46 protein-coding genes and 1 pseudogene (1 of these 47 cut by a window edge) are annotated in these 56,641 nt (G+C 68.0%); 28 read left to right on the forward strand and 19 right to left on the reverse strand.

Features of this window, described 5'->3' with window-relative positions:
* Positions 1-17 precede the first annotated feature (17 nt).
* Both TSO5_RS33775 and TSO5_RS07725 read left to right on the forward strand, forming a co-directional pair.
* Complete coding sequence (locus TSO5_RS33775; RefSeq protein ID WP_348981052.1) at positions 18-134, forward strand: DUF6867 family protein; 117 nt, start codon at positions 18-20, stop codon at positions 132-134.
* Between the two features lie 170 nt (positions 135-304).
* Positions 305-1,405, forward strand: a complete 1,101-nt coding sequence (locus TSO5_RS07725; RefSeq protein WP_109151056.1) for a branched-chain amino acid ABC transporter substrate-binding protein — start codon at positions 305-307, stop codon at positions 1,403-1,405.
* A 132-nt stretch (positions 1,406-1,537) separates the two neighbouring features.
* Here the strand turns inward: TSO5_RS07725 and TSO5_RS07730 are convergent, their stop codons facing one another.
* Positions 1,538-1,819, reverse strand: coding sequence for a hypothetical protein (locus TSO5_RS07730; RefSeq protein ID WP_109151057.1), 282 nt, complete (start codon positions 1,817-1,819; stop codon positions 1,538-1,540).
* Positions 1,820-2,047: 228 nt separating this feature from the next.
* On the opposite strand from TSO5_RS07730, the gene TSO5_RS07735 reads away from it, so the two are divergent.
* Entirely contained in the window at positions 2,048-2,254 is a 207-nt protein-coding gene (locus TSO5_RS07735) for a hypothetical protein (RefSeq protein ID WP_042696427.1), read from the forward strand.
* Positions 2,255-2,260: 6 nt separating this feature from the next.
* Here TSO5_RS07735 and TSO5_RS07740 read toward each other — a convergent pair whose 3' ends face one another.
* Entirely contained in the window at positions 2,261-3,343 is a 1,083-nt protein-coding gene (locus TSO5_RS07740) for an MBL fold metallo-hydrolase (RefSeq protein WP_109151058.1), read from the reverse strand.
* Positions 3,344-3,556: 213 nt separating this feature from the next.
* On the opposite strand from TSO5_RS07740, the gene TSO5_RS07745 reads away from it, so the two are divergent.
* Both TSO5_RS07745 and TSO5_RS07750 read left to right on the forward strand, forming a co-directional pair.
* Positions 3,557-4,600 carry an OmpA family protein gene (locus tag TSO5_RS07745; RefSeq protein ID WP_109151059.1) on the forward strand — a complete coding sequence of 348 codons (1,044 nt, stop codon included), beginning with the start codon at positions 3,557-3,559 and terminating at the stop codon, positions 4,598-4,600.
* Between the two features lie 155 nt (positions 4,601-4,755).
* Complete coding sequence (locus TSO5_RS07750; RefSeq protein ID WP_109151060.1) at positions 4,756-5,424, forward strand: response regulator transcription factor; 669 nt, start codon at positions 4,756-4,758, stop codon at positions 5,422-5,424.
* A 4-nt stretch (positions 5,425-5,428) separates the two neighbouring features.
* On the opposite strand, the gene TSO5_RS07755 is transcribed toward TSO5_RS07750, so the two are convergent.
* Positions 5,429-6,151, reverse strand: a complete 723-nt coding sequence (locus TSO5_RS07755; RefSeq protein WP_109151061.1) for a hypothetical protein — start codon at positions 6,149-6,151, stop codon at positions 5,429-5,431.
* 188 nt (positions 6,152-6,339) lie between these two features.
* Positions 6,340-7,746: a PLP-dependent aminotransferase family protein gene (locus TSO5_RS07760; RefSeq protein WP_109151062.1), complete on the reverse strand. Its 1,407-nt coding sequence runs from the start codon at positions 7,744-7,746 to the stop codon at positions 6,340-6,342.
* A gap of 204 nt (positions 7,747-7,950) precedes the next feature.
* Between TSO5_RS07760 and TSO5_RS07765 the strand changes: the two genes are divergently transcribed.
* Positions 7,951-8,646 (forward strand): response regulator, encoded by a 696-nt coding sequence (locus TSO5_RS07765; RefSeq protein ID WP_085091146.1) that lies wholly within the window; start codon positions 7,951-7,953, stop codon positions 8,644-8,646.
* A 7-nt stretch (positions 8,647-8,653) separates the two neighbouring features.
* Here the strand turns inward: TSO5_RS07765 and TSO5_RS07770 are convergent, their stop codons facing one another.
* From TSO5_RS07770 to msrB, 3 genes are all read right to left on the reverse strand, one after another.
* Positions 8,654-9,280: a hypothetical protein gene (locus TSO5_RS07770; RefSeq protein WP_109151063.1), complete on the reverse strand. Its 627-nt coding sequence runs from the start codon at positions 9,278-9,280 to the stop codon at positions 8,654-8,656.
* Positions 9,281-9,322: 42 nt separating this feature from the next.
* Entirely contained in the window at positions 9,323-9,886 is a 564-nt protein-coding gene (locus TSO5_RS07775) for a hypothetical protein (RefSeq protein ID WP_109151064.1), read from the reverse strand.
* A 241-nt stretch (positions 9,887-10,127) separates the two neighbouring features.
* On the reverse strand, positions 10,128-10,529 hold the full coding sequence (gene msrB, locus TSO5_RS07780) for a peptide-methionine (R)-S-oxide reductase MsrB (RefSeq protein WP_109151065.1): 402 nt from the start codon (positions 10,527-10,529) through the stop codon (positions 10,128-10,130).
* Between the two features lie 280 nt (positions 10,530-10,809).
* Here msrB and TSO5_RS07785 point away from each other — a divergent pair, with 280 nt between their 5' ends.
* Positions 10,810-12,003, forward strand: a complete 1,194-nt coding sequence (locus TSO5_RS07785) for a pentapeptide repeat-containing protein (RefSeq protein ID WP_109151066.1) — start codon at positions 10,810-10,812, stop codon at positions 12,001-12,003.
* Positions 12,004-12,023: 20 nt separating this feature from the next.
* Here TSO5_RS07785 and TSO5_RS07790 read toward each other — a convergent pair whose 3' ends face one another.
* Positions 12,024-13,019 (reverse strand): BMP family ABC transporter substrate-binding protein, encoded by a 996-nt coding sequence (locus tag TSO5_RS07790; protein WP_109151067.1) that lies wholly within the window; start codon positions 13,017-13,019, stop codon positions 12,024-12,026.
* Positions 13,020-13,358: 339 nt separating this feature from the next.
* Here TSO5_RS07790 and TSO5_RS07795 point away from each other — a divergent pair, with 339 nt between their 5' ends.
* The 3 genes from TSO5_RS07795 (at position 13,359) to TSO5_RS07805 (ending at position 16,078) form a co-directional block, all read left to right on the forward strand.
* Positions 13,359-14,591 carry a Bcr/CflA family multidrug efflux MFS transporter gene (locus tag TSO5_RS07795; protein WP_109151068.1) on the forward strand — a complete coding sequence of 411 codons (1,233 nt, stop codon included), beginning with the start codon at positions 13,359-13,361 and terminating at the stop codon, positions 14,589-14,591.
* A gap of 105 nt (positions 14,592-14,696) precedes the next feature.
* Entirely contained in the window at positions 14,697-15,770 is a 1,074-nt protein-coding gene (locus TSO5_RS07800) for an ABC transporter substrate-binding protein (protein ID WP_109151069.1), read from the forward strand.
* Between the two features lie 5 nt (positions 15,771-15,775).
* Positions 15,776-16,078, forward strand: a complete 303-nt coding sequence (locus TSO5_RS07805; protein WP_247870635.1) for a hypothetical protein — start codon at positions 15,776-15,778, stop codon at positions 16,076-16,078.
* Positions 16,079-16,105: 27 nt separating this feature from the next.
* Here TSO5_RS07805 and TSO5_RS07810 read toward each other — a convergent pair whose 3' ends face one another.
* Both TSO5_RS07810 and TSO5_RS07815 read right to left on the reverse strand, forming a co-directional pair.
* On the reverse strand, positions 16,106-17,158 hold the full coding sequence (locus TSO5_RS07810) for a 4-(cytidine 5'-diphospho)-2-C-methyl-D-erythritol kinase (RefSeq protein WP_109151071.1): 1,053 nt from the start codon (positions 17,156-17,158) through the stop codon (positions 16,106-16,108).
* A 90-nt stretch (positions 17,159-17,248) separates the two neighbouring features.
* Positions 17,249-17,797 carry an alpha/beta hydrolase gene (locus TSO5_RS07815; protein ID WP_109151072.1) on the reverse strand — a complete coding sequence of 183 codons (549 nt, stop codon included), beginning with the start codon at positions 17,795-17,797 and terminating at the stop codon, positions 17,249-17,251.
* A gap of 199 nt (positions 17,798-17,996) precedes the next feature.
* Here TSO5_RS07815 and TSO5_RS07820 point away from each other — a divergent pair, with 199 nt between their 5' ends.
* On the forward strand, positions 17,997-19,223 hold the full coding sequence (locus TSO5_RS07820) for a methyl-accepting chemotaxis protein (RefSeq protein ID WP_109151073.1): 1,227 nt from the start codon (positions 17,997-17,999) through the stop codon (positions 19,221-19,223).
* On the opposite strand, the gene TSO5_RS07825 is transcribed toward TSO5_RS07820, so the two are convergent.
* Positions 19,208-20,032: a methyltransferase domain-containing protein gene (locus TSO5_RS07825; RefSeq protein ID WP_109075041.1), complete on the reverse strand. Its 825-nt coding sequence runs from the start codon at positions 20,030-20,032 to the stop codon at positions 19,208-19,210. The two genes, TSO5_RS07820 and TSO5_RS07825, sit on opposite strands and share 16 nt — an antisense overlap.
* Positions 20,033-20,086: 54 nt before the next feature.
* Here TSO5_RS07825 and gloB point away from each other — a divergent pair, with 54 nt between their 5' ends.
* The 13 genes and pseudogenes from gloB to TSO5_RS07890 all read left to right on the forward strand — a co-directional run bounded on the left by gloB (position 20,087) and on the right by TSO5_RS07890 (position 37,189).
* Positions 20,087-20,854 carry a hydroxyacylglutathione hydrolase gene (gloB, locus tag TSO5_RS07830; protein ID WP_109151074.1) on the forward strand — a complete coding sequence of 256 codons (768 nt, stop codon included), beginning with the start codon at positions 20,087-20,089 and terminating at the stop codon, positions 20,852-20,854.
* A 109-nt stretch (positions 20,855-20,963) separates the two neighbouring features.
* A complete protein-coding gene (locus TSO5_RS07835) occupies positions 20,964-21,569 on the forward strand; it encodes a glutathione S-transferase N-terminal domain-containing protein (RefSeq protein WP_199230832.1) in 606 nt (201 codons plus the stop codon).
* 282 nt (positions 21,570-21,851) lie between these two features.
* A complete protein-coding gene (locus TSO5_RS07840) occupies positions 21,852-24,461 on the forward strand; it encodes a methyl-accepting chemotaxis protein (RefSeq protein WP_247870636.1) in 2,610 nt (869 codons plus the stop codon).
* Positions 24,462-24,647: 186 nt separating this feature from the next.
* Complete coding sequence (pstS, locus tag TSO5_RS07845; RefSeq protein ID WP_109151075.1) at positions 24,648-25,715, forward strand: phosphate ABC transporter substrate-binding protein PstS; 1,068 nt, start codon at positions 24,648-24,650, stop codon at positions 25,713-25,715.
* A gap of 108 nt (positions 25,716-25,823) precedes the next feature.
* Positions 25,824-26,807, forward strand: a complete 984-nt coding sequence (pstC, locus tag TSO5_RS07850) for a phosphate ABC transporter permease subunit PstC (RefSeq protein ID WP_109151076.1) — start codon at positions 25,824-25,826, stop codon at positions 26,805-26,807.
* Positions 26,808-26,812: 5 nt separating this feature from the next.
* Positions 26,813-27,694: a phosphate ABC transporter permease PstA gene (pstA, locus tag TSO5_RS07855; RefSeq protein WP_109075036.1), complete on the forward strand. Its 882-nt coding sequence runs from the start codon at positions 26,813-26,815 to the stop codon at positions 27,692-27,694.
* 2 nt (positions 27,695-27,696) lie between these two features.
* Positions 27,697-28,560, forward strand: coding sequence for a phosphate ABC transporter ATP-binding protein PstB (gene pstB, locus TSO5_RS07860; RefSeq protein ID WP_282183496.1), 864 nt, complete (start codon positions 27,697-27,699; stop codon positions 28,558-28,560).
* Between the two features lie 453 nt (positions 28,561-29,013).
* Positions 29,014-29,730: pseudogene (locus TSO5_RS07865) on the forward strand (YoaK family protein).
* A 159-nt stretch (positions 29,731-29,889) separates the two neighbouring features.
* Positions 29,890-30,324 (forward strand): TMEM175 family protein, encoded by a 435-nt coding sequence (locus tag TSO5_RS07870; RefSeq protein ID WP_282183497.1) that lies wholly within the window; start codon positions 29,890-29,892, stop codon positions 30,322-30,324.
* 234 nt (positions 30,325-30,558) lie between these two features.
* Positions 30,559-31,806 (forward strand): TCR/Tet family MFS transporter, encoded by a 1,248-nt coding sequence (locus TSO5_RS07875; RefSeq protein ID WP_109151165.1) that lies wholly within the window; start codon positions 30,559-30,561, stop codon positions 31,804-31,806.
* Between the two features lie 212 nt (positions 31,807-32,018).
* Complete coding sequence (locus tag TSO5_RS07880; protein ID WP_109151077.1) at positions 32,019-34,136, forward strand: YgiQ family radical SAM protein; 2,118 nt, start codon at positions 32,019-32,021, stop codon at positions 34,134-34,136.
* A 269-nt stretch (positions 34,137-34,405) separates the two neighbouring features.
* On the forward strand, positions 34,406-36,214 hold the full coding sequence (locus TSO5_RS07885) for an ABC transporter ATP-binding protein (RefSeq protein ID WP_109151078.1): 1,809 nt from the start codon (positions 34,406-34,408) through the stop codon (positions 36,212-36,214).
* A 117-nt stretch (positions 36,215-36,331) separates the two neighbouring features.
* Complete coding sequence (locus TSO5_RS07890; protein WP_109151079.1) at positions 36,332-37,189, forward strand: oxidoreductase; 858 nt, start codon at positions 36,332-36,334, stop codon at positions 37,187-37,189.
* An 18-nt stretch (positions 37,190-37,207) separates the two neighbouring features.
* On the opposite strand, the gene TSO5_RS07895 is transcribed toward TSO5_RS07890, so the two are convergent.
* Genes TSO5_RS07895 through TSO5_RS07905 form a run of 3 tightly spaced genes read right to left on the reverse strand, consistent with a single transcriptional unit; the run spans position 37,208 to position 40,159 of the window.
* On the reverse strand, positions 37,208-37,609 hold the full coding sequence (locus TSO5_RS07895) for a response regulator (protein WP_109151080.1): 402 nt from the start codon (positions 37,607-37,609) through the stop codon (positions 37,208-37,210).
* Positions 37,606-39,501: a PAS domain S-box protein gene (locus tag TSO5_RS07900; protein WP_109151081.1), complete on the reverse strand. Its 1,896-nt coding sequence runs from the start codon at positions 39,499-39,501 to the stop codon at positions 37,606-37,608. Before TSO5_RS07900 ends, TSO5_RS07895 begins: the two co-directional genes overlap by 4 nt.
* Positions 39,482-40,159 (reverse strand): chemotaxis protein CheX, encoded by a 678-nt coding sequence (locus tag TSO5_RS07905; protein ID WP_247870637.1) that lies wholly within the window; start codon positions 40,157-40,159, stop codon positions 39,482-39,484. The genes TSO5_RS07900 and TSO5_RS07905 overlap by 20 nt, the downstream gene beginning before the upstream one ends.
* A gap of 376 nt (positions 40,160-40,535) precedes the next feature.
* On the opposite strand from TSO5_RS07905, the gene TSO5_RS07910 reads away from it, so the two are divergent.
* Positions 40,536-41,357, forward strand: a complete 822-nt coding sequence (locus TSO5_RS07910) for a DUF2076 domain-containing protein (RefSeq protein ID WP_109151082.1) — start codon at positions 40,536-40,538, stop codon at positions 41,355-41,357.
* Between the two features lie 15 nt (positions 41,358-41,372).
* Here the strand turns inward: TSO5_RS07910 and TSO5_RS07915 are convergent, their stop codons facing one another.
* From TSO5_RS07915 to TSO5_RS07925, 3 genes are read right to left on the reverse strand one after another with little or no spacing between them, the layout of a single operon-like run.
* Entirely contained in the window at positions 41,373-42,503 is a 1,131-nt protein-coding gene (locus tag TSO5_RS07915) for a two-component system response regulator (RefSeq protein ID WP_109151083.1), read from the reverse strand.
* Complete coding sequence (locus tag TSO5_RS07920; protein ID WP_109151084.1) at positions 42,500-46,408, reverse strand: PAS domain S-box protein; 3,909 nt, start codon at positions 46,406-46,408, stop codon at positions 42,500-42,502. Before TSO5_RS07920 ends, TSO5_RS07915 begins: the two co-directional genes overlap by 4 nt.
* 4 nt (positions 46,409-46,412) lie before the next feature.
* Entirely contained in the window at positions 46,413-47,555 is a 1,143-nt protein-coding gene (locus tag TSO5_RS07925) for an FIST N-terminal domain-containing protein (RefSeq protein WP_109151085.1), read from the reverse strand.
* Positions 47,556-47,889: 334 nt separating this feature from the next.
* On the opposite strand from TSO5_RS07925, the gene TSO5_RS07930 reads away from it, so the two are divergent.
* Positions 47,890-50,526, forward strand: a complete 2,637-nt coding sequence (locus TSO5_RS07930) for a methyl-accepting chemotaxis protein (RefSeq protein WP_109151086.1) — start codon at positions 47,890-47,892, stop codon at positions 50,524-50,526.
* Positions 50,527-50,610: 84 nt separating this feature from the next.
* Here TSO5_RS07930 and TSO5_RS07935 read toward each other — a convergent pair whose 3' ends face one another.
* Both TSO5_RS07935 and ppc read right to left on the reverse strand, forming a co-directional pair.
* Positions 50,611-50,808: a hypothetical protein gene (locus TSO5_RS07935; protein ID WP_109075022.1), complete on the reverse strand. Its 198-nt coding sequence runs from the start codon at positions 50,806-50,808 to the stop codon at positions 50,611-50,613.
* Positions 50,809-51,090: 282 nt separating this feature from the next.
* Positions 51,091-53,862: a phosphoenolpyruvate carboxylase gene (gene ppc / locus TSO5_RS07940; protein ID WP_109151087.1), complete on the reverse strand. Its 2,772-nt coding sequence runs from the start codon at positions 53,860-53,862 to the stop codon at positions 51,091-51,093.
* A 463-nt stretch (positions 53,863-54,325) separates the two neighbouring features.
* On the opposite strand from ppc, the gene TSO5_RS07945 reads away from it, so the two are divergent.
* Positions 54,326-55,516, forward strand: a complete 1,191-nt coding sequence (locus tag TSO5_RS07945) for an extracellular solute-binding protein (RefSeq protein ID WP_109151088.1) — start codon at positions 54,326-54,328, stop codon at positions 55,514-55,516.
* Positions 55,517-55,617: 101 nt separating this feature from the next.
* Positions 55,618-56,641: the 5' portion of an ABC transporter ATP-binding protein gene (locus TSO5_RS07950; RefSeq protein ID WP_109151089.1), read on the forward strand. The gene runs 44 nt beyond the window's last position; only the first 1,024 of its 1,068 coding nucleotides appear in the window; the start codon lies at positions 55,618-55,620; the stop codon falls past the right edge of the window.

The following is a 56,641-nucleotide window of genomic DNA, read 5'->3' on the forward strand; positions in this document are numbered from 1 at the left end:
TGCTCGGCCTCATCACGCTGACCGCCCACCGCATCGCCATCGCAAGGCGCATGGTCAACCAGTACCCGTGGCTCTATGAGCGCGCCGGCCCGTTCGGCTGGCGCAACCGGACGGGCGTGGGGGGCGGCGAATAAGCCAAGAGGAATAGACCGTACGGCTGATTGGTGCCTGCGAAACTGTCGCACTATGCACCACTTGGGGTATGGTATTCTGGAACCCGCCGGAGGGGACCCGGCGGCAAGGCCCGTAAGGGCCGGGGGTATGTTGCAACAGGGACCACACAGAACAGGGAGCAAGCACACCCATGAAATTCAAGCTGTCCCTTCTCGCCGCGATCGCGGCGACCGCGCTTTCCGCCACGGCCGCCAAGGCCGACATCGCGGTGGCCACCGCCGGCCCGATCACCGGCCAGTACGCCACCTTCGGCGAGCAGATGAAGAAGGGCATGGAGCAGGCTGTCGCGGACATCAATGCCGCCGGCGGTGTCCTGGGCCAGAAGCTGAAGCTGGAGGTCGGTGACGACGCCTGCGATCCGAAGCAGGCCGTCGCCGTTGCCAACCAGCTGGCCAAGGCCGGTGTGAAGTTCGTGGCCGGCCACTTCTGCTCGGGTTCGTCGATCCCGGCCAGCCAGGTCTACGCCGAGGAGGGCATGCTGCAGATCTCCCCGGCTTCGACCAACCCGAAGCTGACCGAGCAGGGCCTGAAGAACGTCTTCCGCGTTTGCGGCCGCGACGACCAGCAGGGCATCATCGCCGGCAAGTATCTGCTGGAGAAGTTCAAGGGCAAGAACGTCGCCATCCTGCACGACAAGTCGGCCTATGGTAAGGGTCTGGCCGACGAGACGCAGAAGGCGCTGAACGCCGGCGGCCAGAAGGAAGCCATCTACGAAGCCTACACGGCCGGCGAGAAGGACTATTCCGCTCTGGTGTCGAAGCTGAAGCAGGCGAACATCGACGCCGTCTACATCGGTGGTTATCACACCGAGGCCGGCCTGATCGCCCGCCAGATGAAGGACCAGGGCCTGAAGGCCACCATCGTGTCGGGTGACGCCCTGGTGACCAACGAGTATTGGGCCATCACCGGCGACGCCGGCGAAAACACCATGATGACCTTCGGTCCGGATCCGCGCGAGAAGCCGACCGCCAAGGCCGTCGTGGAGACGTTCCGCAAGGCCGGTTACGAGCCGGAAGGCTACACCCTGTACACCTATGCCGCTCTCCAGATCTGGGCGGACGCGGTGAAGCAGGCGAAGTCGACCGACGCGGCCAAGGTTGCCGAAGTCATGCGCAAGGGCAACTACGACACCGTCATCGGCAAGATCGCCTTCGATCCCAAGGGCGACGTCACCAGCCCGGCCTATGTCTGGTACAAGTGGCACAACGGCCAGTACGCCGAAGTGAAGTAAGCGAAACGCATCAGCGTTCCGTGGAAAAGGGTCGGCACTCCGTGCCGGCCCTTTTTCTATGAGGATCGATGGGAGGTTTTTCTACCCGCCCGACAAGGCCGCGGCGACACCGCGGTCCTGGCCGAAAACGGGTCAGGGAATAGGTCGGGGAACATGCGCGACGTGATGCTGGGCCACGGGCGGTTGCGCTGCGGCAATGGCCGGGGAGGAGAGCCCGGTCGCCACACGCCGGCCCGACTGCTCGCTGAGCAACCGTTCGGAGGTACGCATCACCTCCCGCCAGAAGGCGGCGGCACGGGTGTGATTGGCGGCCGTGAGTTCGACAAGACGAACGCGGCTCATTCGAATCGCAGTCTCGCCCAGTTCATCAACCAGGCGGGTCGCGAAGACAAGCACGTCGAGATCGGTGTTCATGATGCCTATGAACCCACAGCCGCAGATTTTGTTCCACCAGGAAACCGCACTGCGGCAAAGGGTCATCGGGGGTGCCCCCGTCGTGTGGCGCTGCGGCAGTGCATATGCAGCATCGGCAAAGGGTCACCGAACGGACACTCGCCACGGCCGGGGGGTTTTGTGCTTCAATGGCGTCCTTCGCGGCGACCGTGACGGCCGCCGGTACAGGACGGGTTTTGGAGAACGAAAATGCGCAGGAAGCGCGAGGTGGTTGAGGGACAGATTTATCGCAAGCTGTCCCCCAGCGGCGGCTATTGGGAAGTGATCGCCATCCGCAAGGACGGCATGGGCACTCAGCATGCCCAGATGAAACGCACCGACGACCCGAAGACGCTGAAGACCCTGTCGGTGGCGACCCTGCTCGATCCCCACGAGTTCGAGATCGTTACCGAGTGATCGCCGTCAGGCCGGACCCGTGACGTCCGGCCGGCGGTAAAGGTCGGCGGCCGGCATTCCGTCATGCCGTCCGGCCAGCCGCTCCAGCCGCCCCTTGCCGATCAGGTGGTTGAGGTGCGCCACTGCCTCGCCCACGGCGAAGAGCATCTGCTGCGGGTCGAGCGGACGCGGGAACAGCGCCCGCGTCACCGCGGCGGCGGTCTGCGGATCCACACACAGCGACTCGATCTCGGCCAGACGCTCCGCATGGTGCCGGGCCAGATCCCCGGCGCGCCGGTGCAGGCCGTGGAAAGGGCGCCCGTGCGAGGGCAGGACCAGGGTGTCCGCCGGCAGGGCATTCCACCCCTCCAGGCTGGCGAGATAGTCGGCGAGCGGATCGGCGTCCGGCTCCGACGGCCAGACACTGATGTTAGGGCTGATCCGCGGCAGGATCTGGTCGCCGGAAATCAACAGGTCCGGACCGGCTGCATCGGCCGGGCGGTGCAGGCTGACCGGCTCCGCCGTGTGGCCGCTGCCGCCGATCACCGTCCAATCACGGTCGCCCACCCGGAGCCGGTCGCCGGCCCGCAGGCGCGTCAGCGTCGCCGGTACCGCCGGCACCCCACGGCTGTAGGCCCCCTTGCGGGCGAGCAGGGATGCCAGCGCCTCCTCATCGAGCCCACAGCGGCGGTAGAAATCCTCGACCACCGCATCGGCGGCGGCATCGTTGCCGGCGGACAGGGTGCGGGCGAACAGCCACTCGGTCAGCGAGGTGGCGAAGCCGGCGCCGGTCCGCTCCACCAGCCAGGCAGCGGCGCCGATGTGGTCGGGATGGAAATGGGTCGCCACCACCCGCTCCACCGGACGCCCGCCCAGCGCATCGCGCAGCAAACCCTCCCACACCGCGCGGCTGCGCGGATCGCCCAGACCGCAGTCGACCAGCGTCCAGCCGGCCGCCCCGCCGTCGAGCGCCCAGACATTGATGTGGTCGAGCTGGAAGGGAAGGGACAGCCGGATCCACAGCACGCCGGGCACCACCTCCTGCCATCCGCCGGGATCGGGGGTGGTGCAGAGGGGGTAATCGACCGATCCGTCCGGGGTAGAAGCCATTGCGCTGTCTGTCCAAGCTGTTGTTATCACGAGAGAAAATGCCCCTATTTTCGGTGAGGCAAATCTGCAACAGGAAAAATGGGCTTGCGGAGCCGGGATTGGAAGCCGTGTCGGCCAATTCCATTGTCGGGGCCGGAGCCCGTTCTGTCACGCACTTCGCCGCAGGCCGGGACGTCCCGATCCGCCAACGCCGTCAACGATGGGAACAAGAACATGACGATGCGTGGGATTTTGCTGGGCACGGCCCTGGCCGTCGCCGTTCCTTCACTGGCCATCCCGACCGCCGCCTTTGCCGGTACGGAAGGCTTTTATGTCGGCGCGGGGGCCGGCGTGAACTGGACCGAGGATGCCGACCTCAGCAGCTATCCGGCCCCGGGCCTGGGTCTGAAGGAGGAATTCAAGATCGGCGGCATCGGCGACCTGTCGGTCGGCTACGCCACCGCGATGGGGCTGCGCGCCGAACTGGAGGCCGCCTGGCGGTGGCGCAACAGCGTCGACAGCACCAGCAGCGCCACCCCCGGCCTGAATGGGCTCGGTGGCAGGATGAGCTCGGTCGCCTTCATGGGCAACCTGCTGTACGACATCGACATCGGCCTGCCGATCACCCCCTATATCGGCGCCGGTGCCGGTATCGCCGGCGTGAAGCAGTCGCTGAACGGCGCCAGCGACCGTGACTGGGTCTTCGCCTATCAGGGCATTGTCGGCGCGTCCTATGCTATCAACGACAATGTGGCGCTGACGCTGGACTACCGGTATTTCGCCACCGTCGATCCGGAGTTCGAGCTGGGTCCGGTGACCTCCAAGGGCGAGTACCGCAACCACACCATCCTGGCCGGACTGCGCTATACCTTCGGCGGGCCGGAGCGGGCCACGCCGGTCGCCGCCCCGGCCCCGGCCGCTCCGCCGATGGCGGCCCAGCCGCAGAGCGAGTATCAGGTGTTCTTCGATTGGGACAAGTCGGCGATTACGCCGAACTCCGACAAGATCATCGCCGATGCGGCGGAGGGAGCCAGCCGCGCCCGCGCCGTTCGCATCCAGGTGATCGGTCACACCGACACCTCCGGCGCGCCGTCCTACAATCAGAAGCTCTCGTTGCGCCGGGCCGAAGCGGTGCGTCAGTCGCTGATCAGGCATGGCACGCCGGCCAACATCATCACCATCGAGGGTGTCGGCGAGAACCAGCTGATGGTCCCGACCGGCCCGAACGTGCGCGAGCCGTCGAACCGCCGTGCGCAGATCATGATCAAGATCTCCTGACCGGGGAATGGGGGAGGGGCGCGCGCCTCTCCCCCGGCGAACGTCCGTGACCCTTCCGGGATCGCGGCTGTCCGACGTGCGAAGGAGGTAGCGCGGACCGTTGCGTCAGCGTATGACGGTGCGGTACCCCAGGCATCTTCGGTCCGAGACGTTACATGCAGGTTCTGATCGCCGACGATCATTCCATCGTCCGCAGCGGCTTGACCCATCTGGTGGGTGAACTGGACGAGCATGCCACCGTGGTGGCCGCCACCAACTTCAGCCAGTTGAACGCCATCCTCGACACGTCGATGCATGACGGGGAGACCCCGTTCGACCTGATCGTGATGGATTTGCGCATGCCCGGACTGGGCGGGCTGGACGATGTCGAGGCGCTGGTCAAGCGTGTGGCGCCGGTTCCGGTCGCCATCTTCTCGATGATCGAGTCGCCGGACGAGATGCGCGCCGTGCTGTCGCGCGGTGTCCGTGCCTTCATTCCGAAATCGACCGACGACGTGCTGGTGGTGAACATCCTGCGGCTGGTGATGGCCGGCGGGTCCTATGTGCCGCCGGTGCTGGGCATGCCGGGGGCGCCGACTCCGGCCGCAGCAGCGACCGCCCGCGGCGCGGCACCAACCATCTTCGACGGGCTGACCCGTCGCCAGTTGGAGGTGCTGGATCTGCTGGCCCAGGGCCTGTCCAACCAGGAGATCGGCGAACGGCTGGGGCTGAACCTGTCCACCGTGAAGACCCACGTCACCGGCGTCCTGAAGGCGCTGGGCGTCGGCAGTCGCACCCAGGCGGTGCTGTTGGTCAAGGAATCGGGACGCGACCGGCTGGTCTGACCCGCTACAGGATGGCGTTCAGCAGCGATCCGCGGCCGGCGTAGGCGTTGCCGCCGGACCCGCCGAGCAGCATCGAGGCGGGATTGGGCGAGGCGCTGCCGGCGCCGAGGATCGAGGCCAGACTCTGCAGCTTGGTGTTGCCGCCGAAGGGATTGTCGCCCTTGGCCGGCTGCTTGGCGATGGTGTCGTAATCCTTGCTGTAGTTGCCCATGCGCAGTTGGACGCCGTAGCTCTTGGCGTCCTTGACCGGCACATCCTTGTCGCGGGCGATGCGCAGCGTGTAATCGCCCTTGTCGAGGGTGAGCTGTCCTGATTTCAGCTTCTGAAAGGCGTCATAGCTGGCGCCGGCATCCTTGTTGCTGTCGGCGATGATCTTGCCGCCGCGGTCCATCAACTGCAGCCGGACCCCGGCATCGCCCACCGTGCCGAGCGTCGCGGCGCCGGAGGTGGTGACGTTGAACTTGTAGAAATCGGCGGGATCGTTGGAAGCCAGCGAGCTGAAGACGTTCAGGCGGCTGCTGTCCTTGACCAGCGTTCCGATGTTGGTGGCGAAGGGGGCGGCGTTCATCGCCGATTTGTTGACGGTCTGCTCGTATTCCTGGACCTTGCCGGTCGCGCCGCCATTGCCCGCCGCCTGCTGTTGCACGCGCTTGACCGCGGCGTCGATCGACTGCTGCAGGCTCTGGGCCATGCCGCCGATATCGGCGTAACTGGACAGGCTGACCATGGTGCGCTCCCCTCTTCCCGCATTCCCGGAAAGGAATGATGGACGAGGGGTTTGCAGGATACGGGCCAGAGCCAAGCTCTTGATAACGAAGGAAGTCGTGCTGCAATCGGTGTGACGGGCGGCAATTCAGGTCCCGTCGGGCGGCAGGATTTTCCCAGCGGGGCGGCAGGGTCGGCCGCCCTGCACATTCATACGATGGACAGCATCGCCGCCGCCGGCGCGTCGATCGCGTCGGCCAGCGCGCGCAGGCCGCGGGCGGCCTCGTCACGGCTGCGCGGCATGCACAGGCTGACACGCGCTGCATGGGGGGCACTGGCGCGGCCGACCGCAAAGGCGTCGGCGCCGGTAACGACCACCCCGCGGCGGCGGGCCTCGCCGATGAAATCCTCGCGCCGCCAGGGTTCGGGCAGCACCAGCCACAGATGCTGGGCCGCCGGATGGCCATAGACCGTCTCGGCCGGCAGGATGGAGCGGGCGAGCCGCTGGCGGGCCAGATCCTCCTCCCGCTGGGTGGCGACGATGCGGTCGGCGGTGCCGTCCTGAATCCAGCGCGTCGCGACCTCCGCCGGCAGCGCGGGGGCGGAATATTGCAGGGCGCGGATGGCGGTCTCGACGCGGGAGCGCAGTTCCGGAGGAGCGACGACGAAGCCCAGCCGCAGCCCGGCGGCGAGGCTTTTCGACACGCCGGACACATAGAGGGTGATGTCCGGCGCCATGGTCTGCATCGGCACGGCATCCGGCACCATGAAGCCGAACACGTCGTCCTCGATCAGGATCACGCCATAGCGGCGGGCGATCTCGACGATCTCGCGGCGGCGGGCGGTGGGCATGACGACCGCCGTCGGATTTTGCAAGGTCGGCACCAGATAGACCGCCTTCGGCCCCAGCCGGCGGCAGGCGCTGTCGAAGGCGTCGGGCACCAGCCCGTGTTCGTCGATGGCGACGCCTTCCAGATGATAGCCCTGGGTGGCGGCCAGCGCCTTGGTGCCGATGTTGGTCAGCCGTTCCGCCAGGATGACGTCGCCGGGGCGGGCGACGGCAGCCAGTGCCACGGCCAGCGCATTCTGCGCACCGGTGGTCAGCAGCACCGAGTCCGGGGTGGCCTTGACGCGGTGCTGGCGTTCCAGCCAGGACGCGGCGGCGGCCCGGTGGTCGGGCAGGCCGGCATGGGGGCCGTAGCCGATCAGCGCCGCGGCATGACCGGAGGCGGCGATGGCCGTCAGCGTCTGACCGAAAGTCTGCACGGCGACCGCATGTTCGGGATGGACCGTCGTCATGTTGACGATGGCAGGGCCGGCCGAGGTCTCTCCGGCCGGCGGCCAGCCGAGCGGCAGGGGGGTGGCCGGTGCACGCTGGCCCTGGACGAAGGTGCCGCGCCCGACCTCGCCGCCGATCAGCCCGCGCTTTTCCGCCTCGGTATAGGCGCGCGTCACCGTGCCGACCGTCACGCCCAGGCGGAAGGCGAGGTCGCGGTGGGTCGGCAGCCGGGTGCCGACCGGCAGAACACCGTCGGCGATGTCGTCGGCCAGCGCGTCGGCGATGACGCGGTAGAGCGGGCCGGGACGGCCCTCCAGGTTCGGGGTCCAATTTGTCATGAATACAAATGTGGCATTGTCCCGACCCGCTGGCAAGGTCCACGCGATTGTCCCTGTCGGCAGCGCAGGAAACAGCCGAACAATCCGGAAACCCATTGCGCAAGTCTGTTACGCCGCATCTTGTATCACGTTTGAGGAACCGATAGCTTCGGTATCGGGCGTGGCAGACAATCCGCCACCCATCGCAGTCCGGCACGGGGGACAATGCACACCATCGCGGTGGTCGACGACGATCCCATCACCCGCGAGACCCTGAAGGCCTACCTGGAAGGGGAGGGCTATCGGGTGATGCTGGCGCGGGACGGCGACCAGCTGTCGGCGCTGCTGGCGCGCGGAAGGATCGACCTGCTGCTGCTGGACATCCGGCTGCCTGGCAAGGACGGTCTGGCGGTGACGCGGGAACTGCGGGCGACCTCCAACATCGGCATCATCCTGATCACCGGGCGGTCCGACCGAATGGACCGGTTGATCGGGCTGGAACTGGGCGCCGACGACTACATCACCAAGCCATTCGAGCCGCGCGAAATCCTCGCCCGCACCCGCAGCCTGCTGCGCCGCATCGCCAAGCCGACCCGGCCGGCGGGCGGGCGGGTGAAGCGGTTCGACGGGTGGGAACTGCATCTCGACAAGCGCCGCCTGCGCGATCCCCACGGCGAGGATGCGCGCCTGACCTCCGCCGAATTCGAACTGCTCGCCGCCTTCGTCGAGAATCCGGGGCGGGTGCTGAGCCGGGATGATCTGCTCGACCTCACCCTGCGCGGCGATTCGGTGCCTTACGACCGCTCCATCGACCGGCTGGTCCGCCGCCTGCGCCGGGTGGTGGAGCCCGATCCGGCCGATCCCAGCCGCATCGTCACCGTGCACGGCATGGGCTACATGTTCCAGGCTGCGGTGGATTAGGCTGCGGTCAGGATTGCGCGGATGTGGCCCGGCGCTGCGGGCGGGCGGCCGCGCCGTCCTCCTCCGGCTTTCCGGGTTTGCGGAAGGTGCTGAGTTCGGAGATGCGGTTGACGGTCAGGCCGTTCAGCCGGCAACCGGCGACCTCGACGATCTCGAAGCCGGCCTTGCGGGGATAGCGGGCGGCGACCCGTTCGCGCGCCTCGCGGTCGCCATCGGCGACCAGCAGGTAGCGGCGGACCCCTGACCAGCCGCGATAGCCTCGCTGCTCGGACAGGCTGACGCCGGTGGGGTGGCAGCGGACCGCGACCTCCCAGAAGCGGCCGGGGCGCGGCTCGTTGCGGTCGAAGACGAAATAGCGCTGCATCGCCGACGACTTCTTCTTGTCAAGCTCCAGTATGGCGGCCTGCATGTCGATCTCCGCCTTCTGCACGCGCTTTTCCATCTCCGCATGGTGATGCGCCAGCTGGGCATAGTCGGAAGCGACGTCGGCGACCTCCTTGGTCACGTCGTCCACCTTCTCCTTCAGCTTGGACATGGCGATCCGCGTCACCACCAGCTGGCGGCGCCAGTAGCGGTTGGACAGGACGGTCAGCACCATCAGGCCCAGCGCGAAATACAGCATCATGCCGGTCATGCGGCCGTCCTCTTCATGCTGCCGCCCCTCATGCCGCCCCCCTCATGCCGCCGAAGCCTCCGCCTCGGGGTCGGGGGCGAGCGCCAGTGGAACCACCGGCGAGGAGATCACGCCGTTGCGCTGGGAAAAGCTGGTCCGGACCGTCCCGTGGGCCTGTTCGGCGGACGGGGCGGTGATGTGGGCGACGTTGCGGTATTCCCAAATCTGGCGGGAGAAGACGATGTCCTTGCGGTCCAGCTCGTTGAAATTGGGTCCGGCGGCCAGCTGTGCCCAATAGACGTCGCCGTCGCTGTCCTGGTCGCCCAGTTCGTGGACAAGCTCGATCTTTGAAAATTCCAGCGCCCGCAATTCGGTCAGCGCCTTTTGGCGCCGGCCGTTGAATTCGGTCAGGCGGGCCTGCAGCGTGGTCAGGTCGACGCGCTTGCGCTCCGTCTTCTGGCGCCATTCGGCGAGCGCGGCGCGCTTCTTGTCGTATTGGCGCTGGTTCATCGCCTCGCGGGTTTTCTCGGCGCTGACGCGGCCGACATCGACGACGATGGACAGTCCGAGCGCGGCGGCGCTGGCGATCAGAAGCAGCATCCCCAGGAATTCGGCCGAAATGACCATTCGCCCTCCGCCAGCCGCACCGAATGCCTGCGCCGGTGTACCGACGCATCGTGCCACGGCGGGCGAAGGGCCGCGATGCCCTCGCGACAACCCGTCGCACGGGGCGGATCATACCATCGCGCTCCAAGCCTAGGTTGTCATTTTTAGTCGAAATAAGGGTAAATCCGCCTTTTTTGGGAGGGTTTATGACCGGATGCCGAACAGGCGGAGTAACCCCGGCACCCGGTCATAGTCCGGCCGGTCAGTCGGTTTTTTCCGCCGGCTCGAAGCTCATGGCGACGCCGTTCATGCAGTATCGCTTGCCGGTCGGCTGCGGCCCGTCGTCGAAGACATGGCCCAGATGGCCCTTGCAGGCGGCGCAATGAACCTCGGTGCGCGGGTAGGCCAGCTTGTGGTCGGTGGAGGTCTCGACGGCGCCGGGCAGCGGCTCCCAGAAGCTGGGCCAGCCCGACCCGCTCTCGTACTTCGTGTCGCTGGCGTAGAGCGGCTGGCCGCAGCCGGCGCAGCGATAGACGCCGTGGCGTTTCTCGTCGTTCAGCGGGCTGGTTCCGGGATATTCGGTCGCGTGTTCGCGCAGCACCTTGTACTGGTTGGGCGACAGATCCCGCTTCCAGTCCTGATCGCTCTTGTCCGATTCGGGCATGCCGCCGGTCTCCAATGTTGATGGTCGGTGTCCTGAGCCACCTATATTGGTCCGCAATCCCGCCTACCCAAGTCGGGCAATGCGGCCATCACGCGGTCGTGACCAGCGGGGCGGCCTATATCGGACCGGAAGTGCGTCTGCGACAAAAGATTCTTGCCGGTCAGGCGAAGGTTCGACCGCTGGTACCTTTCGGAATTGAATCGGTTTCGGTAACATCCTGGACGCCAACAGTCCGGGACAGCGTGTCCGGGACGGCAATGCCGGGGCATCGACGCGCCGCATGATGGATGAACGCTACCTCCGGGCGGTTCGCGATGCGCTGGTGCGGCACCAGCAATGGCTGCTGCGCGATCCGGCAGGGAAGGGGCGTCGCGCCAATCTCAGCTTCTATGAACTGGGCGGACTGGGCCTGAACCGCGTCAACCTGTCGGGCGCCAAGCTGACCGGGGCCAGCCTTGCGCGGGCGCGTCTGGTCGGGACGCTCCTGTCCAAGGCGGATCTCTACGGTGCCGACCTGTCGAAGGCCGACCTGACCGGCGCGCAGCTGCAGGGCGCCGACCTGCGCGGGGCCAGGGTGGACGGTGCCAGGCTGCAGAACGCCAATCTGCAGGGTGCGGACCTGCGCCGCGGCATGGTGCTGGATGCCGGCGAATTCCGGGCGGCCGGCAACAGCGACGGCACCACCACCTTTGTCGGCTGCAGCCTGTCCAAGGCGATCCTGACCGATTGTCGGATGGCGCAGTGCGATTTCAGCGGCAGCGACCTGTCCGGCGTCGATTTCAGCGGCAGCGATCTCAGCGGCGCGATCCTGATCGGGGCGGACCTGACCGGCGCCACCATGCGCAAGACGACGCTGGACGGCGTGCTGATGTGCGGCGCCCGGCTGAACGACGAACTGCGCACGGCGCTGGAGCGGCACGGCGTCGATGTGGACGGCACCGGCCTGACCACCACCGCGGCCCGGATGAGCGAACTGATCGCCGAGCACCAGATCTGGGTCGATAAGCTGGGCAAGGGGGGTGACCGCATCCAGCTGCAGCGGATCGACCTGCGCGGCTACAATTTCGCCAACCAGCTGCTGTGCGGGGCGGTGATGCGCTTCTGCGGTCTGCGCGGGGCGGATTTCTCCGGCGCCAAGCTGATGATGGCGGATCTGTCCTACAGCGATCTGCGCGACGCCGACTTCACCAGCGCCGACCTGTCCGGCTGCAACCTGGAGGGCGCCAATCTGGCCGGCGCCAAGCTGTGGCGGGCCAAGTTCCGCAAGGTCGATCTCAGCGGCGACGGCAGCCGGCTGTGGCCGACCAGCTTCGCCAAGGCCCGGCTGAACGGCGCCGACCTGCGCGACGCCAGCCTTGCCGGCGTGGTGCTGCGCGGCACCGACCTGACGGCGATCAAGACCAGCTTCGCCACGCTGAAGGGCGCCGACCTGTCCGCCGCCCGCGGTTGGCAGCCCTTCGAGGCGCCGGCATAGGGGCACCGGCGTAAAGCGGCTCAGCTTCCGTCGGCGACGGGGATGCGCCCGGCGACGATGCCACGGCGGGCGGCTTCTACCGCATTGACCATCTCCGGGGTCACGAGGTCGCGGTTGTTTTCGTCCACCGCGTAATCGACCGCCCCCTCGGCAAGCCCCAGCGCCACCGTGCCGGCGCTCCAAGTACCCTGGCGTGCCGCTTCGAGGCTCGATGCCACCGCCAGATCGACCCGCTTCAGCATCGAGGTCAGGATGGTGCCGGGGTAGAGATAGTTCTGGTTGCTGTCGACGCCGATGGCCAGCCGCTTGGCTTCGTTCGCCGCGGCGAAGATGCCGAAGTTCGAAACCCCGGCCCCGGCGAACACCACGTCGGCCCCGCGCTGGAACTGGCTGCGCGCCACCTCCGCCCCGCTGGCGGGATCGTTGAAGGCGGCCGGCGTGGTGCCGACGAAATTCACCAGCACCCTGACGTCGCCGCGGGCATGGCGGGCGCCCTGTTCGAAGCCGGCGATGAATTTGCGGATCAGGGGGATGTCGAGCGCGCCAATGAAGCCGACGGTCCCGCTTTTCGACGCCAGCGCCGCCAGCACGCCGACCAGGAAGGATCCCTCCTGCTCCTTGAAGGTGACGCTGCGGATGTTCGGCCCCTCCGCCACCGCATCGATCAGCGTGAAGCGCACCTCCGGGTGTGCCGGAGCCAACCGGGCCAGCGGCGTCGCGTAATAGAAGCCGATGGCGATCAGATCGGTCACCCCGCGCCGCAGCAGCGATGCAGCGGCCTGGTCGAATTGGGCGGGAGTGGATGGCAGATATTCGAGGACGGGAATGCCGGTGGCCGATTTGAAGCGTTCCGCCCCGGCGAAGGCCCCCTCGTTGAAGCTCTTGTCGAACTTCTGCCCCGCCGCATAGACCAATCCGGGCTGGATCGCCGCCGCATGGACGCGTTGCGGAAGCAGCGCCAGAGCGGTTCCGGCGGCACCGAAGAACAGGATCGACCGGCGGGTCGGGTGCGGCATGGCGCGGCCTCTGGCTGGGTGGAAGCCCTACATCCGGATTCAATTTTAGGCATGAATTTGTGGTCGGAACCAGAATTTTGTTGCGCCGCGATCCATCCCGGCATGAAGGCGTGCAGCGAAGCGGGCGACAGCCGGTCGACGCTCGGCCAAGGGGCGGCCAAGGGGGGGCGGCCAAGGCTCGTCCAGGGCGCGGATTGTCGCAGCGGCATTCCATCGCAGGTTACTCAAGGCAGCCATGCCGAGACGGGACTTTGCGTCCGGCAAGGGACGGCGCAGCTTAAAAGCTGCGGACTCCGTCCGGTCGATTTCCCCTCCCCCTTTTCACATTTGGATTTGCTGATGTTCGCGCGCCTTGCCGCCGTTCGTTCCCGTTCGCCTGCCGAAAGCCCGTTCTTCATCGCGGCGCTGGGCGTGCTGATGTCGTTCGGACCGATGGGCACCGACATGTATCTGCCCGGCATGCCGGCGATCGGCCGCGAGCTGCATGCGGGGCAGGATCAGGTGCAATGGACCCTGTCGGCCTTCTTCCTGGGCTTCGGCGTCGGGCAGTTGCTGTGGGGCGCGCTGAGCGACCGGTTCGGCCGGCGGATCCCGGTGGCGACCGGCATCCTTCTCTATGCCGTCGGCTGCGTCGGCTGTTCGCTGACCATCGATGTCGGCCATCTGGCGGCTTGGCGCTTCGTGCAGGCGGTGGGGGCCTGTGCCGGGCCGGTGCTGGTCCGGGCCATGATTCGCGACGTGTTCGAGCGCGACCGCGCGGCCAGCGTCCTGTCGATGATGATGCTGGTGATGGGCGCCGCCCCGATCATCGCGCCGCTGATCGGCGGCCAGATCCTGGTGTGGGCCAACTGGCGCTGGATCTTCTGGGCGCAAGCGGCCTTCGGCGCCGTCGCGATGCTGGCCCTCGCCAGCCTGCCGGAAACCCATCCGGAGTCGCGGCGCACCAGCCTGCGCCCGATGGTGCTGGCCGAGTCCTACCGCAAGCTGCTGACCGACCGCCGGTATCTGGGCTATGCGATCGGCTCGTCCTTCATCTATGCGGGGATGTTCGCCTTCATCTCCGGCTCGCCCTTCGTCTATATCGAGCTATTCGGCGTCCGGCCGGAGAATTACGGCTTCCTGTTCGGGCTGAACATCGTCGGCATGATCATCGTCAACACGCTGAACAGCCGCGCGGTGATGCGCTTCGGCTCGGACATGATGCTGCGGATCGGCGTCTGGTTGTCGGCCGCCAGCGGCATTTTGCTGGTCGCCTGCGTGATGGGCGGCTGGGGCGGGTTGTGGGGGCTGGTCGGCTGCCTGTTCCTGTTCATGTCGTTGACCGGATTCTGCTTCGCCAATTCCATGGCGGGCGCGCTGCAATCCTTCCCGCAGATGGCGGGCACGGCGTCGGCGCTCGCCGGCATGCTGCAATTCAGCAGTGGCGCGGTTTCGGGCTGGGCGGTCGGGCTGATGGCCGACGGCACGGCCATGCCGATGGCGGCGGTGATCGGCGGGGGGGCACTGGTCGGTCTGGCGCTGAACCTGTGGCTGATCCGTCCATTCCGCCGCCGGTTGCCTGCCGCCACCTAAAAACAGAAGAAATTTGTGGATTATTGAGTGTGCCCGGCCGGACCTGACGTGAATTGAAATTCACGGCCGGGCGCACTAGGCTTGCGCGGCAAAAGGAGACCCGACATGCCGCAGACCCCGCCGCCGAAGCCGCTTTTCAACGCCGCCCACCCCATCGCCCGCCGCGATCTGCTGGTTGGAGCCGCAGCGCTGGGCATTGCCGCCGCCACCGCGTCGCTGCCGTTGCCGGCCTTTGCGGCGACGACCCTGCGCGTCGGCTACATCCCGATCATCCCGATGACCCAGCTTTACGTGATCACGGGCGAGGGATGGACCAAGGATGCCGGGGTGACCCTGCAGACCACCAGCTTCCAGTCGGGGCCGGCGATGATCCAGGCGCTCGCCTCCGGCACGCTGGACGTCGCCTATGTCGGCATCGGTCCGGCGCTGATCGCCCGGTCGAAGGGGGTGAAGCTGAAGGTCGTCGCCGCCAACGTCATCGATCAGGTGGCGCTGATCGGCCGCGGTCCGCTGGCCAAGGCAATGGCCGGCGCCGCCAACCCGGCCGAGGGGGTCAAGGCCTTCCGTGCCGCCAATGGCCGGCGGCCGAAGATCGGCTCGCTGCCAGCCGGATCGGTGCCGGACACCGTCCTGCGCTATTGGATGGCGGAGGTCGCCCACATCGCCCCCGACGATGTCGAGATCGTCGGCATGGGCGAGCAGCCCTTGCAGCAGGCGCTGCTGACCGGGGCCATCGACGGCGCGTCGATCCTGGAACCGATCCTGACGCTGGTGAAGTCGCGCCTGCAGGATGCCGCCATCATCGCCAAGGCCGGCACCATGTTCCCCAAGCAGCCGGGCGCCGTGCTGGCGGTGACCGAAGACGCCATCGCCAAGAACCGCGACGCCGTGGCCGAACTGGTCAAGCTGCACATCCGCGCGACCGCCTTCGCCAAGTCCAACCCGGACCGCACGGCGGAGCTGGTGACCGACATCATCGGCAAGGGGCTGGTCGAGCGCGACGTGATGCGGGCGGCGCTGACTTCAGACGCGACGACCTTCGTCGACGACCCGCGGGTGATCCTGGACTCCACCAAGAAGATGCAGGCTTTCCAGCAGTCGCTGAACCAGATCACCGAGCCGGTCGATGTCGACACGCTGTTCGACTTCTCCTTCCATGACGCGGCGAAAGGAAAATGATCGCCATGACCTCTAACCTGCGGCTGGTCATCCATGCCCCGACGCCGGCCGCCTTGGAGCGGGCGCGGAACAATGCCCGCAACCTGCTGAAGGCGCGGCCCGACGCGGAGGTGCGCATCGTCGTCAATGCGGGCGCCGTCGCCGCGGCGCTCGACAGCCCGGATGCGGAGACCGACCGGCACCTGCGCGTTTGCGGCAACACGCTGGCGAAGACCGGCCGGACCGCCGAGGGGCTGACGGTGGTTGCCGCCGGCGTCCTCGACATCGCCGAGGCGCAGGCGGACGGCTGGAGCTACATGCGGGCCTAGATCGGATCGCCAAACATCAGGCCTGTTTCAGCCGACGCCCCAGCCGCCGGTGTCGGGGAACGGCGCGGACGATGGCGGGACGCTGGCGGATTGGGCGGCAACGGGATCGGCGACGATGCCGCGCGGCAGGGCGGGGGCGCCGGGCGGGGTGGGGAGCAGGCGGGTCGGCTTCACCCACCAGCCGGGCGCAGCCGCCGCGATGGTTTTCGCCGCAGATTCCGCCGCCGCCGCCGTGGCGTAGAGACCGAAGCAGGTGGCGCCGCTGCCGGACAGGCGGGGGAGCAGGCAGCCCGCGCTGCGCTCCAGCGCCGCCAAAACGTCGGCGATCACCGGCGCCACCGTCAGGGCCGGGGCCGTCAGGTCGTTGGTGCGCTCCAGCAGCAGCGTGGCGAGGTCGGCCGCGTCGGCCGGCTTGCGGGTGAAGCGGGCGGGGGCGGAGAAGGCGGCGCCGCTCTTGGCGCGGGCGGCGGCCATCGCCTTGAACACCGCCGGGGTCGGCACCGGCACGTTCGGATTGACCAGCACCGCATGGGTTTCCGGCAGCTCCGGCGCCTCGTCCAGAACGTCGCCGATGCCGCCGAAATAGCAGCTGCGCCCGGCGACGCAGACCGGCACGTCGGCACCCAGCCCGGCGGCGACCGCGAACAGCGCCGGGTCGTCGGGCGGCACTCCCCACAGCCGGGCGAGCGCCCGCAGGCAGGCGGCGGCGTCGGCCGATCCGCCACCGATCCCCGAGGCGACCGGCAGCGCCTTGGTCAGCGCGATCATCACGTCGGCCTCGTGGCCCAACCGGGCGGCCAGCGCGTGGGCGGCGCGAATCACCAGATTGTTGGCCGGGTTCTCGCCCATCAGGGCCGGGCCGAAGGGACCGGCGATGGCCAGACGCGGGCCGGCCGGCGGCAGGTCGGCTCCGCGCAACGCCACGCGCGTGGCGGCCGGCGTCAGGGCGATGCTGTCGCCGAACTCGGCGAAGGCGACGAGGCTGTCCAGCTCGTGATAGCCGTCGGCGCGCCGGCCGGTGACATGCAGGTAGAGGTTCAGCTTGGCCGGGGCGGCCTCGACGATGGAAGTGCCGGTCATAAGCTCCGAATCCGCTGGCAGGCGCGCGACGACGCCCCCTGTGTCGCACCCTTTCGCCCGCAGCGGCAAGGGTGCGTTCAGAGGCCTTATTCAGATCTGGGCGAGCAGGTCCTTCAGCAGCGTCTCGCCCATCGGCCAGGGGCCGTGGCCGCTTGCGCTGTTGATATGGCCGGCCTCGCCGGCATCGATGAAGTCGGCGCCCCACAGTGCGGCGAAGCCGCAGGCGCGGGCCGTGCTGCAATAGGGATCGCTGCGGCTGCCGACGACCACCGCCGGGAAGGGCAGGGGATCGGCCGGTACCGGGGCGAAGCGGCAGGCCTCGGCCGGCACCGTTCCGGGCGACTCGACGTCGGGCGGGGCGACCAGCAGGGCGGCGGCGACCTTGTCCGCGGCATCGCCGTCCGTCGCCCAGCGCGCCACCAGGATGCAGGACAGGCTGTGCGCCACCAGCACCACCGGGCCGGGGGCCGAGCGGACCGCGTGGTCGAGCCGTTCCACCCACCGGTCGGGCTCCGGAGCGTCCCAATCGCCGAGATCGACGCGGGTCAGGGCCGGCAGCCGGCCTTCCAGCCATGTCTGCCAGTGATCGGGACCGGAATTGCCGAGGCCGGGGAGCACCAGAATGGTCGACTGCGTCATTCTTTCAACTCTTCGTTCGTAAATGTTGCGTGTAGTGTCGGAAGGTTACCTGCAAAGCGGAAAATTCTCTCCACGAGGTGGATCGGCATTCCAGGGCAGCGTGAGCGGGGACGCCATGAGCGGGGCCGTGGGGAGAGCATCGGGCGTCGTCATGGAATGATGACGGAAAACCATAAACGGGAAGAAGGGGAGAAACGTCTTGGACATCAGCGCCACCATCGCACAGGAACTCTGCGAGTCCATCGGGCGGGAACTGGATTCCGTCGTGTCCTTCGTCGGTCAGGGCGGCAGCGTCGTCGCCTCCACCGCGCGGGAGCGGATCGGCACCACCCATCCGGCTGGCGCCGACATCATGGCCCGCCGCCTGGACGAGCGCGCCGTCAGCCGGGACGAGGCGGCCAAGTCCGGCGGCGCCATGCGGGAAGGCTATGCCATCGCCATCGATCTGGACGGCGACCGGGTCGGTGCGCTCGCCGTCGCCGGCCCGACGGACCAGGCGCGCCGCTTCGCCCGCCTCGCCCGTCATTGGGTGGTGGCGACCTTGCGGGCCGAAACGGCGGAGACGCGCCGCCTCGCCCTGACGCGCGACCTGTCCGAACGGGTGGAGCGTGAGGTCGGCGGGTTCGCCGCCGAACTGGCCGAGGCCGGCCGCAAGCTGGAATCGGCGGTCGCCGCCGTCCGTTCGGCCGGGACGGAGGGGCTGCGGCAGGCCGCCGATGCCGCCGGTGCGGCCCGCGCCGTCGACGGATCGGTCAGTGCAATCGCCGGCATGCTGGACCGGCTGGCCTCCACCTCCGACCAGATCTCCGGCGACACCAGCAAGGCGCGGGAGATCAGCCTTGCCGCGGCGTCCGACAGCGACCGCGCCACCACGGTGATGAACTCGCTGCGCTCCGCCGCCGAGCAGATCGCCAGCGTGGTGAAGCTGATCAACGCCATCGCCAGCCAGACCAACCTGCTGGCGCTGAACGCGACCATCGAGGCGGCGCGGGCGGGGGAGGCCGGGCGTGGATTCGCCGTCGTCGCCAACGAGGTGAAGGCACTGTCGCGCCAGACCGCCGACGCCACCAAGCAGATCGCCGATCAGGTCGCCAACCTGCAGAAGGAGACCGCCGCAGTGGACGAGGCGCTGGGCCGCATCCACTCCACCATCGGCTCGATCCAGACGATCAACGGCACCGTCGCCGCGGCCATCGACGAGCAGGCGGCTCTGACCTCGGATGTCGCACGCTCGCTCGACCAGTCGCGCCAGGACGCCATGGCGGCGGAGCAGCGGATCGGCGATGCCGAACAGACGCTGGGCGGAGTGACGCGCACGCTGGAGGAATTGACGACGCTGAGCCGCACCATCGCGGAGCGGGCCGGCGGCCTGGGCAGCGGCATCAGCGGCCGGATCACCGATATGCTGCGTCAGGTGCGGGGATAAGGCTGCTGACAGTCGACGGAGTCGCCGCCGGGTATGGTGGCTCCGGCGATGGTGGTGCGGGCGCTGCCGCTGCGGGCGGCGGGGGCCGCACCGCCGGGCAGCGGCACGATCAGCCGGCGCTTCACCGGTTGTTGCGCCGCGCGGCGCGACACGCCGGCGAAGATCTGCTTCGACGCCTCGATCATCGTCACCCCGGCGAAGGCCTTGAACCAGCGCCCGCCGACCTCTTCCCAGGCCGGCGCGGTCTTCTGCAGGAAATGCGAGCGCAGCGGCGGCATGAACAGGGCGTGGCGGGTGCGTTCCGGCACGAACATGGTGTCGCGCAGCACCTGCTTCAGCTGCGAGGCGGAATAGGGGAAGCCGTGGCCGAATGGCGTCCAGTCGGCGCGCGCCCACAGGCCGCGGCGGTTCGGCACCACGGCCAGCACCCGGCCACCGCCGGCCAGCACCCGCCAAATCTCGCGCATCATCGGCCGCAGCTGTTCGGTGCCCTCCAGCCCATGGACCAACAGCACGCGGTCGATGGTGTTGTCGCCGAAGGGCAGGTCGGCCTCGTCGCCCAGCGCCACCATGCCCGGCCCTTCCGCCGGCCAGAAGCTGACGCCCTGGCTGGCCGGCATCACCGCCACCACCCGGTCGGCCTCGCCCATGAAGGGACGCAGGTAGGGCGTGGTGTAGCCGACGCCGAGCACGATCTGGTTGCGGACATCCGGCCAGATGGTGCGGATGCGTCGCCGGATCATCCGCTGGGCGGTGCGCCCCAATCCGGACTCGTAGAACTCCCTCAGATCGACGATATCTGTGTACATGGTATCCCAAGCGTAACACGGGTTTCGTATCGCAACAGCAGGGAGTCCGCTGCCGTGGAGGTCATTCTCGTTCCGGCTTTCGCCGAAAACTATATCTATGTGCTGCGCGACGCGGCATCCGGCAAGGTCGGCGTAGTCGATCCCGGCGACGCCGCCCCGGTGCAGGCCGAATTGGAGCGGCGCGGCTGGTCCCTCACCCACATTTTCCTGACCCATCACCATGACGACCATATCGGCGGCGCTGAGGCGCTGAAGGCCCGCTATCGCGCCAGCGTGGTTGGCGCCCGCGCCGACGCCCACCGCATTCCCGGCCTGGACGTGATGCTGAGCGACGGCGACCGCACGGTATTCGGCGAACAGACCTCCCGCGTCTTCACGGTGCCCGGCCACACCAGTGGCCATATCGCCTTCTGGTTCGAGGCGGCGGAGACCCTGTTCAGCGGCGACACGCTGTTCTCGCTCGGCTGCGGCCGGCTGTTCGAAGGCACGCCGGCCCAGATGTGGGACTCGCTGCAGAGCCTGCGGGCGCTGACCGATTCGACCCGCGTCTATTGCGGCCACGAATACACCCAGTCGAACGGCCGCTTCGCCCTGACGGTCGATCCGGAGAACGCCGCCCTGCACCAGCGGATGGAGGAGGTCGCGGCCCTGCGCGAGCGGAACCAGCCGACGATTCCCACCACCATCGGGATGGAACGCCGCACCAACCCCTTCCTGCGCGCCGACGATCCCGGCGTCCAGTCCGCCATCGGCATGTCCGGCGCCCCGTCGGTGGAGGTGTTCGCCGAATTGCGCCGGCGCAAGGACCATTTCCGGGGATGAGGGTTGCCGGCCCGGCGGTGGACCGGCGATCCGGCCTGCCGCTAGCCTGTCGTCAGCCAAACCGAAGTGGCCACTCAGAAGCGGCCAAACCGAAGCGTAAGGAGCGTCCATGTTGAAGCTGCGCTGGAGCGCCACCTCGCCTTATGTGCGCAAGGTGATGATGGTGCTGATCGAACGCGGGCTGGAGGACCGGGTGGAGCGGGTGACGACCGATCCCTGGTCGGCCGACACCGACCTGCCCAAGGACAATCCGCTGGGCAAGGTGCCAGCATTGACGCTGGAAGACGGCACCACGCTGTTCGACAGCCCGGTGATCGTCGAGTATCTCGATTCGCTGGGCGACCGGGCGCCGCTGCTTCCCAACGCCGGCCCGGCCCGCTGGACTGCGCTGCGGCTGCAGGCCATCGCCGACGGCATCTGCGACGCCGCCATCCTGCGCCGGCTGGAATCCATGCGTCCGGATGGCGAGAAATCCGCCAACTGGATGGAACGCCAGCGCAAGGCGGTCGCGCGCTCGCTCGATCTCCTGGAGGCCGAGGCCGCGTCGCTGGACGGCGAGGCCACCATCGGCAGCTTGGCGGTGCTGGTGGCGCTCGGCTACCTCGATTTCCGCTTCGGGCATGAGGATTGGCGCGAGGGTCGGCCGGCGCTGACCGCGTGGTATGCCAATGCCTCCGACCGTGAGAGCTTGCGGCGGACGGCGCCGCCGGTGTAACGCCGGCCGCAGGCCTAAGCTCTTACGCGGGATACGTGCAGTAGAGCGGCGTCCGGCAGGGTCGGGCGCCGCTTTTCTATTCGCCGCCGTTTACGTTCGATTCACCATGACCGTCTGGACGACGGAAGATTTCACCCGTCCGGCACTCTTTCGATTGTGCGTCGCGAAAACTTCATCCAACCGTCACCGATTCATCCAACCAGAAGGGCTACCCATGGCGCCGCCGGTCCGCGGAGAACCGCGGGCGCGGCACGGACAACCTCCAAGCCACGGGTGGCCCATATGGCAAAGCCAGTCGACCAGCGCCGGCGGTCCGGCATCAAGTCGAAGATGCTGATCGCCTTCGGCACCGTGGCGGCACTTCCCTGCATCGCGGCGGTGGTGGGCTGGATGTCGTACGGCGCCGTCCGCGGCCATGTCGCCGACATCACCGGCACGCAGGTGCCGGTGCTCAGTGCCGCCCATGGCCTCGCCACCACGACGGCGCGGGTGCTGGCGCTGGGGCCGCTGATCGACGCCGCGACCTCCGAGGAGGATCTGGCCCGGCTGCGCGCCGCCGCGGCGGAGCAGCGCGGGGCGTTGGACGGGCAGCTCGTCCGGCTGGCGGACGGGTATAGTCATACGGGGGGCGATGCGGATCGCGTTGCGGAACTGACCGGCACCGCCCGCTCGCTGCTCGGCACCATCGACGCGCTGGGGACGGCCACCGGCCGGCGGCTCACCCTGCAGGAACAGCGCAGCGGCCGGCTGGCGGAGCTGAGCGACATTCATGCCAAGCTGCTCGCCGCGCTGAAGCCGGACATGCAGGCCTCGCGCGAACAGCTGGCCCAGGCGATCGCCGCAATGGTGGAGGCGACCTCGCAATCCTCCGCGGTGATCGGCGCCGAGTTGGGGCAGACGGTGATCCCACTGTTCCAACTGCGCGGGGCGGAAGCCGCCCTGGCGAAATCGCTGCTGATCGGTGCCTTCGAGACCGACCGGTCGAAGGTGATGTCGCTGTCCACCGACTTCGACTCCGCGCTGTCCGACCTGCAGGGCGCGCTGCGTCCGCTGGCGAAGAGCGAGGCGGCGGCTCCGGTGGTCGCAGCGATCAACGAGCTGGCGGCGTACGGTGACGGCGACAAGAGCGTCTACACCCGCCGCGTCCGCCAACTCACCCCCGGCATTCCGGAGGCGGAGGCGCACAAGCTGGCCGAATCGCTGGCGGCCGGCGTCGACGACATCGTCCGGCTGGACCGCGACGCCAACGCCCGCATGCTGCCGCTGATGCTGAATTCGCGCGGCCGCATCGCCGAGGCCGGCAACGCCATTGCCGACCGGATGCAGGACCTGTCGACCAACGTCGTGCCGGCGGCCCAGCACCGTTACACCGTGCTGAGCGGCCTGATGGCCGATGCCAATCTGCTGGCCGGCAAACTCGCCGAGGCCGGCAATGCGGAAACGCCGGCCCGCCTGACCACCGCACGCCGCACGCTCGATCCGCTGGCGGCGACGATCCGCGCCACCTTGAAGGACTCGAACGACGATCTGGGCGCGGAGGTCCGCCGGCTGGCGGAGCGGCTGCTGGCGCTTGGCTTCGGCGATGACGGCATCCTGGCTCTGCGCAGCGGCGAACTGGCGGCTTATGCCGAGAACGCCACGCTGATCGACAGCAACCGCAGCACCGGCGCCACCCTGACCGCCATGGTCGATGGGCTGGTCCAATCGGCCGAGCGGGCGACCGCCGCCGGTGCCGCCGCCGCCCATGACGCGCTGGAACGCACCAACGAAATCCAGATCCTGCTGGCAACGGCCGGTGTGCTGCTGGCCGGGCTGATCGTCTCGCTCTATGTCGGGCGCCGGGTCGTCGGCCGGATGGAGGCGCTCGCCGACGCCATGCGCCGGGTCGCCGACGGCGATCTGACGGTGGAGCAGAAGGCCGACGGCAACGACGAGATCACCGACATGGCCCGCGCCCTGTTCGTCTTCATCGCCAATGCCCGCGCCATGGAAGAGGCGCATGAGAAGGTGGAGGTCGAGCGCCGCAACGCCGCGTCGGCCCGCCGCACGAGCATGCTGGAGATCGCCGACCAGTTCGAACGCAACGTGCTGAGCAGCGTCGAGACCCTGGCCGAGGCCGCGAGCGTCATGGCCGCCCGCGCCCGCTCGCTGACCGACATCGCCGCCAATGCCAACGACCGCGCCGAGGCCGCCATGCAGCTGTCCGGCGAGATGGCGGCGGGGATCCAGCAGGTGGCGACCGCCGCGTCGGAAATCTCGCAGTCGATCGCCGAGATCAGCAAGCGCACCGGGGAATCGGCCCGGATCATCGGCGACACCGCCGCCGGGGCGGAGCAGGTGAAGGCCACCGTCGCCGACCTGTCGAGCACAGCGGGTGAGATCGGCACCGTCGTCGGGCTGATCGACGAGATCGCCGGCCAGACCAACCTGCTGGCGCTGAACGCCACCATCGAGGCGGCGAGGGCAGGGGAGATGGGCCGCGGCTTCGCGGTGGTCGCGGGGGAGGTGAAGGCCCTTGCCGGCCAGACCGCCCAGGCCACGGCCGAGATCGCCCGCCAGATCGCCGCGACCCAGGCGGCCAGCCGCGAAACGGCGGAGGTGGTGGCGACCATGACCGGCAGCGTCCAGCGCATCGAATCCAACGCCTCGGCCATCGCCGCGGCGGTGGAGGAACAGGCGACCATCACGTCGAGCATCGTCGACAGCTCCCACCGCGTCGCGGTCGGCACGCAGGCGGCGTCGGACCATGTCGCCGGCCTGTCGGAGGCCGCGGCCAAGGTGCGCGCCCAGGCCGGCGACGTGCTGCAGGTGGCGGAAAGCCTGTCGCACGAGGCGACCAGCCTCGGCTCCGCCGTGCATCTGTTCCTTCAGGAAATCCGGGCCGCGCGATGAGCGTGCGGCTTCGGTCAAGAACGGGTCGGTTTCATAAAACTGACACGTAAACAAAACAAACCCGTCACTGGCGGCGGCTATGGTCACCGCGACGAAGAAGGCGGGTTACGACGTCCGGCCGAGGCCGGGCATTTCTCCAACCCAACGACACCGTCCAAACCTATCGGGAGTTTTGCCGTGAAAACCATGACTTCGGCGTTCGTTCGTTGCGCCGCCTTCGGTGCCCTGGCCGCTCTGTCCGTGTCGGTCGCCCCGCTGTCGGTCGCCTCGGCCGCCGACATCTCCGGCGCCGGTGCCACCTTCCCGTACCCGATCTATGCCAAGTGGGCCGACGCCTACAAGAAGGAGACGGGCACGGGCCTGAACTACCAGTCGATCGGTTCGGGCGGCGGCATCAAGCAGATCAAGGCCAAGACGGTCACCTTCGGCGCCTCCGACATGCCGCTGAAGCCGGAAGAGCTGGAGCAGGCCGGCCTGATCCAGTTCCCGATGATCATGGGCGGTGTCGTTCCGGTCGTGAACCTGAAGGGCATCAAGTCCGGCGAAGTGAAGCTGTCGGGCACCGTTCTCGCCAACATCTACATGGGCGAGATCACCAAGTGGAACGACGCGCAGATCAAGGCGCTGAACCCCAACGTCAACCTGCCGAACACCGCCATCGCCCCGGTCTACCGCTCTGACGGGTCGGGCACCAACTTCCTGTTCACCGACTACCTGTCGAAGACCAGCCCGAAGTTCAAGACCCAGATCGGCGCCAACACCTCCGTCCAGTGGCCGGCCGGCATCGGCGCCAAGGGCAACGAAGGCGTGGCCAACATGGTCAAGCAGACGGACGGCTCGATCGGCTACGTCGAATACGCCTACGCCAAGCAGAACAACATCACGCACCTCGACCTGCAGAACAAGGACGGCAAGACCGTCGCTCCGAAGATCGAGGCCTTCCAGGCTGCCGCCGCCAACGCCGACTGGGCCAATGCCAAGGGCTACTACGTCCTGCTGACGGACGAGCCGGGTGCGGAGAGCTGGCCGATCACCGGCGCCAGCTTCATCCTGATGTACAAGAACCCGCAGGACGCCTCGGCTTCCGGCGAAGCGCTGAAGTTCTTCGACTGGGCCTATAAGAACGGCGGCAAGATGGCTGCCGAGCTGGACTATGTCCCGATGCCGGACTCGGTGGTGTCGCTGGTCCAGAAGACCTGGTCGCAGACCATCCAGGCCGACGGCAAGCCGGTCTGGACCGCGTCGGCCAAGTAACCACGGCCAACCGACCTCGGGTGGGCCGCCGGCCGGCTCGCCCGAGGGCATGATCGCCGGTGGGAACGGAAATTGCGCCGTTCCCACCGCACGCCTCACGGAGCGGCCATGACCGAGATCGCGCTGACCTTGACCGACGCACACGCCTCCACTGCCCGACGGGCCCGCCGCCAGCGCCTGCAGGATGCGGCCTTCCGCAACGCCACCCTCGCATTCGCGCTGCTCGTCCTGCTGATCCTGGGCGGCGTCACGGTTTCCCTGATCGACGGCGCGCTTCCGGCACTGCGCACGTTCGGCTTCGGTTTCGTCGCAACCGAAGTCTGGAACCCGGTGTCAGAGCAATTCGGCGCGCTCGCCCCGATTTACGGCACGCTGGTCACCTCCATCATCGCCATGGCCGTGGGCATTCCCGTCAGCTTCGGCATCGCGCTGTTCATCACCGAGATGTGCCCGGCCTGGCTGAAGCGCCCGCTCGGCGTCGCCATCGAGCTGCTCGCCGGCATTCCCAGCATCATCTACGGCATCTGGGGCCTGTTCGTCTTCGCCCCCTTCATGCAGTCGACCATCCAGCCCTTCCTGATCAACACGCTGGGCCAGATCCCCGGCATCGGCAACCTGTTCATGGGCCCGCCCTACGGCATCGGCATCCTGACCGCCGGCCTGATCCTGGGCATCATGGTGCTGCCCTTCATCACCTCCATCACCCGCGACGTCTTCGAGACGGTGCCGCCGATGGTGCGCGAGTCCGCCTACGGGCTGGGCGCCACCACCTGGGAAGTGGTGTGGAACGTGGTGCTGCCCTACACCCGCACCGGCGTGGTCGGCGGCGTCATGCTGGGCCTCGGCCGTGCGCTGGGCGAGACGATGGCGGTCACCTTCGTCATCGGCAACGCGCACCGCATCAGCTCCTCGATCATGGCGCCGGGCACGACAATCTCGGCCTCCATCGCCAACGAATTCACCGAGGCGGTGGGCGACGTCTACACCTCCTCGCTGGTGGCGCTGGGCCTGATCCTGTTCCTGATCACCTTTGCCGTGCTGTCGATCGCCAAGCTGATGCTGCTGCGCCTGCAGCGCAAGGCCGGAGTCTGAGGCCCATGACGATGTCCAATTCCGCGACGCTGGCGACCCCCATCGGGGGGCTGTATCACCGCCGGCGCATTGCCAACAAGCTGGCGCTGACCCTGGCGCTGGGCGCCGCCGGCTTCGGCCTGTTCTGGCTGGTCGCCATCCTGTGGACGCTGCTCTACAACGGGCTGTCGGCGATCAATCTCAGCCTGTTCACCGAGAACACGCCGCCGCCGGGCGGGGAGGGCGGTCTGCTGAACGCCATCTTCGGCAGCGTCATCATGACCACGGTCGCGACGCTGGTCGGCACGCCAGTCGGCGTCATGGCCGGCACCTATCTGGCGGAGTTCGGCCGTGGCACCAAGCTGGCCGAAGTGGTGCGCTTCATCAACGACGTGCTGCTGAGCGCGCCGTCGATCATGGTCGGCCTGTTCGTCTACGAGGTTCTGGTCGTCCGCATGGGCCATTTCTCGGCCTGGGCCGGCGCGATGGCGCTGGCGGTGCTGGTCATCCCGGTCGTCGTCCGCACGACCGAGGACATGCTGAAGCTGGTGCCGAACAGCCTGCGCGAGGCCGCCGCCGCCCTGGGCGCGCCGCAGTGGAAGGTCATCACCATGGTGGCCTACCGTGCCGCCCGCAACGGCATGATCACCGGCGTGCTGCTGGCCGTCGCCCGCATCAGCGGCGAGACCGCGCCGCTGCTGTTCACCGCCCTGAACAACCAGTTCTGGAGCGCGGACATGAACGCGCCGATGGCCAACCTGCCGGTGGTCATCTTCCAGTACGCGATGTCGCCCTATGAGGACTGGCGCCAGCTGGCCTGGGGTGGCGCGCTGCTGATCACGGTCGCCATCCTGCTCCTCAACATCGGCGCCCGGCTGCTGGCCGGTCTCGGCACGACGAGAAAGTAACCATGACGATGACCCACATGGACGCCAACAGCCCCGCCCACGGCAGCCGCCAGATGCCCCCCAGCATGATGGGCGGAACCGCCGCCGACCGTCCGATCGCCGGTGCCGGCCTGCCCGAGAAGATCAGCGTCCGCAACCTGGACTTCTTCTATGACGGCTACCGGGCGCTGAAGAGCATCTCGCTGCCGCTGTACGACCGTCAGGTCACCGCCTTCATCGGCCCGTCGGGCTGCGGCAAGTCGACCCTGCTGCGCATCCTGAACCGGATGTATGACCTCTATCCCAAGCAGGTCGCCACCGGCGAGGTGCTGCTGGACGGCCACAACATCCTGTCGCCCAAGCAGGACCTGAACCTGCTGCGCGCCCGCGTCGGCATGGTGTTCCAGAAGCCGACGCCGTTTCCGATGTCGATCTACGACAACATTGCCTTCGGCGTGAAGCTGTACGAGAAGCTGTCCCGTGCCGACATGGACGAGCGGGTGGAGTTCTCGCTGCGCCGCGCCGCGCTGTGGGACGAGGTGAAGGACAAGCTGCGCCAGAACGGCATGAGCCTGTCCGGTGGCCAGCAGCAGCGCCTGTGCATCGCCCGCGCCATCGCGGTGAAGCCGTCGGTCCTGCTGCTGGACGAGCCGACCTCGGCGCTCGACCCCATCTCCACCGCCAAGTGCGAGGAACTGATCGACGAGCTGCGGTCCGACTACTGCATCGCCATCGTCACCCACAACATGCAGCAGGCGGCCCGTATCTCCAACTTCACCGCCTTCATGTATCTGGGCGAGCTGATCGAGTTCGGGAACACGGAAGAGATCTTCACCAACCCGACCAAGGAAAAGACGTCCGAATACATCACCGGCCGCTTCGGCTGACGTTTTGCGCCGCCGGTCCTTTCCGCTTTTGTGGAGGTCCGGCGGCATTTTGTCTTTCAGGTGTTGGAAGTCGGCAGCGGCTGGGGAGGGAAACACGCCCCACGGACCCGAAGGCCACCCGGCATCCCTTACGGTACGCCGCTGCCTATTCACGACTGTAACACCTTCAGGTGGGTGTCGGCATAGACGCAGGCGATTACGATTTCCATAATCAAAGTTATGTGTTTCTTGTGTGTAAGCGCAAAGCTAAAATGTCAGTCCAGCGCAACATAGAACTGTCAGTTCTTCATCAGATTTGCGTCACCAAGGTGCCGTTGTCGCTGCTGATATCCCTCCCGCATCGGCAGGATGTGCAGAATTTTCCAAACCGGCCGCGAACCGACAAGACCGGCGCCGGGTTGATGCCCGACTTTGTCGCTCCACCCACATGAAAACATTGGGAAGGCGACGGCAATGTCCGCACCGGCCGCGAGCGGCACTTCTCCCCTGCCATGGCTTCTGCTTCTCCTGTCGGTGACGACGGGGCTGGTCGACGCCATCAGCATTCTTGGGCTGGGCAAGGTCTTCACCGCCAACATGACCGGCAACATCGTCTTTCTCGGTTTCGCCGCTGTGGGGACGCCGGGCTTCCTGGTCATGCCGGCGGTGACGGCGCTGGTCTCCTTCCTTGTCGGCGCCCTGATCGCCGGCCGGCTCGGCAGGACGCTGGCCGGGCGGCCGATGCGGCACTGGCTGCTGGCCTCGGCGCTGTTCGAAACGTCGCTGTTCTAGATCGCGGCGGTCGTCGCTGCCGGCTTCGATGCCGACCTGAATGCCGCGGTGCAATCCAGGGCGTTCGGCATCTATGCGATCATCGCCCTGACCGGGTTCGCCATGGGCTTCCGCAACGGGACCGTCCGGCAATTGAAGGTTCCCGACCTGACCACGACGGTTCTGACCCTGACCGTGACCGGATTGGCCGCCGATTCCAGCCTCGCCGGCGGGACGAACGTCAACCTCGGCCGGCGGTTGGCGAGCGTGGCTGCGATCTTTCTCGGGGCCGCCATCGGCGCCGTCATGGTGATGCAGAGCGGATTGGTGCTTCCCCTGGTCGTCGTGGGGGCTTTGGTGCTGGCCGGCACCGCTGTCTGCGCGCTTCACCCCGTTGCCGCCGCGCCGGCAGCGGCCTGACGCTCCGGAGATCGATCATGAAGGCCGGCCGGATGGAGGCGTTCACCGATGGGGTGCTGGCGATCGTCATCACCATCATGGTGCTTGAGTTGAAGGTGCCGGTTGACGGCAGCCTCGCCGCACTGGCGGAGCGTGTTCCCATTCTGCTGGCCTATGTGCTTGTCCTTCATCAATGTCGGACTGTACTGGAACAACCATCATCACCTGTTGCAGGCGACCACGCGGATCGACGGGCGGGTTCTATGGGCGAATCTTTTTCTGCTGTTCTGGCTGTCTCTGGTTCCCTTCGTCATCCGCTGGCTCGACGATAGTTCGTTCTCGCCGGTGGCGACGGCGGCCTATGGCGTCGTCCTCGGCATGGCGGCGGTCGGCTACAGCCTGACCGAACATGCAATCATCGCCTGCGGCGGCCGGGAGTCGGCCGTGGCCCGTGCCGTCGGATCCGATCTGAAGGGCAAGATCAGCCTAGCCATCTATGTGTTGGCCATTCCGGCGGCCTTCATCCTGCAATGGCTGTCCATCCTGCTGTACGTCCTGGTGATCCTGTTGTGGCTGGTGCCTGACCGCCGGATCGAACGCACCCTGGAGGGGTGACAAAGCGATCAGCGCATACAGGGGGTTGCCGATGGCGGTGATCGGCAAGCCGACCTCACCGCGTGCGTCGGCAAAACATATCCGCTATCGGAAATATTTCGCTTCACAACAGGCTGCGCGCATCCTATGATGATGCTTCATTGCGCGATGCCGCCCGGCCTGCCCTCTCCGGCCGGGGCACGCCCGCGCCCTGTTCGGGCGCCTTAAACCTCGTTGTTCCTGAAGGTCTTTTCCATGTCTCCCGTTCTTCGTCCGCGCAAGGCCGCGACGGCCTTCATTCTCGTCACCGCGGCGCTCGACATCGTCGCGATGGGCATCGTCATTCCGGTGCTGCCGGCGTTGATCGAGCAGTTTGCCGGAGCCGACGCCCAGGCTGGCACCATCAATGGTGCGCTGATCGCGCTGTTGGCGCTGATGCAATTCTTCTGCTCCCCGGTGATCGGGTCGTTGTCCGACCGCTTCGGGCGACGGCCGGTGATCCTGCTGTCGGCACTGGGGCTGGCGGCGGATTATGTGCTGATGGCGGTGGCGCCGAACCTGTGGTGGCTGGTGGTTGGGCGGGCGGTCGCCGGCGTCACCTCATCCAGCTTCACCACCGTCTTCGCCTATATGGCCGACGTGACGCCGCCGGAGCAGCGGGCGCGCGCCTATGGCCTGATCGGCGCCGCGTTCAGCGCCGGCTTCATCGCCGGTCCGCTTCTGGGCGGTCTGCTGGGCGAAATCTCGCCGCGGGCACCCTTCTGGGGGGCGGGCCTGCTCAGCGGGCTGGCCTTCCTCTATGGTCTGGTGGTGCTGCCGGAATCGCTGCCGCCGGAAAGCCGCATGGCCTTTTCCTGGCGCCGGGCCAACCCGTTCGGGGCGCTGCGCCTGCTGCGGTCGCACCCGGAACTGTCGGGTCTGTCGATGGTCAATTTCATGCTTCATGTCTCCCATCAGGTCTTCCCCGCCGTCTTCGTGCTCTATGCCGCGCACCGCTATGGCTGGAGCGCCTGGGATGTCGGACTTCTGCTGGCGGTGGTCGGCGCGCTCGACATGGTCATGCAGGGGCTGGTGGTGTCGCGCATGGTGAAATGGCTGGGCGACCGCGGCACGATGGTCGTTGGCCTGTTCGGCGGAGCCGTCGGGCTGGCCTGCATGGGGCTGGCGCCGGATGGCGGCTGGTTCGCGCTCTCCATCCTGCCGAACGCGCTGTGGGGGCTGGCGATGCCGACCATTCAGTCGCTGATGACGCAGCGGGTCAGCCCGTCCGAACAGGGTCAGCTGCAGGGCGCCAACATGAGCGTGGCCAGCGTCGCCGGCATCCTGTCGCCTGTCTTCTTCGGGGCGGTCTATTCCGCGTCGGTGGGCAGCGATGCGCTGTTCCCGCTGCCGGGTGCCGCCTTCCTGATCGCGGCGCTGGTGCTGCTGGCCGGTGCGCTGATCGGTTGGGTGGTGGCGCGCCGCAATGGCCGGGCCGCGGGGCCGGACGGTGTCGCCGCCTGAACGGCACCCTGGCCTTCCCCGTGCCCAACCCCCATGGCCGGCCCCCATGGCCGGCCCTTGCACCGGCTGTGGGGCGTCCCACATAGCTGTCGCGCCACCCCGCACAATGTCCCATTGCTCCGCTGCGTTATCAGCGGTGGGAATTTGGCGGACGACAGGGTAAGACTGTCGGCTTATCCATCCGCATTGTTGATAGAGACCCGGAGAACGCGATGCTCGCGGCCCCCAACCTGTTCGCCCACCGCCCGGACCGGAGCGTGCGCCCCAAGGCGGCGCCCTTCCTGCCGATGTCGCGTGCGGAAATGGACCGGCTGGGCTGGGACCAGTGCGACGTGATCGTCGTCACCGGCGACGCCTATATCGACCATCCCAGCTTCGGCATGGCCATCATCGGCCGGCTGCTGGAATCACAGGGGCTGCGCGTCGGCATCATCGCCCAGCCGGACTGGAGCAGTGCGGAGCCGTTCAAGATCCTCGGCAAGCCGCGGCTGTTCTGGGGCGTGACCGGCGGCAACATGGATTCGATGGTCAACCACTACACGGCCGACCGCCGCCTGCGCCACAACGACAGCTACACGCCGAACGACGAGGGCGGCAAGCGGCCGGACCGCGCCGTCATCGTCTATTCCCAGCGCTGCCGCGAAGCCTACAAGGACGTGCCCATCGTCCTGGGCGGCATCGAGGCGTCGTTGCGCCGCATCGCCCAGTACGATCATTGGAGCGAAAAGATCCGCCGCTCCGTCCTGGTCGATTCCAAGGCGGACATGCTGGTCTTCGGCAATGCCGAACGCGCCATCATCGAGATCGCCCAGCGGTCGCTGAAGGGGGAATCGCCCAAGGCGATGACCGACATCCGCGGCACCGCGATCATGCGGTCTTCCCTGCCGGAAGGCTGGACGGTGGTCGACAGCAGCTCCATCGACGATCTGTCCGCGCCGGTATCGCCGCGCGCCGCCGGGGCCGACCGCATGGCGGTCCGGCTGCCCAGCTTCGAGCAGGTGACGGCCGACAAGGTGCTCTATGCCCATGCCAGCCGCGTGCTGCACCAGGAGAGCAACCCCGGCAACGCCCGTGCGCTGGTCCAGCGCCACGGCGACCGCGATGTCTGGCTGAACCCGCCGCCGATCCCACTGGAAACCAACGAGATGGACGGCGTCTACGACCTGCCCTATGCGCGGGCGCCGCACCCGTCCTATGGCGATGCGCGCATCCCGGCCTGGGAGATGATCCGCTTCTCGGTCAACATCATGCGCGGCTGCTTCGGCGGCTGTTCCTTCTGCTCGATCACCGAGCACGAGGGGCGCGTCATCCAGAGCCGGTCGGAAGGCTCCATCCTGCGCGAGATCGAACATATCCGCGACAAGACCAAGGGCTTCACCGGCGTCATCTCCGACATGGGCGGGCCGACCGCCAACATGTATCGCCTCGCCTGCAAGGACAAGGAGACGGAATCCGTCTGCCGGCGCCCGTCCTGCGTCTTCCCGGACATCTGCAAGAACCTGAACACCGACCATTCCTCGCTGGTGCAGCTCTACCGCAAGGCCCGCGCGGTGCCGGGGGTGAAGAAGATCCACATCGCGTCGGGGCTGCGTTACGACCTCGCCGTCCGCAACCCGGAGTATGTGAAGGAGCTGGTGACCCACCATGTCGGCGGCTATCTGAAGATCGCGCCGGAGCATACCGAGCCGGGTCCGCTGTCGAAGATGATGAAGCCCGGCATGGGCGCCTATGACGAGTTCAAGCGGATGTTTGAGAAGGCCGCGAAGGAGGCGGGGAAGAAGCTCTACCTGATCCCCTACTTCATCGCCGCCCACCCTGGCACCACGGACGAGGACATGATGAACCTCGCTTTGTGGCTGAAGCGGAACGGCTTCAAGGCGGATCAGGTGCAGACCTTCCTGCCCTCGCCGATGTCGCTGGCGACCGCCATGTACCACAGCGAGCGCAACCCGCTGCGCCCGGTGCGCCGCGTCGGGTCGGAGCTGGTGTCGTCGGCCAAGGGGCTGAAGCAGCGCCGCCTGCACAAGGCCTTCCTGCGCTACCACGATCCGGAGAACTGGCCGATCCTGCGCGATGCGCTGAAGCGCCTGGGCCGCGAGGACCTGATCGGCCCGGGTGAGGAGCAGTTGATCCCGGCCTGGCAGCCGGTGGGTGCCACCGCCAAGCCGCGCGAGAAGGGGCCGAAGTGTAAGTCCTTCCTGACCCAGCAGGCCGGCCAGGGCCGCCGCGTGGTGCCGCCGGTTGGCAAGCCGCCGGGGGCGAAGCCGGCTGGGGCTGGAGGCAAGCCTTCCGGCATGAAGCCGCGCCAGACGAACTTGAAGGGCCGGTGACGGTAAAGGGTACACGCCCCATTCCCCTCTCCCCCCTGGGGAGAGGGTCAGGGTGAGGGGAATGCGCGGCGAGGATTCTCGCGAAGATACGCGGTGCATCCCCCTCACCCTCCCCACTTCGTGGGTCCCCTCCCTCTCCCCGGGGGAGAGAGGGCGATCATTGCCGCATTAAGTTTCGCGCCGGCTGCCTCAAGCCGCGCACCGCGACCATTCCCCATTCCCCAACGGCGCCGCCGCCTTTATGGCCGGCCCTGCCCCGGTTGGAACCCATGGCTCTGTCGAAACGCACCCCGCGCCCGAACGCCATCCGCAGCGTTCTGGCCTTCACCTTCCGTCACTGGCGCCGCCAGACCCCGCTGGCCGTCGGCATCGCTGGCGCCATCGCCCTGTCGACGCTGGCCGACGTCTTCATGCCGCTGTTCGCCGGCCGGCTGGTCGATGCGCTGACCCTGCTGCCGGGTGACCGCGACGCGGCGCTGCAGGCGGCGCTGACCGCCTTCGGCGCCATGGTGGCGCTGGGCGTCGGCATGGTGGTGATGCGCCATCTCGCCTGGAGCGGCGTCATCCCCTTCACCCTGCGCATCATGGCCGATGTCGGTCAGGACAGCTTCCACCGCATCCAGCGCTTTTCCACCGACTGGCACGCCAACAGCTTCGCCGGGTCGGTGGTGCGCAAGATCACCCGCGGCATGTGGGCGCTCGACACGCTGGACGACACGCTGCTGCTGGCGCTGTGGCCGTCGCTGGTCGTGCTGATCGGCACGATGGTGACGCTGGGGCTGCATTGGCCGGCGATGGGGCTGGTAATCGCGCTCGGCACCGCGGTCTACATCGCGATGACCGTGATGTTCTCCACCCTCTACATCGCCCCGGCCGCCCGGCTGTCGAACGCCTGGGATACGAAACTGGGCGGGACGCTGGCCGATGCCATCGGCTGCAACGCGGTGGTCAAGGCCTTCGGCGCCGAGCCGCGCGAGGACGACCGGCTGGCCGGCGTCGTCGACAAATGGAGCCGCCGCACCCACCGCACCTGGACCCGCCACACCCGCCACAGCACCGTGCAGTTGGTGGTTCTGCTGCTGATCCGCAGCAGCGTGGTGGCGACCGCGCTGTGGCTGTGGTGGCGTGGGCAGGCGACGCCGGGCGACGTCGCCTATGTGTTGACCACCTATTTCGTTGTGCACGGCTATCTGCGCGACATCGGCATGCACATCAACCACCTCCAGCGCTCCGTCAACGAGATGGAGGAGCTGGTGGCGATCCACGCCGAACCGCTGGGGGTGGAGGACCGGCCGGACGCGACGCCGATCCGCATCGGGGCGGGCGAGGTGCGCTTCGATCGCGTCACTTTCCAATATGGCGGCCACACCACCCCGCTCTACCGCGACCTGTCGGTGACCATCAAGGCGGGGGAGCGGGTCGGACTGGTTGGGCCGTCGGGGTCGGGCAAGACCACCTTCGTCAAGCTGATCCAGCGCCTGTACGACGTGACCGAGGGCCGGGTGCTGATCGACGGACAGGAGGTCGCGGCGACGACCCAGCAGTCGCTGCGCTCGCAGATCGCCATCGTCCCGCAGGAGCCGATCCTGTTCCACCGCACGCTGGCGGAGAACATCGCCTATGGCCGGCCCGGCGCGTCGATGGCGGAGATCGAGCGGGCGGCCAAGCTCGCCAACGCCCACGACTTCATTGCCCGCCTGCCGAAGGGCTATGCGACGCTGGTCGGCGAGCGTGGCGTGAAGCTGTCGGGCGGCGAGCGTCAGCGGGTGGCGCTGGCCCGCGCCTTCCTGGCCGACGCGCCGATCCTGATCCTGGACGAGGCGACCTCCAGCCTGGATTCGGAATCGGAGGCGCTGATCCAGGAGGCGATCGAACGGCTGATGCAGGGCCGCACCGCCATCATCATCGCCCACCGCCTGTCCACCGTCCGCACGCTGGACCGCATCCTGGTCTTCAACCAGGGCCGGGTGGTGGAGGAAGGCAGCCACGCCGCCCTGCTCCACCGGCCGGGTGGGCTCTACCGCCGCCTGTTCGAACAGCAGTCGGAGCCGGAGCCGATCCGCCGGATCGGGGGCTGAGCGGACCACTCTCCTTACCGAAAGGTGGGGTGGCCGCGCCGGTGCGGCGGCGTATGTCCCTGGCGACCAACTCAGTTCGCCGGCAGCGGCGCATCACGAGAGACCGCAGGAGTCGTCATGGCACAGACCACCACCGACACGCCCGTCTGGTTCATCACCGGCTGTTCGACCGGCTTCGGCCGCGAACTGGCGCGGCTGGTCCTGGAGAAGGGCTGGCGCGTCGCCGCGACCGCGCGCGACCCTAGGAAGCTGGACGACCTGCTGGCCGGCCACGGCGACCGCGGACGCGCCATCGCGCTCGACGTCACCGACCAGGCCCAGGTCGCCCGCGCCGTCCGCGAGGCGGAAGAGGCGTTCGGCCGCCTCGACGTGGTCGTGAACAATGCCGGCTACGGCTACCTCTCTGCCATCGAGGAAGGCGAGGATGCGGAGATCCGCGCGATGTTCGAGACCAACGTCTTCGGGTTGGCCGCCGTGACGCGGGCGGTGCTGCCGGGGATGCGGGCGCGCCGCGCCGGCCATATCGTCAACATCTCCTCCCAGGGCGGCATGGTCGGCTTTCCGGGCTCCGGCTATTACGCCGCCACCAAGTTCGCGGTGGAGGGGTTGTCGGAGTCGCTGTCGAAGGAGGTGGCGCCGTTGGGCATCCGCGTGCTGATCGTCGAGCCCGGACCGTTCCGCACCGATTGGGCCGGGCGGTCGCTGAAGCAGTCGGCGACCTGGATCGACGATTACGAGCAGACCTCCGGCGCGCGGCGCAAGCAGATTTCCGGCTACAGCGGCAAGCAGCCGGGTGATCCGGTGCGGGCGGCGGAGGCGATCATCACCGCAGTGATGGCCGAGAATCCGCCGCTCCGTCTCGTGCTCGGCCGCCCGGCGCTGGAGGGCGTGCGCGGCAAGCTGCACTCGGTGCTGGACGAGATCGACGCCTGGGAGAAGACGACGCTGGGCGCTGATTTTCCGGATGCGGGGTGAGGGGGTCGCTCCCTCCCCTCACACGAACAGTTCCATCGTCTGCGGCACGTTGCGCGGCGTCTCCCCCGCCAGGATCGCGCGGGCGACGTCGACGGCGGCGATCAGGCCGCTTTCGGTGAAGGGTTTGGGCAGACAGCCGATGCCGGTGAGCGGACCGTCCTTCTTCAGTTCGTCGCGGAACGACGTGATGAACAGGCAGGGCACGCCCAGCTTCGTCAGCCCGCGCGCGGCGTCGATGCCGTTGGTGCCCATGCCCAGATGCACGTCGACCAGCGCCAGATCGGGCCTGTCGGCCGCGGCGATCTCCATCGCCTCCGTCGCGGTGATCGCCGGGCCGATGATGCTGTGGCCGACATTCTCCAGATAGAGCTGCTGTTCCAGCGCGATCAGCACCTCGTCCTCCACCAGCAGGATCTTCATCCCCCGATCTCCTCGGTGGACGTCGCTTCGAGAAGCGGCACCTCGTCCGGCACCGGCAGTTCGATGCGGAACGTGGTGCCCTGCGGCGTGGTGTCGATGTCGACGCTGGCCCGGATCTGGCCGGCGAGGCTGGAGACCAGGCGCATGCCCAGGCTGCGGCTCTTGCGGATGTCGAAGTTGGACGGCAGCCCGGGGCCGCGGTCGGAAACGGTCAGGGCAAGGTCGTCGGCCTCGCGCATGAAGGTCACCGTCACCCGCGCCGGACCGTTGCCGCGATGCTTGACCGCGTTGGTGATCAGCTCGTTCGCGATCAGGCCGAGCGGTGCGGCATGGTCGATCGGCAGGTCGATCACGTCGGACCGCACGACGATGTCGCACATGCTGTCGCCGCCCGACGCACGCGCCAGATCCTCGCACAGTTCGTTCAGGTAGGTGCCGAACTCGATGGTTTGGAACTGGTCGGCCTGATAAAGGCGGTTGTGGACGCGGGCGATCGCCTCGATGCGGCTGCGGGCATCCTGGAAATGCACCCGCACCCCTTCGTCGGGCAGGCTGAGCGTCTGCAGCGTCAGCAGGCTGGACACCAGCTGCAGGCTGTTCTTGACGCGGTGGTTGACCTCGCGCAGCAGGGTCGATTTCTGGCCGACCAGCTTGCGCAGCGCCGCCTCCATCGACTTGATCTCCGTCACGTCGATGTGCATCAGGACCGTGCCGCCGAAGGGACCGGCCGGCATCGGCGCGGCAAGGCAGCGGAACCAGTGCTGGGTGTTGGTGACATATTCGGCCGACACCGGCGGGCCACCCTCGTTCAGCAGCGTGCGCAAGCCCTCCATCACGCTGTCGGCGCGTGGGTCGGCGGTTTCCCCCCGGCCGCAATGATCGAGGTAATTGTCGCCGACGATGCAGCCCTGGCCGAGGAAGCTGGTCTCCGGCCCGGCTTCCGCCCAGGCGCGGTTGACCGAGACGATATGGCCGGAGCGGTCGAGCACGGCGATGAAGGCCGGCAGCGCGTCCAGTGTCGCCTTGGTCTGTTCGGCCAGCTGGCGCATGGCGAGCGCGCTGGTCCGCAGTTCCTCGCGGGTGCGGCGGCGTTCGGTGATGTCGCGCAGGATGCCGGTGATGAAGCTGCGCCCTTCCGATTCCCAGCGCGCCATCGACAGTTCGAGATCGATGTGGCCGCCGTCGCGGCGTCGGCCAGACAGTTCCACCGGCTGGGTGGCGGCGTCCATGCCGGCGGCGCCCGGTCCGCTGCGCTCGGCCATGGCGATCCAGTCGGGCGCGTCGTCGCCCAGCAGCACGGTGACGCTCTGGCCGATCAGCTCGTCCGGGCGGTAGTCGAACTGGCGGGTGGCGGTGCCGTTCATCCACTGCACCATGCCGCGGGTGTCGGTGGTGATGATGGCGTCGGGGGCGGTATCGACGATGGCGCGGTAACGGGCGTCGCGCTGTTCGCGCAGCACCCGTTCGCGGTTCACCGATGCGGTGACGTCGGTCACCTGGATCAGGCAGCGCGCCTCGCTGCCGGCCGACTGCGAATGGGGCGACGACGCGTTGGACGGCAGCGGGCGGATCACAACATTGTGGACCATCCGTCGCCCGTCGGGCAGGCGCAGCGGGAACAGCATCGGGTTCAGCGTGTGCGACAGAACGCCGGGCGCGCCTGTGGCCAGCGTGTCGCGCACGGCGATGTGCAGGCGAGATTCACGCAGGTTCGGCAGGGCATCGAACAGGTCGTGCCCCAGGATCTCCCGGGCCGTCAGGGTGGAGGCCTGCTCCATCCAGCCGTTCCAGTAGAGGACGCGGCAATGGCGGTCCAGAAGCAGGATGCCCGCATCCAGCGCGCCAAGGACATCGAGCGCCCAGGTGGGTTGTTCAGGCAATCTGGGAGCCATGCGACGTTCCGGCGGATGAGGGTTCTTCGGCGGCGATGCCTTCGATGAAGGCGTGGATCAGCTGCTTCAGCGACTGCAGGGACGATACCCCCATCAGCAGGGCGATGTAACCGCGGATGCTGCGGCTGCGGATGGTGAAATCGATGTAGAGGAACAGCACAAGCTCGTCCGCGCCTCCGGCCTTGTCGGTCAGGATGTTGGCGCCGTCGCCGCGCAGAACCGCCGGCAGCGAGATGGTCAGCCGGTCCCTCAGCGCGTTGGCGACCACCACCAGGCAGCCGTTCAGGATGATGTTGCCGATCTCGGCCAGGGCGTCCTGCTCCAGATCCACGATCTCCGCCAGGGTCAGCTCGCCGCCCAGGACCGCGCGGGCCAGTTCCAGGCTGTTGGCCTCCGGAAAGATTAGCATGGCGCGGCCGTCGAAGGAGCCCTGGAACTGCTGCTCCACCGCCACCAGCCCGTGGCGTTCGCGCGCGGTCAGGAAATCCGACGCCTCCTGCCGGCTGACGATGTCCACGGTCGGCACGGACAGCAGGACCTGGTCGTTGACCATGCGGCTGAGATGGGTGGCGGCGCGACCGACCCCCATGTTCACCAACTCGGTCAGCGCATCGCGCTCCAGGTCGGTCAGTTCCACCATCGCTCGGCGCCTGTTCATTCTTGGTCTCGGCTTCACAACCGGCGCCGCCGGGCGGTCGCATCACAAATGTGGCCTATCGGCCTGGAAAAAGGCACCCCCGTCAATGTCATATGTTAAGCTGGCGACGCCATAGCCGATATAGCCGCCTCTATTCCCACAATGGTCAGGCCAACAGTCCGGCGTCTGAAGAACCGCGTTCGGAATGTTCGGCAAGTTGCTGGCGCGATTGCGTGATGTTGCAGATATTCTGGAACGAAATGACCAAGGCCGCGTCGGGCGGCAGAATGGCCTTCGCGAGCGGGGCCGCCCAACTGGGGACTTGTCCGGTGGGGGATGGTGACTCCACATCATGGGGTGGCGCCCCTTGCGACGGGCGCCATGTTAGGAGACGTCGATGACCCCCGAGGAACGCACGCTTCTGTCCGACCTGTTCCACCGCCTGCGCGAGGTGGAAACGCAGCAGCAATCCCAGCCGCGCGACGCCGAAGCGGAGGACTTCATCCGCCGGTCGGTCCAGGACCAGCCGCTGTCGTCCTATTACATGGCGCAGACGGTGCTGGTGCAGCAGCAGGCGCTGACCGCAGCCCAGACCCGGATCGAGGAACTGGAGCGGCAACTGCGCGACCGCCCGGCCCAGCCGGCGCAATCCGGCGGCAGCTTCCTGTCGAACGCGCTCGGCATCGGCCGCAGCCCCTGGGGCCGTGGGGCCGAACCTCCCGCTGCCCCGTCCGATCCGCAGCCGCCTCAAGGACAGCCGGCGCAAGGACAGCCGCCACAGGGACAGCCGGTTGCCGGCCGCAGCCCCTGGGGTGCCGCGCCGGGTGCCGCCTATCCGCAGCAGCCATACAGCCCTCCCCCCTTCCCGCAGCCGGGCATGGCCCCGCGCGGCGGCGGGTTCTTCGCCGGCGCGGCGCAGACCGCCGCGGGGGTGGCCGGCGGCATGCTGGCGGCGAGCGCCATCTCCTCCCTGCTGCACCATTCGCCCGGCCCCTTCGGCACGGCGATGGCCCAGCCTCTGGGCGGCGAGACGATCAACGAGACCGTGATCAACAACAACTATTACGGCGACGACCAGGGACCGCAGGGCGACACGGCGCCGGATGCCGCGCAGGACGCGTCCTACGACCCCGATCCGCCGCCGGCTGACGATGCATCGTACGACGATTCGTCCTTCGACGACGGCGGCAGCGGTGGCGGGGACGATTCCTGGATTTAGCGGGCGACCGCGCCGTCACTCCTCGTCGCTATAGCGGCTGGCGACGTCCATGAACTCGTCCTCCAGCGCGGTGAAGGCAGCGACCACGGCGGGGTCGAAATGGCTGCCGCTGCCTTCGCGGATGATCGCCGCCGCCTTCTCGTGCGGGAAGGGCGGCTTGTAGCAGCGGCGGCTGATCAGCGCGTCGTACACGTCGGCGACCGCCATCAGCCGGGCCGACAGCGGGATCGCCTCCCCCGCCAGTCCCTGGGGATAGCCGGTGCCGTCCCAGCGCTCGTGGTGGCCGTGCGCGATCTCCCGCGCGATGCGCAGGAAGGAGCTTTCGCCGGCCAACGCGATCTCCGCCTGCCCTTCGGCAGCGAAGATGGCGTCGTGGCCCAGCGCGGCGTGGGTCTTCATCACATGGAATTCGTCGTCGCTGAGCTTGCCCGGCTTCAGCAGGATCGAATCCGGGATGCCGACCTTGCCGACATCGTGCAGCGGCGCCGATTTGTAGAGCAGCTCGATGGTTTCCTCGTCCAGCCGGCCGGCATAGCGCGGATCGCGGCTGAGATGGAGCGCGAGCGCCAGCACATAGTTCTGGGTCCGGCGGATGTGGTTGCCGGTCTCGTTGTCGCGGGTTTCCGCCAGCGAGGCCATGGCGCGGATGGTGGCGTCCTGGGCGCGCAGAAGGTCGCGCGTGCGCTCCGCCACCCGGTCCTCCAGCTGCCGGTTCTGGTCGGCGAGCGCGCGCCGCGCCTCGCGCAGGGCGATGTGGGTGCGGACGCGGGCCAGAACCACCGGCGGCGAGATCGGCTTGGTGATGTAGTCGACGGCCCCGACCTCGAACCCACGGGTCTCGTCATGGACCTGCCCCATGGCGGTGATGAAGATCACCGGCACCTCGCGGGTGCGGGCATCCTCCTTCAGCCGTTGGCAGACCTCCACCCCGTCCATGCCCGGCATCATCACGTCCAGCAGGATCAGGTCGGGCAGCGGGTCGCCGGCCAGACGGGCGAGCGCCTGCGGCCCGTCCTTCGCCACGATCAGGCCATAGCTGTCGCGCAGCAGGTCGGCCATCACCTTCAGGTTGATCGGCTCGTCGTCGACGACCAGGATGCGCGGCTTCTCGCCGTTCGGCAGGGCAACCGGGTTCGGCAGGCTCATGTCGCGGTCTCTCTCCAGTCACGCAGGCGGTCGCGCAGTTCGGTCAGGGCGGTGGCCGCGTCGTCGAAATCGAAGGCGCCGGCATGGCGGTTCACCCGCTCCGCCATTTGCGCCACCGGGCTGCCGGTCAGCAGGCGGGCGAGCGCATCGGCCAGATCGCCCGCCTCCGGGTCGCCGGCGATCAGCAGACCGCCCAGCCGGTCGGCCAGCGGCAGGGCGGCCCGCAGCAGGTCGCGCGGAAGGCTGGCCGCCGAGGATGGCGGCGCCATCGGCGGCTCCGCCGCCGGAACGCTGTCCGCCGCCGGCCGCCCGAGGGTGCCGATCCCCTCCACCACCAGCGCGAGGGCGTCGGCCAGCCGGTCGAGCACCCCGTCCTCCAGGACCGGCGGCACCGTCATCGCGCCGGCCTCGATCCGCCCGGCCAGGGCGGACAGGTCCATGGCGCCGACCGTGGCCGCGGTGCCCTTCAGCGTGTGGGACAGCCGCAGAACGTCCTTCCAGCGCTCCTCCCGCACCGCGGCGGCCAGGCGCACGGCCTCCCCCTCGTGGGTGGCGGCGAAATCGGTCAGGATCCGGCGCAGCAGGGCGAGGTTGCCGTTCACGTTGCGCCGGGCGACGGCAAGGTCGAGCGCCGGCAGGCTGTCGGGCAGCGCCGGGGCTGCCGATACGGCGGTGGCCGGCATCGCGGCCGGTCCGGCTGCGGCACCCCCGATCCCGCGCACCGGCTTTAGCCAGCGGGCGAGCGCCGCATACAGCGTGTCCGGATCGATCGGTTTGGAGACATGGTCGTTCATGCCGGAATCGAGGCAGCGTTCGCGGTCGCCGGCCATGGCGTGGGCGGTCATGGCGATGATCGGCAGGCTCGACAGCTCCAGGTCGCGGCGGATCAGCCGCGTCGTCTCATAGCCGTCGAGCCCCGGCATCTGCACGTCCATCAGCACGAGGTCGAACTTCACCTCGCGCAGGCATTGCAGGGCCTCCTCGCCGCTGCCGACCACGGTCGCCTCGATGCCAACCAGTTCCAACAGGCCGCAGGCGACCTGCTGGTTGACCGGATTGTCCTCCACCAGCAGAACGCTGCGCCCGACCAGCGCCGAAAGCTCCGTCGACTGGGTGGGGTCGTTCGCCCGGCGTGCGGTATCGGCGGGCCGGGCCGCCCCGCCCAGCGCCATCATCACCGAATCGAACATGGCGGAGGGCGTCACCGGCTTTTCCAGCACGGCGGTGACCGCGCCCAGCGCACCGTCCAGCGCCCCTTGCACCCCATCGGCGCCATAGGCGGTGGTCATCACCACCGGCGGCTGGGCGCCGGGCAACGCGCGCAGACGGCGCAGCGTTTCCACCCCGTCGAGGTCCGGCATGCGCCAGTCCAGCACCACCAGCTCCACCGCCGGCTTCGCCCCGGCCTGCCCCTCCTCCAGCCGGCGCAGCGCCGACCAGCCATCGCCGACCGATTCCACGGTCAGGCCGAAGCGTTCCAGCATGTCGGTCAGGATGGAGCGCACGGCGTCGCTGTCGTCCACCACCAGAACCCGGCGCTCCATCAGGTCGCGCGGCAGCCGGTCGTCGGCGGTGTCGCCGGCCGCGACGCGGCAGCGTATGGCGAAGCGGAAGATGCTGCCTTCCGCCGGCCGGCTTTCCACCGATACGCTGCCGCCCATCAGTTCCACCAACTGCCGGCAGATCGCCAGCCCCAGCCCGGTGCCGCCGAAGCGCCGCGTGGTGGAGCTGTCGGCCTGGGTAAAAGGGCGGAACAGCGCAGCCGCCTGTTCGGGCGACATGCCGATGCCGGTGTCGCAGACCTCCACCTCCAGCCGGTAATCGTCGCCGGTGCCGATGCGCCCGTCCACCGTCACCACCACCTCGCCCCGCTCCGTGAACTTCACGGCGTTGGAGACTAGGTTGAGGATCACCTGCCCCAGCCGCAACGGGTCGCCGACCAGCGTGCCCGGCACGCCGCCATGCAGGTCGACGATCAGCTCCAACCCCTTCTCCCGCACCTTGGGCAGGACGACCGTCGCCACCTCCTGCAGCACGTCGCCGATGTGGAAGGGGATGGCCTCGATCGTCAGCTTTCCGGCCTCGACCTTCGAGAAGTCGAGAATGTCGTTGATGATGCCGAGCAGGCTGCGCGATGAGGCGTGGATCTTGTCCAGATAGTCGCGCTGGCGCGGCGTCAGTTCCGTCTTCATCATCAGGTGGCTGAGCCCGATCACCGCGTTCATCGGCGTGCGGATTTCGTGGCTCATGTTGGCCAGGAAGTCGCTCTTCTGCCGGTTGGCGCGGTCGGCCTCTTCCTTGGCGCGGGCCAGTTCGTCCTCGGTCCGCTTGCGGTCGGTCACGTCCTTGTGGATGCCGGTGATGCGGGTGGGCAGGCCCTCCGCATCGCGCTCCGTCACCTTGCCGGCCGACAGGATCCAGACCCAGGCGCCCGACTTGTGGCGCATGCGGAACTCGACCTCGTAGACCGCGGCGCGGCCGGCCACATGCTCCTCCAGCGTCGCCAGCACGCGCTCGCGGTCGTCGTCATGCAGCAGCCCGAGCCAGGTGGAGCCGTTGCCGGGAAGCTCGCCGGGGGCATAGCCCAGCATGCCGAGCCAGCGGTCGGAGAAATAGGCGTGGCCCGTCACCGGGTTCCAGTCCCACAGCCCGGTGTTGGAGGCGTCGAGCGCCACCGTCAGCCGCTCCTCGCTTTCCTGCAGGGCGGTCAGTATGCGCTGGCGTTCGGTGATGTCCTGGAAGACGGTGACGGAACCGACGATGCGGCCATCCTCGCGCAGCGGCACCGCGGTGATGGCGATGGGGAAGATGGTGCCGTCGCGCCGGACGAAATGGTCGGTTTCCGAACGATGGATCTCGCCACGCCGGACGGTGTTCAGCACCGCGCAGTCCTTCCCGGCGACCTGCTGCCCCTGCCCATCCATGTAGTGGACGGCGTCATGCAGGGTGATGCCGCGCAGATCCGCCAGCGACCAGCCCAGCAGACGTTCGGCTTCCGGGTTCAGGAAGGTGCAGAAGCCGTTGCGGTCCAGCGAGAAGACGCCCTCGCCCATGCTGTCGGTGATGCTCTGCAGGAAGCGGCGGCTGTCCTCCAGCTCCGCCTCCATCCGCTTGCGTTCGGTGATGTCGGTGCGGATGGCGATGTACTGGTGCGGCTGGCCGTCGGCGGTCAGCAGCGGGACGATGGTCGCCGCGACCCAATACTCCTCGCCCGCCTTGGTGCGGTTGCAGATCTCGCCGTGCCAGACCTGCCCGTCCATGACGGTGTGCCACATCTCCGCGAAGAAGCCGGAGGGGTGGCGGCCGGAACTGACGATGCGGTGCGACCGGCCCAGCAACTCCTCGCGGCTGAAGCCGCTGATCTGGCAGAACTTGTCGTTGGCGTAGGTGATGATGCCGCGGTGGTCGGTGATGCTGACGATGGCATGCTGGTCAAGCGCGAATTTCTGCTGCTCCAGCGCCCGAAGCGCCGCCGACCGCTCCTCCACCAGCGCCGCCATAAGCTGGCTCAGCCGTTCCAGGCTGTCGGTCGGGCTGCTGTCGGCGGAATCCGGCAGTTCGGGGCGGCCGTCCGCCCGCAGCAGGCTGTTGGCGATGCCGCGCAGCCGGCGGATGGCATGGGCCTGCGCCGCCGCCTCGCGCCGCAGCCGCTCGTTGGTGTCGGCCAGCTCCTCCGAACTCAGCTGCAGGCTGCGCGCCCTGAGCGTCAGGTCGCGGTCGGCCTGCTCATAGCTCTGGCCGATGCGGGCGAACAGCGCCGGCAGCGAGTCCAGCATCCGCGCCGCGTCGGCCGACAGGCCGGGGGTGCCGGCGAGCGCCTTCAGTTCAGCCAGCACGGAGTCCGCCGCCTCGGCGGTCGGCAGGCCCAGCACCCGCTTGAACTGGCTTTGCAGCAGGCGGTGCATGCGGTCAGCGTTCCGTCAGCAGGGCGACCGTCATCGTCTGGTTGTGCAGCCGGCAATCGACCAGATCGCGCATCGGCCCGATCTCCCCATAAGAATAGAAGCCGGCCAGTACGGCGCCCGGACCCATGCGGTCGGCCACCGCCTGCACCTCCTCCTCCACCCGGTCGCCCATCACCAGCTTGCGCCCGACACAGCTGACCAGAAGGGCGAGCCGGTCGCCCTCCGCTCCGCCCCCTCCCTCGCTGCCGGCCGCAGCAATGGCGCCGGCCTGCTCCGCCCCGTCGACCAGCCCGTCGGTGCTGGCGTGCATCAGCCGCAGGAAGAAGCCCTCCTCCACCGTGCCGGCCAGGATCAGGCCGCCGGCCGCCTCGTCGATGCCGAGGATGGTACGGATCAGCCCGACCGAATCATGGTTGCCGTTCAGCAGTTCGAACGGAAACAGCAGGCCCGACGCCGGCAGGTCGCGGGCATAGTCGCCGAGATAGCGCTTGTAGACGTTCAGCGCCGGCTCGCCGTCCAGCTGGAGCAGCAGGTTGCCGACGGCCTTCGTCACCTTGCGAGCCGGCCCGAACGGTTCCCATCCGCCGACGGAGCCGAGGCCGAGATGCAGGCTTCCGCCGTAAAGTCCGACCGCCACCGCCCGGCTGTCGGACACGCCGGACGGCCCCAGCACCAGCGTGCGGACAAAGGCGCCGCCGTCGCCGGCCAGCCCGCCCGACACCGGAAGGCCCGCCGACAGGCGCGAGGACAGCCCGTCGATCAGCGCGCTGCCGTTCACGCCGACGCCGCGGGCGAACAGCAGAACCCCCGACAATCCGGGCCGGGCGGCAAGCGCCTCTCCCAGCACTTCTCCCGCCTGCTGGCTGTCGTCGGCGGAGGCGATGTCGGCCTCGACCGCGACCGCATCGCCGCCACGGTCGAAGCGGATGGCGGTGACGGTGCAGGACCCGTCGAGCACGGCGTCGCCGGCGATCTCGCCCGCCGTGCTGCATCCGGCGATCACCGCGCCGGGGAATGCGGAGGCCAACCGGGCGGCGAGGTCCGGGCCGACGAAGATGTCGAAGGAACCGAAGACCAGGACGAGATCGGCCGGTTGCGGAGCCAGTTCCGCCGCCGGAGGTGCGAACGCCGCCTGCCAGACCCGCATGCCACTCCCCCTCGCCGATGATTTCCGGGGCAGACTATCACGCGGCCGGAGTCGGGGAGAGGCCCTATAACGTTTGGGGGTGGCGGATGGTCATAATGACGCACGCCGCATCAGCCGTCGGGTGGCCGTAATCCAAAATGGCTAGAACCCGGAATGGCGGAAAATGAGAGTTCCCCCGTAAGGATCTGTCAACCACACTGCGGTATGGTTGGTCTGCCAAGCAGTGCGGATCGGTGCCAATCTCCGGGAGTGGGGGAGCGGTCTGCGGCCGGCAGGAACGAACAAAACGGGCAAAAAGCCCGATCTGACGCATTTTCCGGGGAGCAGGACGCATATGACGATGGACGCGCGCGACGACGCCACGAGGACGAACCGCCAGGACGGCACCCCACGCAGCAGACGGATGGGCGTACGCGGCAAGCTTCTGCTCGCCTTCGCCGGTATGGCCGGCATGACGGTCGCCGCCAGCATCGTCGGGCTGACGTCCTTCTCGGCGGTGGAACGGCCGCTGACGCAGATCGTCGGCACCGGCCTGCCGGAGATGGAACTGGCGAAGCGCCTGTCCGGCGAAAGCAGCGGCATCGCCGCCGCCGCCCCGGTTCTGGCCGCGGCGGAAAGCCAGAGCGAGCGCGAGCGCGTCTATGGCGAGATCATGGGCAACGGCAAGGCGCTGGGCGCCCTGGTGGAGGAACTGGCCTCCCACCGGTCCGGCGACCCGCGGATCGGCGAGCTGCGCAGCAAGACCGAAGGGCTGATCGCCACGCTGGAGCATGGCAACGCCGCGGCCAACCAGCGCCTGTCCGTCCGCGGCACGCGCGAGGCGATGGCCGTCGATCTGGCGAAATCCTACGACGCTTTCCTGACCAACCTCGCTCCGCTGACCGAGCGGGCCGGCGCCACCCTGCGCAGCAAGGGCGAGACGCTGGACAACAGCACCGAGCGCGACATGAACGCGCTGGGCGACGCCGTCCGCTCCCTGATCACCATGTTTGAAGTGCGCGGCGACCTGGGCGTGGCGTCGGAGTCCCTGACCCGCGCCGGGAGTGCGGAGACCGCCTTCGCCGTCACCCAGCACCAGCAGAGCTATCTGGAAGCGGCCGCCCGCATCGTCAGCGCCACCGCGCAGATCGGCAGCCGCCTGAGCAAGGAGGCCTCCGACGGTCTCGACGCCTTCTTCCAGTTGGGCGACGGCGCCACCGGCATCTTCGACATGCGCCGCAAGGCCCTGGAATTGCCGATCGGCAGTGCCGAACGGGAGGCCCTGCGCCAGAAGACGGCCGATGTCCTGGCTGAAGCCGCACGCCGGCAGGCGTCCCTGCTGGAGCAGATGGAATTGCCGCTGATGCGGCTGAAGGCGGAAATCAAGCTGTCGAGCGTCAATGTCCGCTCGCAGACCCGCGATTCCATGCAGGATCTGCTGGGCGACGGGCTGGCCCGTTTCCGCAGCTATCTGGAATTGTCGACCTACGCCGCCGCCACCGTCGGCGCGCTGAACGAGGCGACGCAGGCACCCAGCGCCGAACGGCTGACGATGCTGGAAACCCGTTTCACCACCGCCGCCAAGGCGATGGAGGAGCGGCTGAAGGCGCTGCAGGTCACCGGCGACGACGGGCTGCCGAAGCTGGTCAAGAGCGCCGAGGTCCTGGCCGGCTTCGGCAAGGGCGACACCAGTCTGTTCAAGCTGCGCCGCTCCGAACTCGCCGCCGCCGAAGAGAACGTGAAGGTCCTGGCGGAGAACCGCCAGATCGCCCGGCAGTTCGCCGGCATGATCGACGACCAGATCTCCGCGATGAAGCAGGAGGCGGACACCGCAGCCGCCGGGGCGACCGATGCACTGTCGGCCGGCCGCAAGATGCTGATCCTGTTTGCGGTCGCCAGCCTGATCGGTGCCGCCGCTCTCGCGTGGTTCGTCGTCGGCCGCAACATCGTCGCGCGCATCAGCCAGCTGTCCGATGCCATGCGGGCGATTGCCGCCGGAAACCTGAACGCGCCGATCCCCGCTGCCGGTTCCGACGAGATCGGCGACATGACCCGGGCCCTGATGGTCTTCCGCGACACCGCCAACGAGGCGAGCGCCGCCAACGCCCGTGCCGAGGCGGAGCGCAGCCGTGCTGCCGGCGAACGTCGCCGCGCCATGGTCGAGATGGCGGAGAATTTCGAGAGCAGCGTGCGCGGCGTGCTTGACCGCGTCGCCCGCGCCGCCGGCGAGATGCAGGACATGGCCCAGCGCATGAGCCGCAACGCCGAGGCCACCACCGGCGAAGCCGCCACCGCGGCCAGCACCTCGCAGCAGGCCGAAGGCAGCGTCAAGGCGGTCGCCGCCGCGACGGAGGAACTGTCGGCTTCGATCCAGGAGATCGGCAGCCAGGTCCACGCCTCCAGCCAGATCGCCCGCAAGGCGGCGACCGAGGCCGAACGCACCGACCGCACGGTGGAGGGGCTGTCGCAGTCCGCCAACAAGATCGGCGAGGTGGTGCAGCTCATCAACGACATCGCCAGCCAGACCAACCTGCTGGCGCTGAACGCGACGATCGAGGCCGCCCGCGCCGGGGAGGCCGGCAAGGGCTTTGCCGTCGTGGCGTCGGAGGTCAAGAGCCTCGCCAACCAGACCGGCAAGGCGACGGAGGAGATCTCCAGCCAGATCCAGGCGATGCAGTCGGTGACCCAGGAGGCGGTGGACGCCATCCGCTCCATCGCCGGCACCATCCGCGAGATCAACGAGATCGCCGCCACCGTCGCTGCGGCGGTCGAGCAGCAGAGTGCCGCCACCCGCGAGATCGCCCGCAATGTGGGCGAGGCCGCCGACGGCACCCAGCATGTCCGCCGCAACATCGATTCCGTCGCCCGCGCCGCCGCGGAATCCGGCGAATCCGCCACCCGCGTGCTGACCGCCTCCTCCACCGTCGCCGACGAGGTGCGGTCGCTGGGGTCCCAGGTCGACGGCCTGGTCAACCGCATGCGGGCGGGCTGACCGGTCCTCAGAAGCGATAGGCAACAAAAAGAAAGCCCCTCTTCCTTTACCGGAGAGGGGCTTTTCTTATGGCAAGGCGGTCGCTCAGCGGCGACGCGGCTCCACCATGATCGGCCGCCAGATCACCGCGGCGCCGGCACCGGCGCCGCAAGCGCCGCCGCAGAATTCCTCGTATGTGTCGGTGGCGCCGCCCTGGGTGCTGGGGGTGCCGCCCTGGGTGTCGATGCCGGCCCGCGCCTGTTGCTGCTGGGCCATCTGCTGCTGCTGGGACTGAGTGGTCATACCATTTCTCCTCTCGGGGAGGCATGAGGTATCAAAATACTCAGAGGCGATCAACTTGGATTTTCGGCCAATATCTCGTGACTTATTTTGGCCCGGCCCCCGAAAACCGCCGCTTGTTTTGCGCTGCCGAAGAGTTGAGCGTGCACCGCACAAGAAAAGGGCAAGTCGGACCAAGCCCTTCGTCTGCAAACAAAATGCGCCCTTCCTCGCGGTGGAGGAAAGGCGCATTCGTGGGCAACGCTACGGCGGAAAGCCGCGCGGTGGTGCGGTGCAGTAAAGCGGTCAGCCGCTGTTGCGCAGACCGGCGGCGATACCGTTGATGGTCAGATGGATGCCGCGGGCGATCTGCTCGCCACTGTCGCTGGTGCGGTGGCGCTTCAGCAGCTCGACCTGGACATGGTTCAGCGGGTCCAGATAGGGGAAGCGGTTGCGGATCGACCGCGCCAGCAGCGGGTTGTTCTCAAGCAGGGCCGTCTGGCCGGTGATCGCCAGCAGCGCGTCGATGCTGTCCTGCCATTCCGCCCGGATGCGGGAGAAGATGGCATCGCGCAGCGCAGGATCCGACACCAGCCCGGCATAGCGCGACGCGATGGCGATGTTCGACTTGGACAGCACCATGTCCATGTTGGACAGCAGCGTGCTGAAAAAGCCCCAGTCGCGGTGCATGGCGCGCAGCCGTTCCATCCCGTCGGGATGCTGGGCCAGATAGGCCTTCACCGCCGATCCGAAGCCGTACCAGCCCGGCAGCATCAGGCGGCATTGCGCCCAGCTGAACACCCAGGGGATGGCGCGCAGATCCTCGATGCTGGTCGACTTCTTGCGCGACGCCGGACGGCTGCCGATGTTCAGATTGGCGATCTCGCCGATCACCGTCGACTCCCAGAAATACGTCTCGAAGCCCTCGGTGTCGTAAACCAGCCCGCGATAGGCCTTGAAGGCGTGCTCCGACAGCTCTTCCATGGTCTGGAGGAACTGATCGGAACAGGGGGCGGCCGATTCCGGGTGCAGCAGCGTGGCTTCCAGCGTCGCCGCTGCCAGCGTTTCCAGGTTGCGGCGGCCGACCTCCGGGTTGGAATATTTGCCGGCGATGACCTCGCCCTGTTCGGTGATGCGGATGGCGCCCTGCACGGCACCGGCCGGCTGGGCCAGGATCGCCTGATAGCTGGGGCCGCCGCCGCGGCCGACCGAACCGCCGCGGCCGTGGAACAGCCGCAGCCGCACGCCATGCTTGGCGAACACCTCGACCAGTGCGATCTCGGCCTTGTACAACTCCCAGCCGGAAGTGAGGAAACCGCCGTCCTTGTTGCTGTCCGAATAGCCGAGCATCACCTCCTGCAGGTTGCCGCGGCTCTCCAGGAAGCGCCGGTAGGTCGGGATCGACAGCAGCCGGTCCATGGTGACGGCGCAGTTGCGCAGATCGCCGATGGTCTCGAACAGCGGCGCGATGTTCAGGTCCAGCGCCTTTTCCTTCGGCCGCAGCAGCCCGGCTTCCTTCAGCAGGACGGCGACCTCAAGGATGTCCGACACGCCGTCGGTCTTGGAGATGACGCAGTTCACCACCGCATCGGCGCCGAAGCGGGCGCGGGATTCGGCGGCGGTGCGCAGGATGTCCAGTTCGGACCCGGTCTCTTCCGAATAATCGGCGTAGCGCGAGGCGAGCGGACGGTTGGTCTCCAGCTCCCGCACCAGCAGTTCGATCCGTTCGTCCTCCGACAGCGTCTTGTAATCCACGCCGGCGTCGGCGAAGGACAGCAGTTCCGCCACGGACCGCTCATGCACGTCGGAGTTCTGGCGCAGGTCGATGCTGGCCAGATGGAAACCGAACAGGTCCACCGCGCGTCGCAGGTGGCGCAGCCGGCCCTTGGCGAGTGCGGCCGAACCGTTGACGGTCAGCGAGCGGTCGATGATGTCGAGGTCGGCGCGGAACTCCGCCGGGGTCAGGTAAGGCGGTGCGTCGCCCACGGCGTGGCGCGGCGCCTCCAGCCCGTCCAGCGTCCGCAGGGTCGCGGCGACCCGCGCATAGAGGCCGGAAATGGCGCGGCGGTACGGCTCCAGCTTGCGGTGCGGCGAGGGATCGGGCGAGCGTTCGGCCAGTTGGCGCAGCGGCTCCGACACGTCGATGACGCGGGTGCTCAGCGACAGCTCCGACCCCAGAGTGTGAAGCTCATCCAGATAGAATTGCAGGGCGCGGGTGCTCTGCATCCGCATCGCCTGACGCAGGACGGGGGCGGTGACGAAGGGGTTGCCGTCGCGGTCGCCGCCGATCCAGCTGCCCATGCGCAGGAAGGACGGCAGCTCCGTCGTCGCCCAGGACGGGTCGGTCTTGCGCAGATGGTCTTCCAGCTGGGCGTAGAAGCGCGGCATCTCGCGCAGGAAGGTGTAGTCGTAGAAGGTCAGGCCGTTCGCCACCTCGTCGGTCACCGCCAGCTTGGTGGCGCGCAGGATCGCGGTCTGCCACAGCGTCAGCACGGCGCGCTGGAGCGATTCGAGGTTGGTCTCCTCCTCCTCCGGCGTCATCGGCCCGTGGTCGCGCTCCGCCAGCAGGTTGGCGACCGCCATCTGCACGGTCAGGATGCTCTTGCGCTGCACCTCGGTCGGGTGGGCGGTCAGCACCGGGCTGACCAGCGCGCCGTCGAAGAACTCCTTCAGCTGCTGGGTGGTGACGCCGGCCTTCGTCGCCTCGTCCAGCGCGTGGGCCATCGTGCCTTCGCGCGGGGCCGAACCGGCGAGCGCATGGGCGCGGGTGCGGCGGATGTGGTGCTGGTCCTCGGCGATGTTGGCGAGGTGCGAGAAGAAGCTGTAGGCCCGCACCACCCGCGCCGTCTGCGGCGGCGACAGGCTGTTCAGGATCGCCTCCAGCTCCTTGCGGGCGCCCTGGTCCTCTTCACGGTGGAAGCGGATGGAGGTCTGGCGGATCCGCTCGACGATGTCGAACACCGCCTCCCCCTCCTGGCTGCGGACGGTGTCGCCCAGGATGCGCCCCAGCAGGCGGATATCTTCGCGGAGCGGCTGGTCCTTCGTCTCGGAACTTTCCTGCAGCAGGATGGCGGACATGGGCGGCGGTTTCCTGGTCGAGGATTGACGGATACGGGTCGATGCGCGAACGCTGGATACTTGAATGGGGATGATCAAAGTCCGGGCAGGAGAATCCCCCTGCACGCGAAGTGGTCAGACCATCGGCGACAGCATGCCCATTCTGTCAGAAGTTTCAACCGTCCGTGTGCTGGTGCGAAATGATTTCCATAATTCGCAGCGCTGAGAAATGCGACGTCGCATAAGGGCATGCGCATCGGCCCGCCCGGTCTCCCAGCGTCCTGCGCAAAATCGCATGCGTGCGGCACTACCATACAAGTTTCGGCTTGCGGGCGCCCGGCTACCATACTAGCATTTGGGCGGGTTACGAATTATCCGCATCTTCCGCTACATCGATCGCAGTCCGGCCGGGCCCCTGGTGCGCCGGCCGCTTCCAGCTTGCCGGCCACACCCAAAAAATGCCTTGAACGGGAGGGACCTTCCAATGATCGACCTCGGGATTTCGAGACGCGGCTTCCTTGCGGCCTCCGCCGGCACCGCCGGTTTGCTGGCTGCCGGCCGTCCGGTTTTCGCGGCCTTGCAGAAGCCGGCGAGCCCGGTCACGCTGAACGTGGTGGACGTCGCCGGCAATCTGGCGCTGACCCAGAAGGCGATCGAGAATTACCGCAAGGCCAAGCCCGACTGGGCCTCGCGCATCGTCTTCTCCAAGGCGCCGGCGCCGGAACTTCCCGGCAAGCTGAAGGCGCAGCAGGACGCCAACCGGGTCGACATTGATCTGGTGCTGACCGGCACCGACGTGCTGTCGGCCGGCATCGACCAGAAGCTGTGGATCAATCTGCTGCCGGATCGCGCCGGTGACCTGCCGAAGCTGTCCGACATCTATCTGGAGCCGGCCGCCCGCATGCAGGGTCTCGCCGAAGGCCAGGGCGTCGTCGTTACCTACTACCCGTCGGGCCCGCTGTTCGAATATGCGCCGGAACGGGTGAAGCAGGTGCCGAAGACGGCGGCGGAGCTGCTGTCCTGGGCGAAGGCCAATCCGAAGCGCTTCGCCTATGCCCGCCCGGCCAACTCCGGTCCCGGCCGCACCTTCCTGATGGGGCTGCCCTACATCCTGGGCGACAAGGATCCCAAGGATCCCGTCAATGGCTGGGAAAAGACCTGGGCTTACCTGCGCGAACTGGGCGAGACCATCGAGGCCTATCCGGCCGGCACCACCCCGACCATGAAGGCGCTGGGCGAAGGGTCGCTCGACATCATCGTCTCGACCACCGGCTGGGACATCAACCCGCGGGTGCTGGGCGTGGTGCCGAAGTCGGCCGAGGTTTTCGCGGTGGAGAATTTCCGCTGGGTCGCCGACGCCCATTACATGTGCATCCCCAAGGGCGTGTCGGCGGAAAAGCTGGCCGTCATCCTGGACCTGATGAATCACCTGCTGACCCCGGCGCAGCAGGCCTACACCTATGACGAGGGCTATTTCTATCCCGGCCCGGCAGTGAAGGGCGTGACGCTCGCCATGGCGCCGAAGGAAAGCCAGGACGCCATCGCCGAGTTCGGCCGCCCATCCTACGACAAGCTGATCGCCGACCACCCCATCGAACTGCCGCTCGCCGCCGACAAGCTGGTCCAGGCCTTCCGCCGCTGGGACGAGGAGATCGGCGCGCGCAAGGGCAAGTGACAGCGTTCCAGCTGACGACAGCGCCCCATTCGCAAGCCCTCTCCCGGGGCGGGAGAGGGCGCAAACTGCGACAGCGCTCCATCCAGCCACAGGACCCCGGAATGAACGTCGGACCCACCACCTTCAAGCAACTGCACCTTCAGGGAGTGAGGCGGGAGTTCGACGCCTTCACGGCGCTGAAAGGGCTGGACCTGACCATCGAGCGGGGCGAGTTCATCGCCCTGCTCGGCCCCTCGGGCTGCGGCAAGACCACCGCGCTGAACTGCATCGCCGGGCTGCTGCCCGTCAGCGGCGGACGCATCATGCTGGATGACCGCCGGGTCGACGTGCTGCGGCCGGAAGAGCGCGGCTTCGGCATGGTCTTCCAGAATTACGCCCTGTTCCCGCATATGACCGTGCGCAAGAACATCGGCTTCGGCCTGCGCATGCGCGGCGTCCCGAAGCCGGAACTGGAAAAGCGCGTCGACGCCGCACTGGCGGCGGTGCGCCTGGAATCCCAGGCGGAGAAGCTGCCCGGCCAGCTGTCGGGCGGCCAGCAGCAGCGCGTCGCCATCGCCCGCGCCATCGTGGTCGAACCGCCGCTGGTGCTGATGGACGAGCCGCTCTCCAATCTGGACGCCAAGCTGCGGCTGGAGATGCGGCAGGAAATCCGCCGGATCCACCAGTCGCTCGGCTCCACCACCATCTACGTCACCCACGACCAGGAAGAGGCGCTGTCGCTGGCCGACCGCATCGTCGTGCTGCGCGACGGCGCTATCCGGCAGGTCGGCACCCCGGCGGAACTTTACGCCCTGCCCGCCCATCTCGACGTCGCCGACTTCATGGGCTTCCGCAACCGCGTGAATGGCGAACTGGTCGGGATGGAGGGCGAGGATGCCCTGCTCGACATCGAAGGCACGGTGATCCGCGGCCGGATGCGTGCCTCCTCCGCCGGCAAGGCGGCCGTCGCAGCGATCCGCCCCGACGATCTTGAGCCGACCGGCACCGACACCGGCATTCCGGTGCGGGTGGAGGCGGTGGAGTATCGTGGTCGTGGCTTCCACGGCGTCGGCGTCACCGCGTCGGGGACGGAGCTGCATTTTGCCTCCCCTTATCCGCTGCAGCGGGGCGCCGCCATCCGGCTCG

It is taken from the genome of Azospirillum sp. TSO5 (assembly GCF_003116065.1).
In the GTDB taxonomy this organism is placed as follows: Bacteria; Pseudomonadota; Alphaproteobacteria; order Azospirillales; family Azospirillaceae; genus Azospirillum.

What these genes read in the sequence shown, in the direction of transcription:
- TSO5_RS07765 (WP_085091146.1), top strand. Translation starts at nt 7,951, where the DNA reads ATGCACACCATCGCGGTGGTCGACGACGATCCCATCACCCGCGAGACC.
- TSO5_RS07880 (WP_109151077.1), top strand. Translation starts at nt 32,019, where the DNA reads ATGCTCGCGGCCCCCAACCTGTTCGCCCACCGCCCGGACCGGAGCGTG.
- TSO5_RS07805 (WP_247870635.1), top strand. Translation starts at nt 15,776, where the DNA reads ATGACCTCTAACCTGCGGCTGGTCATCCATGCCCCGACGCCGGCCGCC.
- TSO5_RS07755 (WP_109151061.1), bottom strand. Translation starts at nt 6,151, where the DNA reads ATGGTCAGCCTGTCCAGTTACGCCGATATCGGCGGCATGGCCCAGAGC.
- TSO5_RS07930 (WP_109151086.1), top strand. Translation starts at nt 47,890, where the DNA reads ATGACGATGGACGCGCGCGACGACGCCACGAGGACGAACCGCCAGGAC.
- TSO5_RS07840 (WP_247870636.1), top strand. Translation starts at nt 21,852, where the DNA reads ATGGCAAAGCCAGTCGACCAGCGCCGGCGGTCCGGCATCAAGTCGAAG.
- TSO5_RS07725 (WP_109151056.1), top strand. Translation starts at nt 305, where the DNA reads ATGAAATTCAAGCTGTCCCTTCTCGCCGCGATCGCGGCGACCGCGCTT.
- TSO5_RS07910 (WP_109151082.1), top strand. Translation starts at nt 40,536, where the DNA reads ATGACCCCCGAGGAACGCACGCTTCTGTCCGACCTGTTCCACCGCCTG.
- pstS (WP_109151075.1), top strand. Translation starts at nt 24,648, where the DNA reads ATGACTTCGGCGTTCGTTCGTTGCGCCGCCTTCGGTGCCCTGGCCGCT.
- TSO5_RS07800 (WP_109151069.1), top strand. Translation starts at nt 14,697, where the DNA reads ATGCCGCAGACCCCGCCGCCGAAGCCGCTTTTCAACGCCGCCCACCCC.
- TSO5_RS07905 (WP_247870637.1), bottom strand. Translation starts at nt 40,159, where the DNA reads ATGAACAGGCGCCGAGCGATGGTGGAACTGACCGACCTGGAGCGCGAT.
- TSO5_RS07785 (WP_109151066.1), top strand. Translation starts at nt 10,810, where the DNA reads ATGATGGATGAACGCTACCTCCGGGCGGTTCGCGATGCGCTGGTGCGG.
- pstC (WP_109151076.1), top strand. Translation starts at nt 25,824, where the DNA reads ATGACCGAGATCGCGCTGACCTTGACCGACGCACACGCCTCCACTGCC.
- TSO5_RS07730 (WP_109151057.1), bottom strand. Translation starts at nt 1,819, where the DNA reads ATGAACACCGATCTCGACGTGCTTGTCTTCGCGACCCGCCTGGTTGAT.
- TSO5_RS07775 (WP_109151064.1), bottom strand. Translation starts at nt 9,886, where the DNA reads ATGGTCATTTCGGCCGAATTCCTGGGGATGCTGCTTCTGATCGCCAGC.
- TSO5_RS07890 (WP_109151079.1), top strand. Translation starts at nt 36,332, where the DNA reads ATGGCACAGACCACCACCGACACGCCCGTCTGGTTCATCACCGGCTGT.
- TSO5_RS07925 (WP_109151085.1), bottom strand. Translation starts at nt 47,555, where the DNA reads ATGCGGGTCTGGCAGGCGGCGTTCGCACCTCCGGCGGCGGAACTGGCT.
- msrB (WP_109151065.1), bottom strand. Translation starts at nt 10,529, where the DNA reads ATGCCCGAATCGGACAAGAGCGATCAGGACTGGAAGCGGGATCTGTCG.
- TSO5_RS07735 (WP_042696427.1), top strand. Translation starts at nt 2,048, where the DNA reads ATGCGCAGGAAGCGCGAGGTGGTTGAGGGACAGATTTATCGCAAGCTG.
- TSO5_RS07835 (WP_199230832.1), top strand. Translation starts at nt 20,964, where the DNA reads ATGTTGAAGCTGCGCTGGAGCGCCACCTCGCCTTATGTGCGCAAGGTG.
- TSO5_RS07745 (WP_109151059.1), top strand. Translation starts at nt 3,557, where the DNA reads ATGACGATGCGTGGGATTTTGCTGGGCACGGCCCTGGCCGTCGCCGTT.
- TSO5_RS07770 (WP_109151063.1), bottom strand. Translation starts at nt 9,280, where the DNA reads ATGACCGGCATGATGCTGTATTTCGCGCTGGGCCTGATGGTGCTGACC.
- TSO5_RS07815 (WP_109151072.1), bottom strand. Translation starts at nt 17,797, where the DNA reads ATGACGCAGTCGACCATTCTGGTGCTCCCCGGCCTCGGCAATTCCGGT.
- TSO5_RS07945 (WP_109151088.1), top strand. Translation starts at nt 54,326, where the DNA reads ATGATCGACCTCGGGATTTCGAGACGCGGCTTCCTTGCGGCCTCCGCC.
- TSO5_RS07750 (WP_109151060.1), top strand. Translation starts at nt 4,756, where the DNA reads ATGCAGGTTCTGATCGCCGACGATCATTCCATCGTCCGCAGCGGCTTG.
- TSO5_RS07795 (WP_109151068.1), top strand. Translation starts at nt 13,359, where the DNA reads ATGTTCGCGCGCCTTGCCGCCGTTCGTTCCCGTTCGCCTGCCGAAAGC.
- pstA (WP_109075036.1), top strand. Translation starts at nt 26,813, where the DNA reads ATGACGATGTCCAATTCCGCGACGCTGGCGACCCCCATCGGGGGGCTG.
- TSO5_RS07885 (WP_109151078.1), top strand. Translation starts at nt 34,406, where the DNA reads ATGGCTCTGTCGAAACGCACCCCGCGCCCGAACGCCATCCGCAGCGTT.
- TSO5_RS07900 (WP_109151081.1), bottom strand. Translation starts at nt 39,501, where the DNA reads ATGGCTCCCAGATTGCCTGAACAACCCACCTGGGCGCTCGATGTCCTT.
- TSO5_RS07875 (WP_109151165.1), top strand. Translation starts at nt 30,559, where the DNA reads ATGTCTCCCGTTCTTCGTCCGCGCAAGGCCGCGACGGCCTTCATTCTC.
- TSO5_RS07740 (WP_109151058.1), bottom strand. Translation starts at nt 3,343, where the DNA reads ATGGCTTCTACCCCGGACGGATCGGTCGATTACCCCCTCTGCACCACC.
- TSO5_RS07915 (WP_109151083.1), bottom strand. Translation starts at nt 42,503, where the DNA reads ATGAGCCTGCCGAACCCGGTTGCCCTGCCGAACGGCGAGAAGCCGCGC.
- TSO5_RS07935 (WP_109075022.1), bottom strand. Translation starts at nt 50,808, where the DNA reads ATGACCACTCAGTCCCAGCAGCAGCAGATGGCCCAGCAGCAACAGGCG.
- TSO5_RS07920 (WP_109151084.1), bottom strand. Translation starts at nt 46,408, where the DNA reads ATGCACCGCCTGCTGCAAAGCCAGTTCAAGCGGGTGCTGGGCCTGCCG.
- TSO5_RS07825 (WP_109075041.1), bottom strand. Translation starts at nt 20,032, where the DNA reads ATGTACACAGATATCGTCGATCTGAGGGAGTTCTACGAGTCCGGATTG.
- pstB (WP_282183496.1), top strand. Translation starts at nt 27,697, where the DNA reads ATGACGATGACCCACATGGACGCCAACAGCCCCGCCCACGGCAGCCGC.
- TSO5_RS07760 (WP_109151062.1), bottom strand. Translation starts at nt 7,746, where the DNA reads ATGACAAATTGGACCCCGAACCTGGAGGGCCGTCCCGGCCCGCTCTAC.
- TSO5_RS07810 (WP_109151071.1), bottom strand. Translation starts at nt 17,158, where the DNA reads ATGACCGGCACTTCCATCGTCGAGGCCGCCCCGGCCAAGCTGAACCTC.
- ppc (WP_109151087.1), bottom strand. Translation starts at nt 53,862, where the DNA reads ATGTCCGCCATCCTGCTGCAGGAAAGTTCCGAGACGAAGGACCAGCCG.
- TSO5_RS07790 (WP_109151067.1), bottom strand. Translation starts at nt 13,019, where the DNA reads ATGCCGCACCCGACCCGCCGGTCGATCCTGTTCTTCGGTGCCGCCGGA.
- TSO5_RS07895 (WP_109151080.1), bottom strand. Translation starts at nt 37,609, where the DNA reads ATGAAGATCCTGCTGGTGGAGGACGAGGTGCTGATCGCGCTGGAACAG.